The organism is Kocuria sp. GQ42 (assembly GCF_059758435.1).
In genome coordinates this window covers 1-56,273 of sequence record NZ_JCAXEN010000001.1, presented here as the reverse complement: position 1 = coordinate 56,273, position 56,273 = coordinate 1, and the positions used below count along the sequence as shown (strand labels likewise).

Here is a 56,273-nt window from a genome sequence, read left to right as displayed (position 1 = left end):
GCCTACGCCGGGGACCGCGGGATGCTGCACCCCGAGTTCACGGCCTCGGCCACCGCGGCCGAGGCCCGCGAGGTCACCGGCCGCCGCTTCGACGCCTACGCGTCCCTCAACCGCACGTGCGAGCAGGGCATGACGGAGGCCACCGGCCACCCGTACCGGCACGTGCTCGAGCACCTGGAGGAGGCGACCCGCTGATCCGCGCCCCACTTTTGGTTGTGCACAACTGAGTTGTGCTCAACTGACCCATGTGCCACCATGGGGTCATGGACGCAGATCTCCGGCTCGACGCGCAGCTGTGCTTCGCGCTCTACGCCGCCTCACGCGCCACGACCGCGGCCTACCGCGAGCCGCTGGCGGAGCTCGGCCTGACGTATCCGCAGTACCTCGCACTGCTCGCGCTGTGGGAGGAGGACGGCCAGACCGTCTCGGCGCTGGGCTCCCGCCTCCGCCTGGACAGCGGTACCCTCTCCCCGCTGCTCAAGCGGATGGAGACCGGCGGGCTCCTCGAGCGCCGCCGGGGGCACGACGACGAGCGGCGGGTCACCGTCCACCTCACGCCGTCCGGCCACCGGCTGCGCGAGCGCGCCCCGGCCGTGCAGCGGCGCGTCCTGGAGGCCTCGGGGCTGACCGCCGCCGAGATGGAGACGCTGCGGGCCCTGGCCCGGCGGATCGGCGCCCCCGCCGATCCGGACGCCACGGACCGCGCCGGCGCGAACAGCACCGGAACCCGAACCACCACCACCGACACCCAGGAGTGACCAGCATGGACACCGTCTACACCGCCGAGGCCCTCGCCACCGGCGCCGGCCGCGACGGCCGCACCCGCACCACCGACGGCCGGATCGACCTGGGCCTGGCCGTCCCGCAGGAGATGGGCGGCTCCGGCGACGGCGCCAACCCCGAGCAGCTCTTCGCCGCGGGCTACGCCGCGTGCTTCCACTCCGCGCTGCAGATGGTGGCCCGGCAGGAGAAGGTGAAGCTCGGCGACTCCAGCGTCGGGGCCCGCGTGGGCATCGGCGGCGACGGCCAGGGGGGCTTCGGCCTCGAGGTCGACCTCGAGGTCGTGCTCCCCGACCTCGACCCGGCCACCGCGCAGGCCCTGGCGGACAAGGCCCACCAGGTGTGCCCGTACTCGAACGCCACCCGCGGCAACGTCGACGTCCGCGTGACCGTCGCCGACGACTGACCCCCGCTCCCCCACCCCCTTTCCCTCGACCCCCAGGAGAACCGATGACTTCCCCCACCAGCACCCGCCAGGTCGTGCTCGCCTCCCGCCCCGACGGCACCCCCACGCCCGAGAACTTCCGGCTCGAGGAGGCCGCGCTGCCCGCGCCCGGCCCCGGCCAGGTCGTGGTCGCCAACCGCTGGATGTCCGTGGACCCGTACATGCGCGGCCGGATGAACGACGTGAAGTCCTACGTCCCGCCGTTCCAGGTGGACCGCCCGCTCGACGGCGGCGCCGTGGGCGAGGTCATCGCCTCCTCCGCGCCCGAGCTGCCCGTGGGCGCCACGGTGCTGCACGGGGCCGGCTGGCGGGAGCACGCGCTCGTCGAGGCCGCCTCCGCCACCGTGGTGGACCCCGCCCTCGCCCCGGAGTCGGCTTACCTGGGGGTGCTCGGCATGCCGGGGCTCACCGCGTACGCCGGCCTCATGGCGGCCGCACGGTTCCGGCCCGGGGACACGGTTTTCGTCTCCGGCGCCGCCGGGGCCGTGGGCTCGCTCGTCGGCCAGATCGCGAAGCTCAGCGGCGCCGCCCGCGTGATCGGCAGCGCCGGCTCCCCCGAGAAGGTCGCCCGCCTGCTGGAGCTCGGCTTCGACGCCGCCTTCGACTACCACGACGGCCCGGTGCTCCCCCAGCTGCGGCGCGCGGCGCCCGAGGGCATCGACGTCTACTTCGACAACGTGGGCGGCGAGCACCTCGAGGCCGCGATCTCCGCGCTGAACGTCCACGGCCGCGTGTGCCTGTGCGGGGCGATCTCGCAGTACAACGCGACCGAGCCCCCGGCGGCGCCGCGGAACCTGGCGCTGGCGATCGGCAAGCAGCTGAGCCTGCAGGGCTTCCTGGTGAGCGGTCACCAGGACCTGGGCCCGGAGTTCCGCGAGAAGATGGCCGGCTGGCTGGCGGCCGGCGAGATCCGGTGGGACGAGACCGTGCGCGAGGGGCTGGACGACGCCCCGCAGGCGTTCATCGACCTGCTCGCCGGGGCCAACACCGGCAAGATGGTCGTCAAGCTGTGAGCTGAGCCGTCAGGCCGTCAGCTCGCCGCCGCCGGCCACCAGCCGCGCGGCGAGCTCCCGCACCCCGGACACCCTGAGGTCCGGGGTGCGCGCGTACCCCGGCCAGGGCGAGCCGTGCCGGTCGATCCAGGCCGTGCGCAGCCCCGCCCGGGCGGCGCCGTGCAGGTCCCAGGGGTGCACCGCGACCATGAGCATCTGCTCCGGCGGCACCCCCCAGGCCCCGCTCGCCCAGGTGTAGGCCTCGGACGCCGGCTTCCAGCAGGGGGCCTCCTCGACGGAGCAGACGTGCTCGAAGTGCTGCCGCACGCCCCCGCGCTCGAGCAGGCCCTCGGCGGTGGTCGCGGAGCCGTTGGTGAGTGCCGTGAGCCGGAACCCGGCCTCGGCCAGGGAGCGCACCCCGTCCGGGACGTCCGCGTGCAGGGGCAGCCGCTGCACGGCGTCCAGGACCCGGGCCACGGCGTCCTCCACGTCCCCGGCCGGCGGATGCAGGGTGAAGAGCGTGCGCGCCGTCTCCTGCCCCAGCACGGCGAACGGCTGGGCCTCTCCGTGGACGGCCAGCGCGAAGCCCTCCCGCAGGACGGAGGCGAACCACGTGGCCGCCAGCTCCCCCGGCACCCCGACCTCCTCGAAGGCGTGGCGAAGGGGGCGCATGTCGGAGAGGGTCTCGTTCACGTCGAACACGAGGACGGGTCTGTCGTCGGTGGTCATTCCGGGGCCTTTCGTTCACGGTGGTGCGCGGCGCGGTCCGCGCGGGAGCCGGCGGGGGCGCTCAGCCCGCCGGGACGAGCCGACCCAGCGGGCTGTTCTCGAAGTCGTCCAGGAGGGCCTGCGGGTCCGCATAGACGGCCACGGCCCCGGCCTCGCGCAGCTCCGCCTCGCTGATCCCGCCGCTGGTCAGGCACACGGCGTCGAGACCGAGCTTCCACGCGGACTCGACGTCCCAGCGGGCGTCCCCCACCACGATCGCGTCCTCGGGGCGCAGGTTCCCGGCCTCCAGGGCCGCGGCGAAGATGTCCGGGGCGGGCTTGCTGTGCTCGGCGTCCGTGGCGGTCGTGACCGCCGTGAGCAGGTCGTCCGAGCCGAGGGTCTCCCGCATGGCGGCCACCTCGGTGACGTTCGACGACGACGCCAGCACCACCACGAGCCCCGCGTCGGTGCAGCGGCGCAGCAGCTCCGCGGCGCCGCGGGTGGGCTTGAGCCCCGGCCAGTGCACGGAGAACAGGGCCCCGTGGGCCGCGCCGATGGCGTCGTCCCCGTCCCGGTCCCGGTCCGCGGGCAGCAGCTCGTCGATCAGCTGCTCCGAGCCCATGCCGATGAGCCGGTGGATGCGGTGCATGGGGACGTCGTGACCGGCCTGGTTGAAGGCGTGCCACCAGGCGACGGTGTGCAGGTAGCTCGAGTCGATGAGGGTGCCGTCGACGTCGAACAGGACGCCGCGCCGGGTCGGCGCGGCGGGGTCGGGGGTCCGGGGAGGAGTCATGGCCTCACCCTCCCACCCGGTGGCCGGGGGATCAATGGGCGGCGTGGCGGCGGCGCACGAGGAGCACCGCGAGCGCGCCGAGCAGGCCGGCGCCGAGCAGACCGGTGAGCGCCGGGCCGAGCAGACCGCCGCCCGGCGCACCGGTGTCCGCCGCTGCGCCGGCGCCGGCCGCCTCGTCGCCGGCTTCGTCGGTGCCGTCGGTGCCGTCCGCGCCGGCGGCCGGCTCGTCGCCGGCGCTCCCGGTCAGCTCGGCGAGCGCCAGGGTGTGGACCATGCCGTCCTGGCCGGGCACCAGCAGCACGTCGTCGACGACGATCGGCCCGGCGGGGGCCAACGGCTCGTCGGAGAGCTGCTCGCTGCCCACGAGCGCCCCCGTGCCGGCGTCGAGCGCGCCGATCTCTCCCTGGGTGGTCGTGTACACCACGTGCCCGCCGACCACCACGGGGGCGGCCTTGACGGAGCCGGAGTCGTGGCTCCACAGCTCCTCGCCCGTCCGGAGGTCCAGGGCGTAGAGCGTCCCGGTGGTGGGGCTGCCCACGTAGACCACGCCGTCCGCGACGGTCGGGGCCCCGGACTTGTTGTTGGGCACGAACGGGCCGTCGCCGAGGCGGAGTTCCCAGAGCACCTCGCCGGTGTCGGCCGAGAGGGCGTGGGCCCAGTGCTCGAGCTGCTCGGCGGGCACGATGTCCCGGTGGGAGGTCGTGACCACGATGCCGTCGGAGACCGCGGGCGGGACGTCGTCGAGGCCCGACCCCGCCTCGGGGAGCTCGGTGGTCCAGGCGGTCTCGCGGGCGTCCATGTCGTAGCCGACCACCCGTGGGCCGCCGTCGAACGCCCCGGTGTAGAGCATGCCGTCGGCGGCGGCCGGGGCGGACATGCTCATGACGGCCCCGACGTCGACCCGCTCGAGGCCTTCCCCGGTCCCGGCGTCGATCACGTGCAGGTGCCGGTCGCCGGTCGCGGCGTGGAGGCGGCCGTCGTGCAGCACGGGGGTCGGCATGACGTGGGCGTCCACCGGGTACTCCCACTTCTGCTCACCGGTCTCGGCGTCCAGGGCCAGCACCCCGCCGGGGCCGTCGCCGCGCAGCCCGTCCCCGCGCTCCTGGCCGCGGTCCCCGTAGCCGACGTAGACGGTGCCCTCGGAGACGAGCATCTCCGAGTGGATCCAGTTCGGGGCCTGGGCCTGCCAGAGCTGCTCTCCGGTGGCGAGGTCGAAGGCGTGCAGGGTGCCGCTGCCGTGCGTGCCCACGTACAGCCGGTCCCCCACGACCACGGGCGTGGCGCGCACCTCGTCGGGCAGCTCGAAGCCGTCCTCGGCGGGGACGACCGAGCCGTCCGTCTCGATCACGGGGTTCTTCTCGGAGGTGAGCCGGTACTGCGTCCACTCCTGCGGGGAGTCCACGGGGGCCTCGGCCGCCGCGGGGCCGGCGCCCGCCAGGAGGACGACGGTCAGGGCGGCGCAGGTGGTCCGGAGGGAGGTCATCCCTCCAGTGTGGAACACCCACCGGCCCGGCCGACAGCGAAGTTGCGGAGGGAAATCCCTGGTCAGAGGGACATTGACTCCTTCCGCTCACCCCGCCGGTCGCACTCGGCCGGCCTCACTCCGGCTGCGCCTCACTCCGACTGCGCCTCCGCGGCGGCGCTGCGCGGGCCGCTCCCCTGGTCCACGGTGGCCGGACCGAGCGGGAGCCCGCGCCCGTCCTGCTGCACGCTCTCGTCCGCCCCCGCTCCGTCGACGTCCCGGGTGGAGGCCGCGAAGCGCTGGATCACGGCTGCCGCCGCGTCGGTCATCTCGCCCAGCCCCCGGGCGTCGACGTTGGCGAGGTCGTCGCACGCGCCGTGGTAGCAGAAGTCGTAGGCGACTCCGGCCCGGCCGCCGAACAGCGCGGCCTGCTCCGCGGTCTTGATCCCCTCGGCGCCGGTGAACAGACCGCCGGAGGGGACGCCCTCGGCGATGAACGGGCCGTAGTCGCTGCGGCCGTTGAACTCGGTCTCACCGGAGGCCAGGCCCACGGAGCCGAAGTGCTCGTGGAAGGCCGCCTCGATCGCGGCCGAGCCCGCCGGGGCGATCACGGGGCCTTCTGGGCCCTGCACGGGCGGGAACGCGGAGTGGTCGCCGTCGTAGACGAAGCGCCCGTGATTCGGGGAGCCGATCATGTCGAAGTTCAGGTACAGCGCGATGTCCTCCAGCGCGGCGGGGTCGTTGGCCTTCAGGTCCGCGACGTAGTGCTGGGAGCCGCGCAGGCCGAACTCCTCCGCGCCCCACCAGGCGAAGCGCACGGTGTTGGCGGTCTCCGTGCCCGCGAGCGCTTCTGCGATCGCCAGGCTCCCCGCGGAGCCCGAGCCGTTGTCGTTGATGCCCGCGCTCTCGGGGACGCTGTCCAGGTGGGCGCCGACCATCACCGTGCTCCCGGGATCGCCGGGGCCCGTCTCGGCGAGAACATTGACGGTCTCGCGGTTCTCGGAGACGGTCTGCGCCGTCACGGTCACCTCGCCCCCGCCGAGCAGGGCGGTCCCGGCCGCGTGGCTGAGCCCGACCACCGGGAGGGTCGTGGCGCCGGGCTCCCCGAGCGTTCCGGCGACCACGCCCTCCTCGCCGGGGAGACCGGTGTTGAAGATCAACACCGCGGACGCCCCGGCGGCCTGGGCGTTGGCGGCCTTCACCCCGAAGGTGCATGTGCCCCGCTGGAGCAGGGCGACGCTGCCCGCCGTGAAGCCGGCGAAGTCCTCGGCCTCGCAGCCGCTGGTGCTCGCCGCCGGGGCGCCGGTGGTGTCCACAGCCTGCACCGGGGCGGTCACCGTGCCGGACCCGGAGTAGACCATGACGGCCGCCTCCGCCGCGGTCAGGGTCCGCGGGACACCGTCCGGGCCGGGCACGGCCACGGTGGTCGGGACGACCTCCTGGAAGAACGGGAAGGAGAAGCTCTGGACCCGCGGGGCGTAGCCGGCGGCGCGCAGCCGGCCGACCACGTAGTCCGCGCTGCCCCGGTAGCCCGGGGTGCCCGAGGCCCGGTTGCCGCCGTTGGCGTGGGCGACGGCCTGGAACACCTCGAGGTGGTCCAGCACCTGCTGCACGGGCACGGCCGCGGCGGTCGGGGCGAGCGCTCCGGCGTCGCCGGCCTCCCGCGGCGCCGCCGCGACGGCGCTCGGCACGGTGAGCGCGAGGGTGCCGGCCAGGGCCGCGGCCACGGTCCATCGGCGGGGTGTGGGGTGCGGCATGGGTCCTCCCGGGGCCTGAGGCCGATCGGGGGCTCGACCGTGTCCGTCATGGGCCCCATCGGGCGGGTGGAGTCCTGCGCACAGGATCTCAGCTCCAGGTCAGAGGCACAATGACCGGACGGATTGTGGCGCCGGGAACCGCATCGGCCTCAGTGCGGCCGCCTCACTCGGCCTGCCTCTGCGCGGCGGCGTTGCTGGGGCCGCGGCCCTGGTCGACAGCGGCGGGGGGAACGGGCGCCACGATGCCGAGCAGCCGCCGGCCCTCCGTCTCGAGGTCCTCGGTGGAGTTCGCGAAGCGCAGGACGACGGCGGAGGCCGCACCGGTCATCTCCTCCAGCGTCCGGAGGTCGACGTTGCTGAGGTCGTCGCAGGACGCGTGGTAGCAGAAGTCGTAGCCGATGCCGGCCCGGCCGCCGAACAGGGCCGCCTGCTCCACGGTCTTGATCCCCTCGGCGCCGGTGAACAGACCGCCGGAGGCGATGCCCTCGGCGATGAACGGGCCGTAGTCGCTGCGGCCGCTGAACTCGGTCTCGCCGGAAGCCAGGCCCACGGAGCCGAAGTGCTCGTGGAAGGCCGCCTCGATCGCGGCCGAGCCGGCCGGGGCGGGCACCGAGCCGCCCTCCGGGCCGAACGCCGAGGCGTCGCCGTCGTAGACGAAGCGCCCGTGGTTCGGGGAGCCGATCATGTCGAAGTTCAGGTACAACGCGATGTTCCCGAGCGTCCCGGCGTCGTTGGTCTTGAGGTCCGTGACGTAGTGGCGGGACCCGAGCAGGCCGAACTCCTCCGCGCCCCACCAGGCGAAGCGCACCGGGTTGGCGGTCTCCGTGCCCGCGAGCGCCTCGGCGATGGCCAGGATGCCCGCGGATCCGGACGCGTTGTCGTTGATCCCGGGGCCCTCCGGGACGCTGTCCAGGTGGGCGCCGACCATGACCGTGCGCTGCCCGTCGCCGGAGCCCGTCTCGGCGAGGACGTTGAACGTCTCCCGGCTCTCGGAGACGGTCTGCGTGCTGACCGTCACCTCGCCCCCGCCCAGCAGGGCCACGCCGGCCGCGTAGCTCAGGCCGACCACGGGGACGGTCACCCCGCCGGGTTCGCCCAGGGTGCCGGCGACCGCGTCCTCGGCCCCGGCCAGTCCGGTGTTGAAGATCAGCACCGCGGAGGCCCCGGCGGCCTGAGCGTTGGCGGCCTTCACCCCGAAGGCGCACGTGCCCCGCTGGAGCAGCGCGATGTTCCCCGGCACGAAGTCGGCGAAGTCCCCGGCCTCGCACCCGCTGGTGCTCGCGGCCTTCTCGCCGGTCGTCCCCACGGCCTGCACCGGCGCCGTCACGGTCCCGGAGCCGGAGTAGGTCATGACCGCCACGTCGGTCGCGGGAAGCTGCCGTCCGCCCGCGCTGACCGTGGCCGGGGCGGTCTCCTGGAAGAAGGGGAAGGTGAACTTCTGGACCTGCGGGGCGTAGCCGGCCGCCCGCAACCGGCCGACCACGTAGTCCACGCTGCCCCGGTAGCCGGACGTGCCCGAGGCACGGTTGGCGTTGTTCGCGTTGGCGATGGCCTGGAACACCTCGAGGTGCTCCAGCACCTTCCCGACGGGCACGCCCGCCGCGGTCACCGGGACCACCCCGTGGCGGTCGGGGTGGCGGCGGCCACGGTCCGGTGGTGGTGGGTGCGGTGACGCATGAGATCTCCCGGGACAGGGGCCGATCGGGGGCTCGACCGTGGGGTCGGCTCCATCGTGCTGGTGGAGCCCTGTGCCCAGAATCTCAACTGCACGTCAGCGGCACAACGGTTGGACGGATTGTGGCGCAGCGAACGGCCCCGCCCCCGGCACGAACTGCCGGGGGCGGGGCCGTTCACTGGGCCTCGGGAACGTCAGGCGGCCGCCTTGTCGTGGCCGTGCCCGTGTCCGTGTCCGCGACCGTGCTCGGAGTGCGGGCCGTGGCCGCGGTCGTCGCCCTTCGGGTGGCCGACGGCGCCCTTGCCCTTCTGCTGGTAGGGCTTGCCCTCGCCGTTGACGTCGTGGGTGGACATCGCGTAGCGCAGGACGACGGCCGCGGCGGCGTCGGACATCTCCTCCATGCCCTGGAGGTTCACGTTCGAGATGTCGTCGCACGCGGAGTGGTAGCAGGAGTCGTAGGCGACACCGGCCTGGCCGCCGAACAGCTCGGCCTGCTCCTCGGTCTTCACGCCCTCGGCGCCCGTGAAGAGGCCGCCGGAGGGGATGTCGGCCTCGATGAACGGCCCGTAGTCGCTGCGGCCGCTGAACTCGGTGTCGCCGGAGGCCAGCCCCACCGAGGCGAAGTGCTCGTGGAACGCCGCCTCGATCGCCGCGGAGCCCTCGGGGACGTTCGTGTCGCCCGGGTCGAAGGTGGAGGCGTCGCCGTCGTAGACGAAGCGCCCGTAGTTCGGGGAGCCGATCATGTCGAAGTTCAGGTACATCGCGATGTCCTCGAACGCCTCGGGGTCGTTCTCCCGCAGATCGGTCACGTAGTGCTCGGCGCCCAGCAGGCCGAGCTCCTCCGCGCCCCACCAGGCGAAGCGCACGGTGTTCTCGGTCTTCGTCTTGGCCATCGCCTCCGCGATGGCCAAGATGCCGGCCGACCCGGTGCCGTTGTCGCTGATGCCCGCGCCCTCGAGCACGCCGTCCAGGTGCGCGCCGACCATCACCGTGTTCTCGGGGTCGCCCGAGCCGGTCTCGGCGAGGACGTTGTAGGTGGTCCGCGTCGCCGAGACGGTGTCCGTGGCGACCGTGACCTCGGCGGCGTCCAGCAGGTCCACGCCGGCCTGGTAGCTGAGCCCGACCACCGGCAGGGACGTGGCCTCCGGGGAGCCCAGGGTGCCGGCGACGGCGTCCTCCGCGTTCGGCAGGCCCGTGTTGAAGATCAGCACGGCGCTGGCGCCGGCGGCCTCCGCGTTGGCGGCCTTGATCGCGAAGGAGCAGGTGCCACGCTGCAGGAGAGCCACGCTGCCCGCCTCGAAGTCGGCGAAGTCGCTCGCCTCGCAGCCGCTGGTGCTGCCCACCCGGGCTCCGGTGGTGTCGACGGCCTGCACCGCGCCGGTGACGGTGCCCGCGCCGGAGTAGGTCATCACCGCGAAGTCCCCGGCGGCGAGCTGCGTGCCGTCCGCGGCGACCGTGGCGGGAGTGCGCTCCTGGAAGAACGGGAAGTCGAACGCCTGGACCTCCGGGGTGTAGCCGGCGGCGCGCAGCCTCTCGACCACGTAGTCGACGCTGGCCTGGTAGCCGGAGGTGCCGGAGGCGCGGTTGCCGTCGTTGGCCTCCGCGATCGACTGGAAGGCGTTCAGGTGCTCCGTGAGCTTCTGCTGGGAGACGGCCTGGGTGATCTTGTGGGTGGTGTTGTTGTTGCTGGTGTCGCGGGTGGGGGCCGCGACGGCACTGGTCGCCGTGAGGGTCAGGGCGCCGGCCAGGGCGGCCGCGGTGATCCAGTGGCTGGGCTTGCGGACGGGCATGGAACCTCCAGGTGAGCGGCGGCCGGGAGGTAGCCCGGCCGTGACGCGGTTCACAGTCATCGAGGGATGACTCGGATTTGCACATGCTCACAAATGGGTTACCGACCGGTCAATAACTTTTGTCCACTAGTTGGGGGGCACCACCCGGAGCCGACACGGTCACAGAACCCCGATTTCCCACGCGCCCGGCCAGATGGCTATGATGGAGCAGTTGTTTCCGGCCGAGACCGGATGCTTCACGGGATGTGGCGCAGCTTGGTAGCGCGCGTCGTTCGGGACGACGAGGTCGCAGGTTCAAATCCTGTCATCCCGACCACCAGCGGAAGGCCCCGGACCAGTCGGTCCGGGGCCTTCCGCATGTCGTGACGACGACGCACGAGTCGCGTCCATGTGCCGGTGCTAGAACTGCTCCATCGCGTTGAGCACCACCGGGCCCATGATCATAAGCAAAAGCACTGGCAGGATGAGCAGCATGAGGGGGACGGTGATCTTGACGGGGATTTTCATGGCCTGCTCCTCGGCCCGCTGCTTGCGCTTCATGCGCATCTCCGACGCCTGGGTCCGGAGCACCGAGCTGATGGAAATGCCGTAGACGTCAGCTTGAACCACAGCACGGGTGAAGTTCCGCAGATCTGGCACGTTGGTCCGCTCCTCGAGCGCGAGATAGGCGTCCTTGCGGGGCACGCCGACTCGCATGTCTCCTAGGGTGCGCTGGAGCTCCTCGGCCAGCGGGCCCTTGCCGTTCTCGCCCGCTCGTGACATCGCAGACTCGAAGCCGAGTCCGGCCTCCACCGCGATCAGCATCTGGTCCAGCGTGTCGGGCAGCTCCAGCCCGATCGCTCTTTGGCGTTCGATGCCGCGGCTGTAGAGGAGGAGATCAGGCACGAAGTAAGCCACCGCAGTGACCACGATGACGAGTGCGAGCATCCTGCCACTGGCGTTGCCGGCCAGGAGTAGCACACCGAGAACCAGTCCGACGCCCGCCAGGAGCGGCTTGGCTGCGAGCAACCGAGAGAGAGGCCAGGCCGCCGGGCGGCCGGCCAGCGCGTGCAGGCGGTCGAGCCGGGCCACACCCTTCGGCGTCGTCAAACGGTGCAGACTGCCCAAGGTGGGCCGAGCAGGTCCACCGACAGCGGCGATCTCGGCGCTGAAACCGCGGGACAGATTGGCCCGCACTTGGCGTGCGGACGCGCCGGTGGTGTTGAACACCGCCCACAGGGCCAGCGCCAGCGCGGCGCCGAAAACCACAGCGGCAAAGGTGAGGATCGGGGCCACGTGATTACTCCTGAAGCTGGGCGGCGAGGGAACGGTCTAGAATTTGAAGCTGACGATCTTGCGCATCCACAGCCCGCCGACGACGAGCATGATGACGGCGAGGGCCAGCAGACCCCATCCGATGGGATTCTGAAACATAGGTGTGATGAAGGCCGGATTCATCACGCTCATCGCCCCAGGGACCAATATCGGTAGCGCTATGAGGATGTAGGCGGACATCTTCCCCTCGGCGCTCAGTGCTTTGACCTGGCGGCGGATCTGATTGCGTTCTCTGATGGTGTGGCCGACCTGGTCGAGGACCTCAGCGAGGTCACCGCCCACCTCCCGGTGTATGCCGATGGCCTGCGAAACCCAGCTGAAGTCCTCGTTGCCCATCCGTTCAGCCGTCTCGTTTAGGGCGCTGTTGAGGTCGCGACCGAGACGAGTCTGGTTGACAACTCGGGCCAACTCCTCGCTGGCCGGGGCCTGTGCCTCACGAGAGACTGCGTCCACGGCGCGCAGGAGGCTGTGTCCGGCCCGCAGACTGCCGGCGAGAAGCTGCAGAGTGTCGTCGAGCTGGTCAGCGAAAGCCCGCCGGCGCTTGCCGACCGCCAATCCCAGGAACACCTTCCCGCCGAGTGGCGCCAGGATCAGCAGCAACAGGCCGAGCATCGGACCCCCCATGAGGAAGCCGAGAATGGCGGAGAACAGTCCGGAGGCTCCCACCAGCACGAGGAAGTCGGCCGGGGAGAGACGCAAGCCAGCACGGTCCAGGGCGTCAGTGATGGAGCGTGTCCAACCATGCCGGTTCAGTGTGTCCGCGATCGCGCTGGTAGTGATCCCGGTGACCCGGCTGAGCACGGACGGCGGAGCCTCGTCGACCCGCCATGGGCGTCGCCGGTCCACCGGGAGCCGAGGCGTGGAGGAGCTGAACGTGATGAACAGCAGCAACAAGAAGGCCATCAAGCACAGGAAGGCCCCGAGCACGACCGCCATCAGCGCACCCGCCCTGGTGCCGTCGCATCAGGCATTTCAAAGACCTTCGGTGAGACGTGGATGCCGAGGTCCTCGAACCGGTCCACGAAACGGGGGCGCACTCCGGTGGGGATGGCCTTGCCCAGAAACCGCCCGTTGGCGTCCACACCGGCGCTGTAGTCGAAGACGAAGGCGTCCTGGAGCGTGACGATCTCCCCTTCCATGCCCTGCACCTCGGTGATGTGGGTGACACGCCGGGTACCGTCACGCAGGCGCGTCAGCTGGACGACGACGTCGATGGCCGAGGAGATTTGTTCTCGGACGGCCCGCAGGGGAAGATCCATGCCCGCCATGAGCACGAGGGTTTCGAGGCGGGCGATGACGTCCCGCGGCGAGTTGGCGTGGATGGTGGACAGCGATCCGTCGTGACCGGTGTTCATGGCCTGGAGCATGTCGAGCGCCTCTCCACCGCGGCACTCACCGACGACGATGCGGTCGGGACGCATGCGGAGGGAGTTCTTGACGAGGTCGCGGATGGTGATCTCACCCTTGCCCTCGATGTTGGACGGGCGGCTCTCCAGACGCACCACGTGCTCCTGCTGCAACTGCAGCTCGACGGCATCCTCGATGGTGATGATCCGCTCGTCGTGGGGAATGAATGATGACATGACGTTGAGCAGGGTGGTCTTGCCCGTACCCGTGCCTCCCGAGATAAGAATGTTCAAGTGCGCCTTGACGCAGGCGTTGAGCAGCTCCGCCATCTCGGGCGACATCGACCCGAACCGGACTAGGTCGGCGACCTTGAGCGGGTCGGCAGCGAACTTGCGAATGGTGAGCGACGAGCCGTTGACCGCCAGGGGCGGAATGACGGCGTTGACACGGGAGCCGTCCTCGAGACGGGCGTCCACGAGCGGTGAAGACTCGTCAATGCGACGGCCCACCTTCGAGACGATCTTCTCGATGACCTGGCGCAGGTGCTCCTCGGACTTGAACTGCGCGTTGCTCAGGCCGACCCGGCCGCCCTGCTCAATGAAGATGTGGTCGGCTCCGTTGACCATGATCTCCGTGACGGACTCGTCGTCCAGGAACCGCTGCAGCGGGCCAAACCCCAGGACGTCGTCACTGATCTCGCGGACCAGGCGCTGCCGTTCCTCGACGGTGAGTGGTACCTGTTCGGCGTCGACGATCTGGGTAAGTTCCTCGCGGGCGTAGACCTGCAGGGAAGCCTCGGTCAATCCCGAGTCGTTGAGCCTGCTGCCGATGCGATCGAACAGTGCCTCGGCCACGCGGTCCTTGAGCGCGCCGAGTGCATCAGATGCCGGGGTCACCGAGACCGGGACAGAGGGGTTCTCCACGACGAACGTGGGCACGAACTCCTCGCTCCCGGTCTCATCGGTCGTGGAAGCGGGTTCGACGACCGGTGGAGCGGGCACTCCGCGGGCGGCGTCGAGCCGTTGGGAGAGCTTCACTGGAGCACCGCCCGTCGATGCAGGGCCTTGCGAGGTGTGGTGGAGCGGGCCGGATCGAAGCGGGCGACCAGCTGATTGAGGGCTTTCGCGGCCTTGTCCCGCGAGGCCTCCTGCAGGATGGGCTCGCCCTTGTTGGTGGAGTAGGTCACCGCCTTGGACCGGGGCACCACCACGTCCACCGGTGTCCGGACAGTCGCCTCGATGTCCTGCACGCTGAGACCGCTTGCGCGGTCCGCCATGTTGACCACGATGTGCCGGGAACCGGGCAGCATCTGCAGCTCGGTGAGGACGTCGATCTCCTTGCGCAGCCCGCGCACTCCGGGCACGTCCATGCCGGAGAGGAACACCACGTCGGTGGCCGCCTCCAGCGCCGCCAGAGTGTGCTCACCCAGACCCGGCGCCGTGTCGACGACGACGAACTGGAACTCGCTGGCCAGCTGGTCCAGCATGTGCCCGATCTGGTCGGCGTTGATGAGATCGGCCTCCGCCGGCGACTCCGGCGTGCACAGGGCGTAGATCGAGGTGGGATGCACGCTGAGGAAGGCCTTGAGCACCATCGTGTCCTGCGCGGCCGCACCCGTCACCGCGTCCGTGAGCGTGTGCTCCGGCCTGAGATTCAGCACCGCGGCGACGTCACCGAACTGGACGTCCAGGTCCACGAGGACCGTCGACATGGGCGCCAGCTTCCCGAGGCCGACGGCCAGGTTGGTGGCCACCGTGGTCTTGCCGACGCCGCCCTTCGGGGAGGTCACGGCGATCACCCGGCCGCCGAGGCTGGACGGGGCAGCGTCCAGGGATGAGTCCGGAATCAGGCCACGCCGCCGGCTATCGGCGGAGTGACAGGCCCGCTCGAGCAGCACGCGGATGACGTCGGCCTCCGCCTGGGGCTCGAGGATGTCCCGGACCCCCGCTCGCATCGCCGCCAGTGCGAGGGCAGGATCTGCCTCCGCGACGAGGACCAGGCTGATCTCGGGATGCTGGACGTCGAACACGGATGCCAGGCGAAGTGCGGCGCCCGGATCAACGCCGGGACCCAAGAGGAGGACCGCCGGCAGCTCGCCCACCACTTTGCGCAGAAGTTCATCGGGGGTCTCGGGCAACTGGGAGTTGTAGATAGTTTGCACCGAACCCGGAATCCGACCGGCGATGGCCGTCTGCACGCGCTGCTCGAACGTCACGTCCGAGGTGACGAGTAGGAATCTGCTCATTTGAAGAAGTCCTCCATGCTGGCTCCGTCGTCGTTCCACTTGGCGTCCACGGGCTGGTTCGACAGCCAGATCCTGCCAAACTCCGCCGCGAAGACGGTCTTCTCAGCGTCAGCCGCGTTCTGGGCGAGCGTGACGAGCATCGCCCCCTCAGGAACCGGGGGCGCACCGGGGGCGGCTTCCTCCTCGCCGCTCGCTTCAGTGGCAACCGGCGCGCCCTGGATGCTGGTGACGAGCACCCGGTGGAACACCAACTCCGTGGCGGGCTTGTCCCCGGGACCCTGGTCGAAGGAGGCGAACACCCCCACGAAGTCGCCGGCCTTGACCTGGCCACCGACCACACGATCGGCACTCACCTGGATGGTGACTTCCTGGAGCTCCTTGGGCACCGCCACACGACCGGGCTCCTGCAAGGAGTTAAGGGTGACGAGTCGGCTGCCCAGCAGCTGCTCGCCCGGTCGGAGCTCGACGGCAGTGACACGGCCCTTGAACTCGGCGAGGTCCGTCACAGCGTCCTCGGCCAAAGCGGAGACGGGCAGCGTCTGCTTGCGCAGGTGCTCGGTCAGTTCCTCCACGGGCATTTCGGCCCTTACTTCGTTCTCGACCACGAAGACCTCTTTGGTCTCCGTGCCCTCCAGGGCACGCGCGTCGGCGGTGCGGACGTAGCCGGAGACGAGAACCGCACCGACCACGGCAAGAATTGCGGCCATGACGGCGGCGATGACACGAACTTTCACGGTTTTCCGATCTCGCGATGCTGGTTCTGCTACTTGGTGAGGGTGGCGATAGAAGTGCCGAGGTCGGCATCCGGATCAGTGGTTCCGGTGAACCCGTCGCCGAGCGAACCGAACTCGACGAACTCGCCGATCAGCCCTTTGCAGCTACCCGGCCCCGGGCATTCTGTTCCAGGAATCGGCGTCGGAGGATAGTGAAAGCCGGGGAACCGCCAACCCCGCAAAATAAATCCCGCCCAGCCTTTGATGTCGTAGGTGGCTGCTTGGCCCGAGCCGGCGGTGTCCTCATATACAGGAAGCAGCACCTCCTTGCCGATCAGCGTGGGCAGGAGGTCCTTGCATGCCTGCGAGATGTCATTGCCGGGATCGCTGCTAGCCTGCGCTGGTTCAGCGTCGGCGATGGTAACGAATGCGCTGCAATTGCCGAGGGGATCATCCAGCCATTGGAAGGCTCCCGGAGGTGCGTCCTCACCGCACGGCTCGGGCATCCCGTTTCCGTGCGTTTGAAAAAGGCGTATCTCCCCAACGGGAGCGTCATTGAACACGCATGCCGAGAATGCCAGCGGTAGAACTGCGGTGCCACTTTCAGGGAACATGTTCCAACCAGCCGTGGCGGTCGCTCCGACCGTTGTCTCGTCCACTCCCAGGACAGGGGCGAAGAAGAGGGCGAGGGAACCCGCCCCGGTAGTCCCGTCCTGGCTCGTGACGTCGACTGTGACGGAAGACGAAGCGAGCTGGACGTCGGCGATGTTCGTCGCGTTGTCCTTAGCATTTGTATTCGCGTACAGCTGGGCCGTCGCGTCCGTGGTGAGGCACGATCCATCAGCACAATCTTGAGCAATGGCTAGAGCCGCGGCATCAGCACCATTCTGAAGTTCGGCCCTCTCCGCGTACATGGCACCGACGTCGACAGCTATGGCTGCGGCACCAAGCAGAACCACGAGTAGCAGAGCCACCATCACGGAAATACCGCCCTTGGCGTCGTGATACAACCGTTCGATCATCCGCCGCATTGCATGGCCGCCGTTCCTACAACATCGATTCCGCTCGGGAGCAAGCCCGTCAGGCCAGATAGGGGGTAGGTGAGCGTGACCTCAACAGGCAAACCGGCCGTGCAGGCCGGTTCCGCCGGGAACTGGAGGTCCGTCGGAACCAGGGAGGGCGAAGAAGCGAGAGCTGCATTTTGGGCTTCTGTCCAGTCCTGCGTGACAGCCATAGTTCGCGCTGCCTCACGGGCAGCGTGCGTGACGCTGATCTGCAGGTTGTAGGCATGGCCGAATTCGATGATTGCGAAAATGATCGTGAGCAATAGCGGAAGAACGAGTGCAAACTCGACTGCCACGGCCCCCCGCTCGGATCGATTACGGCTCATATATCCCCCTCCTCGGGGCCGAAGTGCACTCCGCCGCGGCAACCCGGACTTGGGTCACCGCGGCGGAGCGAGTACGGCGGACTTACGGGTTGATCGCGTCACCGATACGGGTGACCAGAGCGGTGAACTCGCCGCCCAGCAGGACGAGTGCACCAACCAAGAGCAGGGAAATCATGCCGATGAGCATCCCGTACTCGACGGCGGTGGCGCCCTTCTCGTTGCGCTCGATGCGCTCGAAGGTGTCGGTGAAGAAGGCCTGGAGGGTGATGAAAAGAGGCAGCATGAGAAAGCTCCTAAGCAAAGCGGAGAAAGGGTGGAGTGGGTCTTCAGCTGATTCCGACACTGCCTGCAAGAGGCTCCCCGTACCGGGCTACTGACCTGTAACGAGAATAGACTTTGCTCCAGCAAAGTCACAAGCATTCAAGCGCATGCACTTTGGGGGACGTCAAACAGCGACGCAATGCCTAGTGGGAGATGCATTCACGTGCATGGACGAAAGTTGGGGCGAGCTTGTCCCCCGAACGGCGTCAGTAGAGGCCCGGCAAGAGGTACTCCCGCGCCAGTAGCTCGCCCCAGACGACGGCCGCCAGGGCGCCAGCGAGCATCGACGGACCGAAAGGGACGTCGCTGCGCAGACCGCCTCGGCGAGACGCCAGGACGGCGAGCCCTACCACCATGCCGACCACCGACGCCAGCACCGCCCCGACGAAGAGGGCTCCCCATCCCTGGTAGCCGAGAAACAGGCCCAGCACGACGGCGAGCTTCACATCGCCCATGCCGAGCCCGGCCGGCGAGATGAGCGCGAGCGCGAGGTAGAGGACGAACAGCACGAGAGCGCCCAGCACGGCGCGCAGCAGCGCGCCCCAAGCGTTCTCGCCTGTGGCGGCGAGCGCGAGCAGCACGAAGCCGATGCCCAGTGCCGGCAGGACCACAGCGTTGGGCAGGAGGTGGTGGCGCAGGTCGATCACCGTGAGGACCACCGCGACCGCCGCGAAGAACGAGTACGCCGGAAGCTGCCAGCTCAGCCCGAAGAACGCGGCCACGAGAACGAAGAGCGCCGCCGTGGCGACCACCAGCAGTGAACGGGAGGGCGCAGAGGCGGGCTCGTCCGTGACAGGGCTGTAGCGGAGGACCACTCGCGGCAGGGACCAGCCCACAGCAGCGCCGACGAGACCGGCGGTGAGCACCAACCAGAGGGGTGCTGATCCGAGCATGGGCTCCACGAAGGCGCTCCTCCGGTCCGTGGGCGCTTCGGCTGACGCCCGGATGTGCAGTTGTCCCCCACTCAGGGGTCGTGTATGGGACCGAGACTAACCGAGCAATCGACTCCCCCGGTGTTGTGGCACGTCAATCGGTCATTGCGGAATTCACGGCTCTCAGCTCGAAAAGCCCCGACCGGAATTCTCGAGAAATACAGCGCATAGAAGCACCGGTTTAATTTCTCGTGCAGTGACAGGACAATCCTCGGTCGGAGGTGGCTGGGCCCTTCGGCCGCTGAGCTTTCGAGATCAGTTGACGACCCAGGACAGCACCGGCGGGACGAGGACGCACCCGAGCGCCATGAGAACGACGACCGCCCCCAGCACGGCCTGTTCCCGGCGTGCCGCCGCGGCACCTGCGAGCTCCAGCAGCGGGCGGGGGCCGAACTCCCAGTCGAGGGCCTCCTGCTCCCAATGGGTTCCGGCCAGCTCGTCGGCGCCGCTCAGCAGGCGCAGACGCTCGGAGGTGTCCGCGTTGTCACCATGATTGCGTGCGCCGAGCGGGGGCAGTGCCCAGGTGTGGCGCAAGCCCTGCAGGAGTGAGAGCACCGCCTCCAGCGGTTTGTTCTCGAGGTAGCTGTGCTGCGTCCAGGCCACCTTCGCCCGCTCGAGCGGAAGGCCGAGCGCCCCCTCGGTCCCGTCCCTGCGGATCTCGAAGGCCACTCGGTGCGCCCGCCAGCCGGGCGTCGCGGGCGGATCCACCGGCGCCGTGATCCGCGGGACGTGCAACCAGTGGAACGCCGCGACCACAGAAGGACGCGCGCCGCGACCCAGGAACAACACGCCGTTGCGCTCGACCACCACGGTGACGAGCCGGGGAAAACCAGCGTGGCGGGCACCGATGAAGAGGTCCGGGCGCAGCGACCGCAGGGCGCGCAGGAACTGCGCGTCGCGCCGACCCTGCAGCACCGTGTACATACTGAGCCCCTCGGCCGCCCGGAAGAAGGCCTGCGCCCGGGAACCGAGGAGAGCGGCCAGTGCGGCGCCGGCGATGGCGCCCATCAGGCCTGCGAGCACGATGAGCCTGCCCGAGAGCTCCAGTGCGGACGCCCGCGCCGACCACCAGAAGATCGCGATCGCGGCAATCGCCAGCACCGGCGCCAGCTGAGCCCGGTGCCCGCGCACCCACCAGGACCAGTCCTTGCGGGACAGGTGGTGCTGCTCGGCCTCGCCGGCAGTCCGGGGACGGCCCGGGCGCCGGGAGACGCTGAAGGACTGCCGCACGTCGTCCTCCCGTCCGGCGGTGGCAGGGGGCTGACGGCGGACGGCGTCCCCGGCGGGTCCCCACGAGGAGTACGGGGCGCTCAGCGCTGGAAGCCGGTCCCTCAGCTTCGAGAGTTCGGTGCGCAGCCGGTCGCCGTCGAGATCCGTGGGCGAGATGCCGTAGCCGTCCAGCCGCCCGCGCGCCGCCATGGTCACCAGCTTGTCGGGATCCGGTGGGGACCGCAGGAGGTGCTTGGCGAAGGCCGCGGTCATGAAGTGGCAGGCGTCGAGGGCGTCAGCGTAGGCGTCCATGCCGGAGTAGCCCATGGACGCGGTGATGTGGGCGGAGGTCTTGCTGAGCTGCACGGTCGCGAAGGACGCCGCGACGTCGAGCAGCAGGAACACGGCCGCCGCTCCGTACTCGTGGAAGCCCGTCTCCGCGAGACTGTCGCGCGGGGACAGCCCCAGAGCGCCCTGGACCCCTCGCACGGAACGGTCGAACATCGTGCTGCCGTGGGCTGTCCGGATCTCCCGGAACACCAGGGTGTCCAGCAGGCGGGCCCGGATCTGCGGGACCGGTGTGCTCGGGCGGTATCGGGACGCGGGGAACGCCGCGGCGTAGCGCGTGCCCAGGAATGCGGTGAGACCCCCGTGAGTTCCCACAGCCGGGCCGGCGATCATGCTGTCCGGACGGGCGAGCTCACGCTCGATCTCCCGCAGCGTCCGGAGGTCGAGCTCCCCGAGGAAGGCAAGGGCATGCTCCAGCTCCTGAGCCCCCTCTGCTCCGTCCCGCACCTGGGTGCGGGCCATGGCGCGCAACCGCTCCACTGCTGCGGCGCGTTCTGCCCGCTCGTTGCCGTCCATGCGTGTCCTTGCCCCTCGGTGCACCGGGCTCGGTACCGGGCAGTTGTGCATTCTCAAAAGCAAACTACACCGGGCGGGTGGCTTCCGAGGTTCAGCAGGAGGTGAGCACGGACAGTGCGGCCTCCAGTCCGCGCTCCTTCCGTACCTCGAGGCCCACCCGCTCGGCGGCGGGACGGCATCCGAGGGCGTCGCCGATCGCCGTGGTGAGCCGCTCGGCCGTCAGCTTCTTCTGCGGGATGGGCGCGGCGGCCAGGCCGATGCTGTGGAGCTGCCGGCCCCAGAACGGCTGGTCGGCCAGGAACGGGACCACCACGTGCGGGACGCCGGCGCGGGCCACGGTGTGGACGGTCCCGGCCCCGCCGTGGTGGATGGCCAGTGCGGCCCCCGGCAGCACCGCGTCGAGGGGCAGGGAGGGGACGGCGAGCACGTCGTCGCCCTGGAGGTCTCTCCGGAGGTCGTCCGGCAGCGCCAGGCCGCCCCACCCGGTGAGCAGCAGCGTCCGCAGACCGTGGACACGGGCGCTCTCCACCACCGCCCTCCCCCGAGCCAGCGGGTCCCCCGACGCCATGGAGCCGAAGGTCGCCACGAGGTAGGGCCCGCCCCGCAGGAACTCGCGCACGGCGGGATCGGGCTCCGGCACCGGGGCGTCGGCGTGCCAGGACCCGGTGAGGTGCACGGAAGCCGGCCAGTCGTCCGGGCGCGGCAGGAGCTGCGGGCTGATGGGCAGCAGGGTGGCCGCCGGGGCGGGAACGGCGGTCGGCCGGCCGCCGGGCAGCTGGGCGCAGGCCCGGTCGATGTCCCGCCGGAACATCCGCTCGGCGCCGCGGGCCACCGCGTAGGTCGCGCGGTTGAACCGGCCGAGGTCCCGGTTCACCACGCCGGGCGCCGGGAACCGCCGGGTGGGGGTGAGCACGGGAACGGCCTCCACCACCACGTGCGGGACGCCGAGGGCCTGCGCCACCGCGGGCGCCGTGAGCACCTTGGGGTGGTAAACCACCACGTCCGGCGCGAACGCGAGCGTCTCCCGCACGGCCGCGGCCAGCATCCGGCGCATGCCGGGGCCCACCTCGGTGCGGAAGTGCCGCACGGCCGTCCACGGCGAGATCCCGTGCTCCTGGACCAGCCGGTGGAAGTCCACCTCCAGACTGACGGTGTCCAGCCCGGACAGGTCCACGCCCGAGGAGTCGGGGAGGCCCAGGCGGACGTCGTGGCCGTGGCCGGCGGCGAAGCGGGCGAGGGCGGCGAACGGTTCCACGTCGCCGCGGGTGCCCGCGGTCAGCAGCATCATCCTCATGGACCCAGTGTGCTCCTGCCGCGCTCTGACCGCAGGGAGTCAGGAACCGGCCGGGGTGCAGCTCTCCACGGGGCCCCAGTGCAGCCACTCGGGCAGGTCCGCGGTGAAGGCGTCCCGGACGGCGGCAGTGTTGGTGGTCGTCCAGTCCACCGGCCCGTCGATCTCGACCTCGTGCTTGTCCCACTCGAACCAGCTGATCATCTTCAGCTGCGGGAAGTCCCGGGGAATCGACTCGTCGAAGACCTGGCCCCACCACGCCTGCTTGATCGCCAGCTCGTCCGCACCACCCTGCGCCGGGTTGTACAGGGCGGCGGTCTCCGGAATGGCCACGGGCTTGCCGCGCCGCTGCCCGTACTCGGCGTAGAAGTCGGGGACGGCGCGGTCGTCGCCGCCGGCGCCGGAGTAGGCGCCGGTGAGCTGGGCGGCGAACTTGCCGGGCTCGGGCAGCTCGTTCTCGCCCCAGGGGTGCTGGTCGCCCCAGTGGTACAGGGACATGCCCACCCAGTCCACGGCGTCGTCCCCCGGGTAGTAGGGGGCGTACGGGTCGTCGGCCATGGTCAGCGCGCCGTCCCCGTCGGTGTCGAGGCCCGCGAAGTCGGCGCTGCCGGGCTCGGCCTCGTGCTGCCCGCCGGCGAAGGGATAGCCGCCCCCGTAGTTCGGGGCCCACATCATCGCCGAGCCGGGGGCGTGCTCGTGCACCGCCTCCGCCACCCGCCGATAGGCCTCCACGTAGGCGGTCGGCTGGTGGCCCCAGGCGTACCAGGAGCCGTTCATCTCGTGGGCGAAGCGCACGACCACCGGCACCCCGGAGTCGTTGATCGCCGCGAGGTCGGTGGTCAGCTGCCGCACGGCGTCGACGGTGACCTCGGCGAGCCCGCCCTCGGGCTCGAGGGTCAGCAGCAGCATCCGGCCGTCGGCCCGGGCCTGGTCGGCCGCCATCCGCAGGTGGTCGTGCCCGCGCTCGTCGTAGGGGAATCCCGTGAAGGACACGGACACGGCGGGCCGGTGCCCCAGCCGGTCGGCGTAGTCGGCCAGCGGCTTGTCCTCCCAGTCGAGGTTCACGCCGTAGAGGGCGCCGGTCCCGGGAACCAGCTCGGACCGGTCGAGGACGGTGCACGAGGGAAGCGGCGCCGCCTGGACCTCCTCCTCGGGTTGGGAAGAGATCTGGGCGGCGAGGGTGCCGCCGCCCAGGGCGAGGGCGGCGACGAACACGACGGCGACGAGCGAGGATTCCTTCACCCCGTCAGCTTAGGAAGCACTCGATAGAAAATCATGGAGATAGGCGCCCGGCGGCCCGGTTCGTGACGAACGACGACGACGCTCCGCCCGCCGCACCGGCCGGTCAGACGGGCCGGCTCACGCCCCGGCGCCGGAGCCCAGGCGGTCGTCCGTGTCCGTGTCGGAGGCCTGGCGCCGGCGGTAGGCGGTCATGTTGGTGCGGTTGGCGCAGCGCTGGCTGCAGAAGCGCTTGGAGCGGTTGCGGGAGAGGTCCAGGAGCACCCCGTCGCAGTCCTCGGCCCCGCACTCGCGCAGCCGGTCCGTCTCGTCGGCACGGATCACATCCACGAGGGCGAACGCCGTCTCCAGGCGCAGGCGGGCGGCCAGGGGCGCGTCTGAGGGCGAGGCGTGCAGGTGCCAGTCCTTCCCGTCGTGCCGGGCCAGGTGCGGGGCGAGCTCGGTGGTGTCGAGCACGGCGTTGACCGCGTCCACCATGGCGTCCCGGTCCAGGGCCCAGACCCGCCGCAGCTCGCCGCGGACCTCGCGCACCTCGGCCAGCTCGTGCTCGTCGCGGTCGAAGCGCCCCGACCAGCCATGCTCCAGGAGGAGGGCCCGCAGCTGCGCGGTGGTCACCAGCTCGTCCTCCCCGGAGCGAGAGGCCCCCGGCGCGGTGTTCATCAGCGCCACGTCGGACTCGAGCACGTCTTCAGTGTCATAGGCAAAATGCACTTGACTACTTATCCCTTCCACGGCTAGCGTGAGTGTCATCAACAGTTTAGACCCTTACGCGACGATGGTCGCGAGAAGGAGCTCCTCATGGTCGGCGGACTCTACCTCCTGGCGCTGCTCTTCGTGTTCGCCACCGTGGGCCGGCAGTCCGTCCCGCGGCGCGAGCGCACGGCCCTGCGCAGCTGGACGCTGCGGGACGTGTACTACAACGTGCGGCGCGGCGTGACCGTGCTCGGCGAGCACGGCCCGTCCTACCCCGTCCTGGACGACGCGGAGCTCCCGGCGGCGCAGCGCTCGCGCTGAGCGGCACGCGGCCAGCAGGGACCACCGGTCCCGGTCGGGATGCACGACCTCGGTCAGGGCACGGAGTGTCCTCCGCGGCGCACCCGCTCCGGTCAGAGCGCGACCTTCTCGAACAGGGCCGCCGTGCCGATGCCGCCGGCCGAGCTGATCATCGCGACCAGCAGGCTCCCGGTGGGCAGGGCCCGTGACCGGGACAGCAGGCGCACCACGGACACCGCCCCGGAGGCGCCGTAGGCGTGGCCCAGGGCCAGGGCGCCGCCCTCGGCGTTGAGCACCTCCTCGTCGAGACCGAGGAGGTCCGTGCAGGCCAGCACCTGTCCGGCGAAGGCCTCGTTGAACTCGGCCGCCGCCAGCTCCTCCACCGCCACGCCCTGCTCCGCCAGCAGCTGCCGGGCGGCCACGGCGGCACCGATGCCCAGCCGCGCCGGGTCCACCCCGACCGTCACCGCACCGCGGAAGACGAGCCCGTCCCGCCGGCCCAGAGCTCGGGCCGTGGCCGGGTCGGTGACGAGCACGGCGGCCGCGCCGTCGGCGTCCCCGCAGGAGTTCCCGGCCGTGACCGTCCCGCCGGCCGCGAACACAGCCGGGAAGCGTGCCAGCAGCTTGGCGTTCAGCGCCCGGCGCGGGCCGTTGTCGGACCGCACCTCACCACGGGGTCCGTTGACCGGCACCAGCTCGTCCTCGAAGGCCCCCGCCTCCGCGGCGGCCAGCGCCCGCCGGTGGCTGCGCAGCGCGAAGGCGTCCTGGCGCTCGCGGTCGATACTGTGCTCGCGGGCGACCGTCTCGGCGGCCTCGCCCATGTCGGGATCGCCCAGGTGCTCCGGGGCGAACTGGGCGCGGCGGTAGAACTCGACTCCCCCGTCCTCGCGTCGTCGTCCGCGCAGCGGTGCGGTGCTGATGCTCTCCGCCCCGCCGGCGAGGAAGGCCCGGCCGGCCCCGGCCTGGGCGAAGCGGCAGGCCAGCACCACGGCGTCCAGGCCCGAGCCGCACTGCCGGTCGACCGTCAGGCCCGGCACGGACAGCGGCAGACCGGCCTCCAGGGCCGCGAGCCGGGCCAGGTTGCCGCCGGCGCCCACGGCGTTGCCCACGACCACGTCGGCGAGCCGGGCGGGATCCAGGCCCGAGTCCGCCAGCAGGGAGCGCAGCACCGGGGCCAGCAGCCGGTGGACGGGCACGCCCTCGAGCAGGGTCCCGGCGCGCGCCAGGGGCGTGCGCCGGCCCAGCACCAGCACGGGGGCATCAGCCGAGCGGTCGGACACGGGCGTCTCCTTCGAGGATCCAGTCGCGGAACACCGTGCGGCTGAGCTTGCCGTTCGCGGTCACCGGCAGCTCCCGGAGCTCCCAGTACTGCTGCGGGCGCTTGGCCGGGGCCAGCCGCCCGTCCAGTCCGGCCCGGATCCGACGCCGGTCCGGCCCGGCGTCGGCCGGGAGGATCCCGGCCACGATCCGCTGACCGCGGGCGTCATCGGGAAGGCCGGCAACGACGATGTCGCCCACTCCGGGCACCAGGGCCAGGGCTGCCTCGACCTCGTGCGGATAGACGTTGAGCCCGCCGGTGTTGATCATCTCCGCCGCCCGCCCCAGCACGTGCAGCTGCCCGTTGCGGAGGAAGCCCTGGTCCCGCACCGTGTGCAGGCCGCCGAGCCGGCCGAAGCCCTGGCCGTCGTCGCCCCAGAGGTAGCCGTCGCAGACCAGGTCCGAGCGCACACCGATCGCGCCCGTCACGCCCTCCGGCACGGGGTTCCCGGCGTCGTCCAGGACAGCCACGTCCACGCCGGGGAACGCCGTCCCCACCGCGGTGCCGGAGTCCTCGGCCGGCATCTCGGCGGGCTCGCCCGGGCGGTGGCAGCGCGCGGCGACGAAGCCGAGCTCGGCGGCACCGTAGTACTCCCAGATCGTGGCCTGCGGGGCCCAGCGCCGGGCCGCCGCGAACGTGGTGGGGTCCAGCTTCTGCCCGGCGCACACGATCGCCGTGACACCGCTCGCGTCGGCACCGGCGGCCAGGCCGCGCTCGGCGAGGACGCGCAGCACGGTGGGCACGAGCACGAGGCGGGTGACCCCGTGCCCGGTGATCGCGGCGTGGGCGGCGGCGACGTCGAAGCCCGGCAGGGTCACGAAGCCGGCCCCGGCGTACAGGCACTCGGTGAGGGCGTAGAGGTTCATGCTGGACGCCAGTGGGCCGGGGGCCAGCACGCGGTCCTCGGGTCCCAGACCGAAGTGCTCGACGGACGCCTCGAACGAGCGCCGCCAGGAGCCGCGGCTGCGCTGGAAACCCTTGGGCAGAGCCGTGGTGCCCGAGGTCAGGCCGATCAGGAAGGCCGAGGCGGGGTCGCCGTCGCGCAGTTCCGCCGGGGCCGGATCGGCGGGGAGGCGCGCCGCGCAGCGCTCCCGCACCTGCTCGGTCATGTCCTCCGGCCAGGACGGGTCCAGGACGGCGCACACGCGTTCCTCGGCCACCCCGGCGGCCCACCGGACGGCGAAGTCCGTGCCGTTGGTCTGCCGCAGGATCCCCGTGGGCTCGCCTGAGGCGGCCAGGGCCGCGGCCCCGGCGTGCAGATCACCCCAGGTCAGCTGGTCGTTCCCGCAGGCGACGGCGAGCTCCTGGGGGCGCTCCTCGGCCCAGCGGTTCAGGCGGTCCAGAAAGGGCATGTTCTCGTCCTCGGTGCTGGTCTCACGCTGCGGGTGCGGCAGTGAGTCGTGCATGACGGTTGCCGGCGAGTGGCGCTTCCCCGTGGTCAGCGGGCGGTGGGCGTCCCGCCCAGGAGCCGGCGGTAGCTGCGGTGGACGTTGAGCGCGGCCAGGGTCGCCACGACCGCCTTGAGCAGGTCCCCGGGAATGAACACGAGAGCGCCCAGCGCGGAGGTGGACAGCGGCAGCCCGGTGACCACGGCCGTCCACGGGATCCCGAAGGCGTAGATCACCGCGATGCCGCCCACGACCACGCTCAGCAGCACCGCGGCGAAGCGGGCGGCCCTGCCGGTGCGCCGGATCGCCCAGTACTGCACCAGCGCCCCGATGACCAGGGCCGCGGGGATCCACCCCACCAGGTAGCCGCCGGTCGGGCCGAGGAACACCCCGAGCCCGCCCCGGCCCCCGGCCAGCAGCGGCAGCCCGGCCAGCACCAGGGCGTGCAGGACGACGACGGAGAGCATGCCGCGCACCGGCCCGAGCAGGGCGCCGGCGAGCATCACCCCGAGGGTCTGCAGCGTGATGGGCACGGGGATGATGCCGACCGTGATCGGGGGCACGAGGCCCAGGGCGGCGATGAGGGCGGCGAACACTGCCACCAGGACGGTGTTCTGGGTGGTCTGGGAGCTGTCGGCGGTCCGGGAGGTCATGGTGGTCATGGGGTCCTTCGATCGGGGACGAGCGACTGGGCTCGAGCAGGCGGGGCGGAGACGTCTGGAACGGTCGGGTTGGGCCAGGGGTCAGTCGGTGGTGGTCCGGGGCGCGGCCCGTGGTGGGGGCGCGGAGTCGTAGCAGCGGGCGTCGAGGGCGGAGGCGATCTCCTGGGCCGACTCGAGGGTCCGCACCAGCAGGGGCACCAGCACGGCCACGGGGCTGTTGTGCAGCCCGCGGGCGAACTGGGCCTCGCGGACCTCGAGGTACTGGGTGCGGATCTGCGGGATGAACCGGATCGTCATCGACAGGGCCAGGCTCATCTGGGCCGGGTTCAGCCCCAGGTGCCGGGTCGGGGCCAGCAGCCGCTCGAACAGGGCCAGCATCTGGGCGAACGTGGTGGACAGGCTCACGGCCCAGGCGAACAGGCACAGGCTCAGCAGCCGCAGGGACGCCACCGCCGCCGCCTCCCAGGTCGTGGTGAACCCCAGCGTGAGGAAGACGATCCCCACGATGAGCAGCAGCCCGGCCAGCAGCCGCGCCAGGCGGGCGACCGGGGTGCGGGTCGCCCAAGCGGCGGCCACGGCCAGGCCGAAGACTGCGAGCTGGACGCCCAGGTGGGTCACGGCGTAGATGCCGAGGCTGGCGGCGAACAGGAACGCGAACTTGGGACCGGCCGGGATCCGTGCGAGCACACCAGTGGGCCCGGCATGGTGGAACCCACCGGCGCCGTGGGGCCGGGCGCCGTGGGGCCGGGCGCCGTGGGGCCGGGCGCCGTGGGGCCGGGCGCCGTGGGGCCGGTCGGCGCCGGTCGGGGCGTCCTGCTGCCGGGCCGCGCCCATCAGTCGCTGATCCCGCAGTAGAACGCGACGGCCGGTCCGGGGGCGCCGTCGAAGGCGATCCGGCCCTCGTGCACCACCAGCACCCGGTCGTAGCCGCCGATCAGCTCCAGGTCGTGGGTCACCACGACGGCCCGCTGGTCGAGCTCGTCGATGGTGGCCTGCAGCCGGCGCCGGTTGCGCCGGTCGAGCATGGTCGTCGGCTCGTCGAAGACGATCGTGGACGGCTCCATCACCAGCACCGAGGCCAGGGCCACCAGCTGCTTCTCGCCCCCGGACAGGGCGTAGGACTCCCGCTCGGCCAGGTGGGGAATGCCCAGCCGCTCCAGCACCCCGTCCACCCGGGCGGAGAGCTCGGCCCCGCGCAGGCCCAGGTTCTTCGCCCCGAAGGCGAGGTCCTCGGCCACCAGCGGCATCACGATCTGGTTCTCCGGGTTCTGGAACACGAAGCCCACCTGGCGCCGGATGCGCTTGGCGTCGGTCGCGGTGGACAGCCCGCCGATCTGCACGGTGCCCCGGGTGGGCAGCAGCAGCCCGTTGAGCAGGCGCACCAGGGTGGACTTGCCCGACCCGTTGAGCCCGATCACCGCGATGCGCTGTTCGTCCAGGCACAGGTCGACGTCGCGCAGGACGTCCTGGCCCTCCCGGGTGACCGTGACCCCGGTCAGCCGGATCTCCGAGGCCCGGGTCCCCGGCGGGGCGGAGGGCTCCGCCCGGCGGGACCGGTCCCGCAGCGGATGCTTGATCGACACCGTGGAAGCTGTCCTCTCCTCGTCCTGCTCAGCGGCGGGCGGCCGCTGCCGCGCCCCGGTGCGTCCCGGAGGCGCTGCCGCCACCCCCGGGACGCCTGGGTCCCGGGACGTCTCAGTCCCGGGGTGCCGGCTCGAAGTACAGATCGGCGTGCAGGGCGCAGCCCGGGTTGAACCGTGCCGCGCACCGCGGACAGCCGTCCACCGCCAGGTACTCCCGCACGGAGAGCTCGTGGCCGCAGACCCCGCAGAGCACGGCCTCGGCGTCCTGCTCCTCGACCGGCCACTGCGCCGCCGGGTGGCCGGCGGTCTCCTCGTGGCACAGATGACAAGGGTAGTACGCCCGGCAGCACCAGAACTTGATCGCGATCACGTCCAGCGGCGTGCGGTAGTGCACGCACCGCGTCTGCTCGTCGACAGGACGTCCCAGAACCCGTCTCACCGTTGCCCCTCCCGTGCCGCGGCCGGTCCGGCCCCTCCCTCGGGAGGTCCCGGACCGGCCGCTCGTGACTTCCGACGACGTCCACTGTACGGAGCCGCAGCTGCGCGGCGGAGGACCCTCGTGCGGTGCGGGCGGGAGCTCAGCCGAGCAGGATCACGTCCAGCCTCCGGGGCCCGTGCACGCCCTCCACCCGCTCGAGCTCGATGTCCGAGGTCGCGGACGGTCCGGAGATCATGGTGACCGGGGCCGTGGGCTCCACCAGGGCGAGGGCTTCGGGGATCAGCTCGACCACCGAGTCCAGCGGCACCACGCAGATGTGGTGGTCGGGGACCAGGCTGATCGCCCGGCGGCCCTCGTCCGGACGACCGGTGAGGAAGATGGTGCCGGTCTCGGCGCAGGAGACGGTCGAGGACGTCACCACGGCGTCCACGGCGTTGAGCTCCCGCACCCCGAGCGCGGAGGCCGCCCGGGCGTCGTTGGGGTCCACGATGACCCGCCGCATGCCGGACTCCTCGGGCAGCCAGGCACGGTCCAGGCCCTCGGGCACCACGTAGCGGGCGGAGGCGCCCAGCAGCTCGGCGATCCGTCCCGGCAGGGACGCGGGGGTCTCGTGGTGCACCGAGGCCTTGTAGTCGACCAGCCGGTCCTCGAGCATCTCGACGACCTCCTCGTGCGGCCGGTCCGAGGCGCGGCGGTAGCTGCGCTCCGCCGGTGCGGGCGCGGGCGTGTCGTGCAGCGCCCCGCGGATCCGGTTGAGGATCTCGGTCCTGGCGTCGGTCATCGCTCTCCCCCGTCGTGCTGAGTGTCGTCCGCGGGCCCGTCCTGCGGGCCGCCGGCGGCGCCCGCCGTGGCGGCGGCGCCGGCTGTGGCGTCCGCACCGTCGGTGACGGAGCCACCGTCGGCGGCCACCCGCTGCTGCGTCTCGTCGGCGTGCTTGGCCCACCAGTTGCGGAAGGACTCCTTCGGCGGGGCGGGGATGTCCCGCTCGTCGGTCCAGCCGCCGGCCGTGCCGGGCAGCCAGCTGATCGCCCGGTCCTTGCCCGCCACGGCCCGGCCCAGCGGGAGGGCCTTCTCGGCGAGCGCCATGCGCTTGCCGGAGGACATCACGAAGGACGCCCCCTTCATCATGAGGTCCATCTCGGACGGGGCCTGCGGCAGGCGCCGGGTCCGGGCCGGTGCCGCGGCGGCGCCGTCGTCGGAGCGTTCGCCGTGCTGGGTGCGCACGTCCTCGTCGCGCAGGTGCACGAGGATCTCGGGGATGTTGATCTTCACCGGGCACACGTCGTAGCAGGCCCCGCACAGCGAGGAGGCGTAGGGCAGGGAGGCGTTCTGCTCGGAGGTGATGCCGGTCAGCTGCGGGGAGAGGATCGCCCCGATGGGCCCCGGGTAGGTGGAGCCGTAGGCGTGACCGCCGGCCTGCTCGTAGACGGGGCAGACGTTCAGGCACGCCGAGCAGCGGATGCAGTGCAGCGCCGAGCGCCCGGCGGGGTCGTCGAGCACCGCGGTGCGGCCGTTGTCCAGGAGCACCACGTGCACGTTCTGGGGGCCGTCCCCCGGGGTCACGCCGGTCCACATCGAGGTGTAGGGGTTCATCCGCTCCCCGGTGGAGGAGCGCGGGAGCAGCTGCAGGAACACCTCGAGGTCCTGGAAGGTGGGCACGATCTTCTCGATGCCCATCACGGTGATCAGGGTCTCGGGCAGGGTCAGGCACATGCGGCCGTTGCCCTCGGACTCCACCACGGTCAGCGTCCCGGTTTCGGCCACGCCGAAGTTCGCCCCGGAGACCGCCACGGAGGTGGAGAGGAACTTCTCCCGCAGGTGGGTGCGGGCGGCCTCGGCGAGGTCCCGGGGCTCGGACGTGAGCGTCTCGTCGGTCTCGGCCATCTCGGCGAGGAAGATGTCGCGGATCTCGTGCCGGTTCTTGTGGATCGCCGGGACCAGGATGTGGGACGGCTTGTCGTGGCCCAGCTGGACGATCAGCTCGGCCAGGTCCGTCTCCGTGGCGGTGATCCCGTGGCCGGCCAGGTGCTCCTCGAGGCCGATCTCCTGGGTGGCCATGGACTTGATCTTGATGACGTCGGTGGACCCGGTGGCCTGCACGAGCTCGGTGACGATCCGGTTGGCCTCCTCGGCGTCGCGCGCCCAGTGCACGGTGCCGCCGCGGGCCGTGAGGTTGCGCTCGAACTCCTCGAGCAGGTGCGGCAGGTTCGCCATGACCTGCTCCTTGATCGCGGAGCCGGCGGAGCGCAGCTCCTCCCAGTCGGGCAGCTCCCCCGCCACCGCGGCGCGCTTGCCGCGGATCGTGTGGGTGGCGTGGCGGATGTTGGCGCGCATCTGCGTGTTGCCCATCTCGGCCTTCGCCGCGGCGGGGAACGCGGTCTGCGCGTGCAGGTTCCCCTGGCCGTGGACGGGGCGGACGGCGGGCATGCCCAGGGCCGTGCGGCTCATCGAGCACCTCCGGTCGTGCGGGGGGCCGAGGACTGCGCCGTGCGGCGCGCCCCCGGCCCCGGGATGGACAGCTCGACCGGCCCGGAGACCTCGAGCGGGTTCTCGCGGGTGGACGCGAGGATCTCGGCGAAGTGGACGGTGCCCGGCCCGGAGTCCCGGCGGGCCATGGCCCCGCCCAGGTGCATCAGGCAGGACGCGTCTCCCCCGGTGCACAGCTCGGCTCCGGTCGAGACGATGTTGTCGATCTTCTCCTCGGCCATCGCGGCGGAGACGTCCGGGTTCTTGAAGGAGAAGGTCCCGCCGAAGCCGCAGCACTCCTCGGCGTCGGGCAGCTCGACGAAGTCGATGTCCCCGACCGAGGCGACCAGGTCCTTCTGCCGGTCCCCCAGGCGCAGCAGCCGCATCCCGTGGCAGGACGGGTGGTAGGTCACCCGGTGGGGGAACCAGGAGCCGAGCTGCGCGGCCGCGTCGCGCACGCCGAGCACGTCGGTCAGCAGCTGCGAGAGCTCGTAGGTGGTGGCGGCGACGGCCGCGGCCTCCCGGGCGAGGTTCTCGTCGCCGCCGGCGCGGGCGATCATCGGCTGCTGGTGGCCCAGGGAGGCGACGCAGGAGCCCGACGGCGCCACGGCGACGTCGTAGTCCGCGGCGGAGAAGGCCGTCACGTGGTTGCGGACCACGGGCAGGGCGTCGTCGAAGTAGCCGCTGTTGACGTGCATCTGGGAGCAGCAGCCCTGGCCGGGCGGGAACACCACCTCGTGGCCGAGCCGCTCGAGCACCCGTACGGTGGCCAGCGCGACCCGCGGATACATCGCGTCCACGATGCACGTGGCGAACAGGGCGATTCTCATGGGACCTCCGGGGACGGGACAGGGTCGACGACGACGAGCTGCCGCATGTGGTCTGACCATAGTAGACGAGTGAGACGCGCGACACAACGAACGACGAGAACGCCGACTTCTCGCCGGTCAGGGGGTTGGGATTGTGATCTGCGTCATGTACTCTTTGTGGTCAGACCATTGTGGTCCGACCATAGCGTCGTGCCGATCTCCGAGCCGTCCCGCTCGCACCCGTCCTCTTCCGTCGCCCCGCCCCGCCCCGCCCCGTCGCGGCGGGTCCAGAAAGGATCTCTCCGTGGACAGTCTTGCTGTGCTGAGCCTCCTGGCTCTGCTGCCCCTCCTCCTGGTCGGCGTGCTCCTGGCCGGTTTCCGCTGGCCCGCGAAGTTCGCGATGCCGGTGGGCTACCTCGCGGCCGTCGTGGTGGCGCTGACCGTGTGGCAGATGAGCTTCACCGGAGTGCTGGCCGCCACCATCGAGGGCCTGATCGTGGCCATCACCATGCTCTACATCGTCTTCGGCGCCCTGCTGCTGCTCTCCACCCTCACCGTGGGCGGGGCCATGGCCACGATCCGGGCCGGATTCAACAACATCTCGGCCGACCGGCGGATCCAGGCCATCATCATCGGCTGGCTCTTCGGCTCCTTCATCGAGGGCGTCTCGGGCTTCGGCACCACGGCCGCGGTCGTGGCCCCGCTGCTGCTGGCCATGGGTTTCCCCGCGATGGCCGCCGTCATGGTGGGACTCATCGTCCAGTCCACCCCCGTGAGCTTCGGAGCGGTCGGCACCCCGATCCTCGTGGGTGTCGCCAACGGCCTGGGCGGTGATCCGGCGGTCGCCGAGCGCGTCGAGGTCCTGGGCGTGACCATGCCGGAGTTCGTCAACTCGATCGGCTTCTACACGGCGGCCATGCACGGCATCGTCGGCATCCTGATCCCGCTGATCCTGGTGACCCTGCTCACCGGCTTCTTCGGCCCCGACCGGCGCTTCCGCGACGGGCTGGCCGTCTGGCCCTTCGCCGTGTACGCCTCCCTGGCCATGACCGTCCCCTACGTGCTGGTGGCACGCTTCCTCGGCCCCGAGTTCCCCTCGATGTTCGGCGGGATCCTCGGCCTGGTGCTGGTGATGTTCACCTCCAGCAAGGGCTTCCTCATGCCGAAGGACACCTTCCAGTTCGGTCCCCGCGCGGACTGGCCCGCCCGGTGGATGGGCACCATCGAGCCGGCCGAGGCCACGGACGTGTCCACGCACATGAGCACGGTCCGCGCGTGGGCGCCCTACGCCCTGATGGCGGGCCTGCTGGTGGCCACCCGCGTCATCACCCCGCTGAAGGAGTGGCTGACCGGCCTGGCGATCCCCTTCGAGAACATCCTGGGCACCGAGATCAGCACCACGGTCCAGCCGTTCTACCTCCCCGGCTTCGTGCTGATCCTCGCCTCGGCCTTCGCCTACCTGCTGCACCGGATGAGCTCCCGGGAGATCAGCAGGACGCTCAAGGTCTCGGCCGGTCAGCTCGCGGGCACCGCCGCCGCACTGCTCTTCGCCGTTCCCCTGGTGCGCGTGCTCATCCAGTCCGGCCCGGCCCTCAACGACTCGGGGCTCTCCAGCATGCCGGTCACCCTCGCCGAGGGGGCCGCCGCGATCTCGGGCAGCTCCTGGCCCGTGATCGCGCCCTGGATCGGCGCGCTGGGCGCCTTCATCGCCGGGTCCAACACCGTGTCCAACCTGACGTTCTCCCAGTTCCAGTTCTCCACCGGCGTCGCGATCGGTCTCGACCGACCCGAGCTCGTGGTGGCCGCCCAGGCCATCGGCGGCGCCGGCGGCAACCCGATCGCCATCCACAACATCGTGGCGGCCTCCGCCACCGTGGGCCTGCTCGGGCGCGAGGGAGACCTGCTGCGCAAGACGATCATCGTGACCACCTACTACTGCCTCGCGGGCGGCGCGGTCGCGTACCTCTTCATCCACGGCGTGGGCCTCAACCTGGGCACCGCCATGCTGGTCCTGCTCGCCGCCGGGCTGGCCCTCATCGCCCGCCGGCTGATGCGCGTCGGCGCGCCCCTGGAGGAGCGGAGCCGCGTCTGATCCGGCACGCCGCGGCACCCCCGGGCACCACGCCCCCTGGCTCCGGCCGGCGGGCGTGGTGCCCGGGGCGTCCCCGCACCTCCCTAGACTGGTCCGCGTCCCGCCCATCCCCTGAGGAGCCCCCCGTGCCCGCAGCCGCACGCATGTACACCGTCGTCCTCGACTGGCTCGAGGAGCGCCTCCGCTCGGGCGAGATCTCGGTGGGCGACAAGCTGCCCGGGGAGCGCCACCTGGCCGAGGAGTTCGGCATCTCCCGCGCCTCGGTGCGGGAGGCGATCCGGATCCTCGACGCCATGGGACTGGTCCGCTCGTCGACCGGGTCCGGGCCGAACGCGGGGGCGATCGTCATCGCGGAGCCCTCGGCCGCGCTCGGGTGGGCGCTGCGGATGCACGTGGCCAACCGGTCGCTGCCGGTGCGGGACCTCGTGCAGACCCGGCTGCTGCTCGAGACCCAGTCCGCCCGCGAGGCGTCCGCCGCGGCGGAGACCCCGGGGCGGGCGGCGGCCCTCGGGCGCGCCGCGGAGCTCGTGGCCGCCATGGAGGACCCGGACCTGCCGGACGAGCACTTCCACGCCCACGACGCGCAGTTCCACATCCTGCTCGCCTCCCTGGCCGGCAACGTGGTGGTCGAGACGATCATGGCCTCGCTGCGCCAGGCCACCATCGGGTACGTGCAGGAGACCGTCGCCGGTCTGGACGACTGGCCGCAGGTGCGCCGCACCCTGCAGGAGCAGCACCGCGAGATCCTGCGCGCCTTCCAGGAGCGCCGGGGCGAGGACGCCGCCGCCGCGCTGCGGGAGCACATCACCTGGTTCTTCGGCCACAGCGCCGCCGCCCTGGAGGAGCAGGACCGGCGGGCGTGACCGGACGACCCTGAGGGCTCGGGCCCCCGGGCCCGGTGGATCGACCCGGCAGAGGCGCCGGACGCACGAGAACGGCCCCACCGGTTCCGGTGGGGCCGTTCTCGTTGGTGAGGTCCGCGGAGCAGATGTTGCACGGTAGGGGGCCATCGGCCGAGGGGGGGGGTGCAAGGTGATCCAGGCCTTGCGCGGCCACATCCCGGGTCCAGGGGGGACTGTCCCGGGGCGGCCCCCTACCGTGAGCAGGTCGGTGGACCATCCGGTCCGGAGCTCGGCCTCATGGGGGGGGTTGGGCCGTGCACCGTGGGGATGTCTCTCACTCATCCACCGACTTTTCTTCTCTGCTCGCACTGATCACTATGCCGGGTTTGCTAATGCAGATGAATGCACTTTCGTCTACAACTCTCCTGGACTTCCGTCCGGACCCGGGACCGTCGAGGGGGCCAGTGACTCAGAGATCGCGCAGCTGCGGATCCACGAGCCCGCTCTGGTACGCCTTGATCAGCGCCTGCACCCGGTCGCGGACGCCGAACTTCTCACAGACCCGCCCGAGGTAGGCCTTCACGCTGCCCTCGGAGACGTGCATCTGCTCGGCGATCTCCCGGTTGCTCAGACCCTGCGCCAGGAGCGTCACGGTCTCCATCTCCCGGTCGGTCAGCAGGGAGCGCAGCCCGCTGTCCGCCGAACGCGCCGGCTGCTGCTGATCCGGCACGGAGATGACGTTGTCGGCGAGCGCCCGGGCGATCGCCGGGGAGAGGGCGATCTCGTTGTTGAGCACCTGGTGCACCGCGTCGATGATCTCGTCGGGCCGGGCGTCCTTGACGAGGTAGCCGGCCGCACCGGCCCGGAGAGCCGGCACCACGAACTCCAGCGTGGAGAACGTGGTGAGGGCCAGCACCTTGGATCGGGGGCTCCGCGAGGTGATCTCCCGGGTGGCCTCGATCCCGTCCATCACGGGCATCTTCATGTCCATCAGCACCACGTCCGGGTCGATCGCCAGACATCGGTCGACGGCCTCCCGTCCGTTGGACGCCGTCCCGATCACCTCGAACCCGGGCTCAGCGGAGAAGAAGGACTTCAGGGCCTCCAGCATCAACGGCTGATCGTCCACGACGAGCACTCTGCATTCAGTCACTCGCACAGTCTATTTTTCGATGTCCCCCAAAGTGCAACACGTCATAATCGACAAAAGTCACAAATGGTCTGGACAAAGGTCGATAGGTTCGTTCGGTTAACGTTGGCAAAATGGAATGCACCAGGGCAGCACGCCCCCCTGGCAGCCGGGAGATCTCTCCCCCACCCCGGCCGCCACCCCCCGATCCGGTGCTGTCCTCGTGATCCAAGGAGCCCCCCATGAAGAAGAAGATCCACAGCGCCATCGCCGCCACGCTCGTTGCCGCCACCCTGGTGGCCGTCCCCATCGCCCCTGCGAACGCCGCACCGCGTTACGTGGTGTGTGGCTGGTGGCCCGCGATCTGCCGATGAGGTATCACTTCAGGTGTGGCTAATGTAACTGCATCGTTGGAACGCGCACCGCGCACAGCCGAGAAGACCTCGTTCTTCCACGCCGAGCCTCTTGCTTGGTGGCTGTCCGCGGTGCTCGTCCTTTTTGCCCTCGTGACCATGATGGACGATCTGCGGTATCTGCTCAGCAACTTCAATGGTTCTGCACCTCTGGAGATCATGTTCGCCGTGGACAGCGTCCTGTCATATGCCGTCATCGGTCTCGTTGCATGGCGGTCCACCTGGGCGTCCGTGGCGTCGATCTCCTGCTTGATCTCATCGCTGATCCTGCACGACAACGGGGCCGCGATCATCGCCGCCGCCGTGGTGACGGTGTCCGTCCTGGCTACTGCGACGGACCGGTTCATCAGGGTTCATCTCCTCGTCTACTTCGCCTGGATCGTTGCGGCCGCGTCGGTCCGCGAGGGAGGGTTCGACGGGACCGTCTTCTGGAATCTGCTCATCCCCCTGCTCGTGGTGACCCTCGTCGGAGGTGCCGTGCGCTACTTCGCGCAGCAGCGGCGACGCAGTGAGCAACGGGTCCGGGACCTCGAGATCCTCAATGTGCGGCTCCGGGAGGACGAGCGGCAGGCGTTGGCCCGCGACCTGCACGACGTCGTCGCCCACGAGCTCACCCTCATCACTATGCAGACCATGAGCCGGCGCCGCTCCGGCGACGTCGGCGAGCTGCATCAGGTCCTCGAAACCGTGGAGGGTGCCGCGCGCTCGGCCCTGCACGAGCTGCGGGTGCTGCTGCGTCTGCTGCGCAACGAGAACGACGAGGAGCATCCCCGCGACGTCACGGGGGCCGGCCTGGCCATCGGCAGTCTGGAGCACGTGGTCACGTCCCTCGCGGCGAGCCTGCGGGACCTGCGCTTCGAGCCTGAGGTGGTCATCACGGGCGACCTCGAGGCCATGCCCACCACGGTGCGCGGCACGGCCGCCCGCATCCTGCAGGAGGCGGTCACCAACATCATCAAGTACGCCCCGGCCGGCTCCCGCTGCCGGATCGAGGTGACGGCGGACGAGCACGAGCTGTGCCTGCGCGTGGCGAACCCCATGCCGCGCAGCACCCAGCGCACGGGCGACCACTCCTCGGAGATGTCCTCGGGGCTCGGCCTGCGGGGCATCACGGAACGTGTCTCCCTGCTGGGCGGTCACGCCGAGAGCGGTGCCGCGGACGGCCAGTGGGTCCTCGACGTGTGCCTGCCGGTGGACCGCAGGGAAGCCCTGTGACCGAGCGCGCCGAGCCGGACCCCGGTCTGGCACGGCGCGTGGCGGACGTCGTGGCCGCCATCCCGCCGGGCCGGGTGCTGTCCTACCGGGACGTCGCGGAGCTCGCGGAGTGCCGCTCCGCACGCCTCGTGGGCACGCTCATGGCGCGCAACCCCACCGGCGAGGACCTCCCGTGGTGGCGGGTGGTCACCGTGCAGGGCACCCTCGCCGACCACCTGCAGGCCGAGGCCCGGGACCGGTACCGCGAGGAGGGCACTCCCCTGCGGGAGGACGACCGGCACCTCGTGCGCGTGGACATGGGCCGCGCCCTGTGGACGCCCGACTCCCCCGGCGCCTGACGCCGCCCGGCGCCGGCGTCAGTACTCGAGCGGGCCGGCCACCTCGAAGAAGTTGCCGTCCGGGTCGAAGGTGCGGCCGGTGAGCCGCTCGAACGCCTCGACGTAGCGCGCGCGGGTCCGCTCCACCACCTGCTCCGGCAGCGGGGGCACGGGGCCGGTCCCGTTCCAGCCGGACTCGTCCGAGCGCAGCCAGTCCCGCACGTACTGCTTGTCGAACGAGGGCTGGGCCTTGCCGGGCTCGTAGGTCTCGGCGTCCCAGAAGCGGGAGGAGTCCGGGGTGAGGACCTCGTCCCCGAGGGTGATCGCACCGCGGTAGGAGTCCAGGCCGAACTCCACCTTGGTGTCCGCCACGATGATCCCCCGCTCGCGGGTGATCCGCTCGGCGGCGGTGTAGATCTCCAGGGTCAGCTCGCGCAGCCGGTCCGCCACCGCGTGGCCCACCCCGTCGGCCATCTCCTGGAAGGTGATGGGGAGGTCGTGCTCGCCCACCTCCGCCTTGCCGGTCGGGGTGAAGATCGGCTCGGCGAGCCGGGAGCCGTCCACGAGCCCCGGGGGCAGCTCGATCCCGCAGACCTCACCGGTCTCCCGGTAGTCCTTGAGGCCGGAACCGGTCAGGTAGCCGCGGGCGATGCACTCGACGGGGAACATCGACAGGTTCTTGCAGACGATGGCCCGCCCCCGGACGGACTCGTGCACGTCGGTCGACAGGACGTGGTTGGGCACGGCCGCGAGCTGCTCGAACCACCACAGGGACAGCTGCGTCAGGATCTTGCCCTTGTCCGGGATCTCCGTGGGGAGGATCTCGTCGAAGGCGCTGATCCGGTCGGTGGCCAGCACCAGGACCGAGCCGGCCCGGTATTCGGCGTCGTCGTAGATGGCCACGCCCGTGGCCCGCAGCCGCGACTCGTCGGGGACGTAGAGCTCCCGGACCTTGCCCGAGTAGATGTGCCTCCACCCGGGGATCTCGGGTGGGGTGGTGACGGTGCCCTGCTCGCTCATGCCTGCTCCTGACGGGGACGGGGGGCGGAGGCGCCGGGAACGGTGACCAGCCCCCGGGCGGCCTTCAGCGCGATGTCGGTGCGGTGCTGCGAGCCCTCGAGCGCCACGAGCCCCACGCCCCGGTAGGCGCGCTCGCGGGCGTCGTCGAGGTCCGCGCCGAGGGCCACGACGGCGAGCACCCGCCCGCCGGCGGAGACGATCCGCCCGGCGTGCTCGCCCTCCGGGGCCACCGCGGTGCCGGCGTGGACCACGTGCACGCCCTCGAGCGCCTCGGCGTCCTCCAGCCCGCCGATCGGGTCGCCCTTCCGGGGGCTGTCCGGGTAGTCCTGCGCGGCGACGACCACCGCGACGGCCGTCTCGGGCCGCCAGCGCAGCCGCTCGGCCTCGTCGAGCCGCCCGGCGGCGGCGTCGTGCAGCAGCCGCCCGAGCGGGGTGGTGAGCCGGGCCAGCACGGCCTGGGTCTCGGGGTCCCCGAACCGGGCGTTGAACTCGATGACCCGCAGACCGCGGGTCGTCACGGCCAGCCCGCAGTACAGCACGCCCACGAACGGGGTGCCGCGGCGGCGCATCTCGTCGACCGTGGGGCGGGCCACGCGCTCCACGACCTCCTCCACGAAGCCCTGCGGCAGCCACGGCAGCGGCGTGTAGGCGCCCATCCCGCCGGTGTTGGGGCCCTCGTCGTCGTCGTGGATCCGCTTGAAGTCCTGCGCGGGGCTCAGGGGGATCACGCGGGAGCCGTCGGTCAGCACGAACAGGGACACCTCGGGCCCGTCGAGGAACTCCTCGATCACCACGCTCCCGCCCGCGGCGAAGCAGGCGGCGGCGTGCTCGAGCGCCGCCGTGCGGTCGGCGGTGACGACCACGCCCTTGCCGGCGGCGAGCCCGTCGTCCTTGACCACGTATGGGGCGCCGAAGGTGTCGAGGGCGTCGGCGGCCTCCTCCTCCGTGGTCGCGACCCGCGCCATCGCGGTGGGCACCCCCGCGGAGGCCATGACCTCCTTGGCGAACGCCTTGGAGCCCTCGAGCCGCGCCGCGGCCCGCGAGGGACCGAAGACGAGGAAGCCGGCCTCGCGCAGGGCGTCGGCCACCCCGGCCACCAGCGGGGCCTCGGGGCCGACGACGACGAGGTCCACCGCGAGCTCGCGTGCCAGCGCGGTGGCCGCGGCGGGGTCGTCGGCGTCCACGGCGTGCACCGGGACGAGCTGCGCGATCCCGGCGTTGCCCGGCGCGCAGTGCACCTGCTCGACCTCGGGATCTGCCAGCAGTGCGCGGATGATTGCGTGTTCGCGGCCTCCGGGGCCCAGTACCAGAACCTTCACGCCCTCAGGCTAGTTGGCGGCACCGGGAAGTGGCACATCGTTCCCGGCATGCGGGCACGGCCCCGGCCCCGCCGGGAATTCCCGTCCCCGCTGACATACTGGGGCGATGCAGACCTTCACCTCGGACCGTGCCGTGGACCTCGCCGTGCTCGAGCGCAGCGGCTTCGTCGAGTCCCGCCACCGCGGCTCCGCCGTGGTCCTGGACCCGGACGGGGCCGTGGCCGTCGAACTGGGCGACATCGGCACCCCGATCTTCCCCCGCTCCACGCTCAAGCCGTTCCAGACCATCGCCGCCATGAAGGCCGGCGTCCCGCTGCGCGGGGCCCAGGTGGCCATCGCCTCCGCGTCCCACATCGGCTCCTTCGAGCAGCTCGACGCCGTGAGCTCGATCCTGACGGCCGCCGGCCTGACCGAGGACGCGCTCCAGTGCCCGCCGGACTGGCCCGAGGACGAGGAGGTCCGCACGGAGCTCGTGCGGGCCGGCCGCGGCAAGAACCGGATCTGCATGAACTGCTCCGGCAAGCACGCCGCGTTCCTGTGGGCCTGCACCGAGAACGACTGGCCCACGGACAGCTACCTGGACCCCGAGCACCCCCTGCAGCGGACCGTGCTGGAGACCGTCGAGGAGTTCTCCGGCGAGCGCGTGGCCCACGTGGGCGTGGACGGGTGCGGCGCCCCCCTCGCGGCGATCTCCCTGACCGGCCTCGCCCGGGCGTACTCGACGCTGGGCCGGGCCGCGGGCAACCTCGACGCCGACGCCCGCGCCGCCACGGTCTCCCAGTGCATGCTCGACTACCCGGAGCTCGTGCACGGGCGGGGCAGGTACAACACCGTGGTCATGGAGGAGCTGGACGTCGTGGCGAAGCTCGGCGCGGAGGGCGTGCTCGCGCTCGGCACCCGCACCGGGTGGTCCGTGGCGCTCAAGGTCCTCGACGGCGGGTCCCGCGCCAACGCGCTCATCGGCCTCGCCCTGCTCGCCCACGCCGGGGCCGTGCCCTCCGCGGCGGCCGCCGCGGTGATCGGGCAGGTGGTGCGCCCGGTCATGGGCGGGTCCCACCCCGTGGGCCGGCTCCGCCTGGCGGACCCCCTCCTGGAGCTGCTCGGCCCGGAGCTGGTCCGGGCGCTCGGGCAGGATTAGGCCGTGGCCCGCCGCCGCGTCGACCCCGCGGACGGGACCCTGGCCCTGAGCGCCTGGCGCGCGGACCCGGACGGCACCCCGCGCCGGACCGTGGCCACCGCCGTGCGCTACACCCTCGAGGAGCTCGCCGAGCGGGTGCCCGGCAACAGCGTGGAGGTGCGCGTCCCGCCCTTCGGCGTGACCCAGTGCGTGGCGGGGCCCCGGCACACCCGCGGGACCCCGCCCAACGTCGTCGAGACCGACGCCCGCACGTGGCTCGGCCTGGTGACGGGGGCCGTGACCTGGCCGGAGGCCGTCGCCTCGGGGGCCGCTGTGGCCTCGGGCACAAGGACCGATCTCGCGGACGCCCTCCCCCTGTTTCCCCGGTAGCCTTGAGGGCATGAGCTCCACTCCCTCCTCCCCCTCCGCGCGCCCGTCCTCGCGGAAGCTCCCGCGCCGGCGCCGCCGGGTGCGGGCGGCCGTGCCGCTGGCCGCCTCCGGCAGCCAGCAGATGACCCTGCGCCGCGCCCCGAACATCTGGGCGTTCGTCCTGCTCGGCGGCGTCCTCGGCGCCGTGGTGGGCGTGCTCGTGGGGCTGTCCGGCGGAGGAAGCGCGGAGTTCACCCAGGGGGCCGTGACCCTGTTCATGGTCTCCGTCTGCACGGTCCTGGGCCTGGCGGCCGGCGCCGTCCTGGCCCTCGTGCTGGACCGGGTCTCCGTGGCCCGGGCGCGGGCCGTCACCACCGAGGTCGTGGACGGGGACGACGACGCCCCGTCCGGGGCGACGGGCGACGCGCCCCGGCCCACCGACCCCCGAAGCTCGAGAGAAGGCTGATCGACGTGGTTCGCCCTGATGGACAACTCAGCCACGACCTGCTCCCCGGAGAGAAGGGCCCCCAGGACGCGTGCGGCGTGTTCGGCGTGTGGGCCCCCGGCGAGGAGGTCGCGAAACTGGCCTACTACGGCCTCTACGCCCTGCAGCACCGCGGCCAGGAGTCGGCCGGCATCGCCGCGAGCGACGGCAACCGCATCGCCGTGTACAAGGACATGGGCCTCGTCTCGCAGGTCTTCGACGAGGCGACCCTCACCACCCTGACCGGGCACCTGGCCGTGGGCCACTGCCGGTACTCGACCACGGGCGGGTCCCACTGGGCCAACGCCCAGCCCACGCTGGGCGCCACCCCGCACGGGACCGTGGCGCTCGCGCACAACGGCAACCTCACCAACTCGGCGGAGCTCTACGAGAAGCTGATCGACAAGTCCGGGTTCCCCTCCCAGGGGGAGATGGCGCAGGGCAACACCACGGACACCGCGCTGGTCACCGCGCTGCTGGCCGAGCACCCGCACGGCTCCCTCGAGGACGCGGCCATGCACCTGCTCCCCCAGCTCGTGGGCTCCTTCTGCCTGGCGTTCATGGACGAGAACGCCCTCTACGCCGCCCGCGACCCGCAGGGCATCCGGCCGCTGGTCCTCGGCCGGCTCGAGCGCGGCTGGGTGGTGGCCTCCGAGACCGCGGCGCTGGACATCGTGGGCGCGTCCCTGGTCCGGGAGATCGAGCCCGGCGAGTTCGTGGTGATCGACGAGCACGGCCTGCGCTCCCAGCGCTTCGCCGAGACCCGCCGCGCCGCGTGCGTGTTCGAGTACGTCTACCTGGCCCGCCCGGACACCACCATCAACGGCCGCTCCGTGTACGAGTCCCGCGTGGAGATGGGCCGCCGGCTCGCCCGGGAGCACGGCATCGACGCAGACCTCGTCATGCCCACCCCGGAGTCCGGGACCCCCGCCGCCATCGGCTACGCCGAGGAGTCCGGCATCCCGTTCGGCAACGGCCTGGTCAAGAACGCCTATGTAGGACGAACGTTCATCCAGCCCTCGGACACCATCCGCCAGCTGGGCATCCGGCTCAAGCTCAACCCCCTGAAGTCCGTGGTGGCGGGCAAGCGGCTCGTGGTCATCGACGACTCGATCGTGCGCGGGAACACCCAGCGGGCCCTCATCCGGATGCTGCGGGAGGCCGGGGCCGCCGAGATCCACGTGCGGATCTCCTCCCCGCCCATCAAGTGGCCGTGCTTCTACGGCATCGACTTCGCCTCCCGCGCGGAGCTGATCGCCAACGGGCTCGGGGTCGAGGAGATCAGGGCGTCCCTGGGCGCCGACTCCCTCGGCTACATCTCCGAGGACGGGATGATCGCGGCCACCCTGCAGGAGCGCGGCGAGCTGTGCACCGCGTGCTTCTCCGGGACGTACCCCACCCGGCTGCCGGACGCCGACAAGCTGGGCAAGAACGTCTTCGAGGCCCGCACGCCCGTGGACTCCTCCCCCCGCCGCGCCCCGGGCGGATCCGCCGTGGCGCAGCGGCCGGAGCACGCCTCCGCCGTGTCCATCGACACCCGCCCCTCGGCCACGGACGGACTCTCCCGCCGGCCCGCCGAGCGCACCAGCATCTCCGACGAGGACCCCGGCGTCCAGGAGACCTCCACCGGGTGCGACCCCGGGCCCGACGCCGACCTCGAGGACCTGATCCTGCCGGAGGACCGGGTCCCCGCCGCCCGCACGACCACGGGGCCCGCCAGGCCCGGATCCCAGCACGCCGCCCAGCCCGAGACCGCGAAGGACGCCTGACATGGCCCAGCCCCCCTCCTCCACGAACCGCACCGTCACCTACGCCAGCGCGGGCGTGGACGTCGAGGCGGGAGACCGCGCCGTCGAGCTCATGAAGAGCGCGGTCAAGGCCACGCACACCGCCAACGTGATCGGCGGGGTCGGCGGGTTCGCGGGACTCTTCGATGTCTCGGAGCTGCTCGCCTACCGCAAGCCCTACCTCGCCACCTCGACCGACGGGGTGGGCACCAAGGTGGCGATCGCCCAGACCCTCGACGTGCACGACACCATCGGCTTCGACCTCGTGGGCATGGTCGTGGACGACATCGTGGTGGTGGGCGCCAAGCCCCTGTTCATGACCGACTACATCGCCACGGGCCGCGTGGTGCCCGAGCGGATCGCGGACATCGTGCGCGGCATCGCCGCGGCCTGCGAGCAGGCCGGCACCGCCCTGGTCGGCGGCGAGACCGCCGAGCACCCGGGCCTGCTGGCCCCGGACGAGTACGACGTGGCGGGGGCCGCCACCGGCGTGGTCGAGGCCGACGAGCTGCTGGGCCCGGACCGCGTGCGCGCCGGCGACGTGGTCATCGGCATGGCCTCCTCCGGCCTGCACTCCAACGGGTACTCCCTGGTCCGCAAGGTCATCAACGTGGCCGGGTGGTCGCTGGACCGGCAGGTCTCAGAGCTCGGCCGCACCCTGGGCGAGGAGCTGCTGGAGCCCACCCGCGTCTACGCCGCCGACGTCCTCGACCTCGCCGCCGCCTTCCCCGTGAACGGCGCGGACCGGACCACCGGCCGCGGTGTCCGCGGCTTCAGCCACGTGACCGGCGGCGGCCTCGCCGCGAACCTCGCCCGGGTGCTCCCCGCCGGGCTCGAGGCCACGGTGGACCGCAGCACCTGGGAGCTGCCCGCGATCTTCCAGCTGATCAGCCAGCTCGGCAACGTCCCCCTGCCCGACCTCGAGCGGACCCTCAACCTCGGCGTGGGCATGGTCGCGATCGTCGACCCGTCGGTGGCCGACGCCGCCGTGGCCCACCTCACGGCCCGGGGCCTGCCCTCGTGGGTCATGGGCACCGTGGACGGGATCGACCCGGACGCCGACCACGGCGGGCCCGACTGGGTGCAGGGCGCCAAGGGCGTGGACGGCGGCGCGGTGCGCATGGTCAACGCCTACACGGGCTGATCCGGCCCGGAGAGCCCCGGAGGAACAGCGAACGCCCCGCCGGCCGGCGGGGCGTTCGCTGTTCGCGGGGACGCGAAGAAGGTGCTCGTCCTGGACGGGCACCCTGTTGCGTCGTGCGGTGGAGACGAGCGGAGTTCCCGGTGGTTACCGGCGGAAGTCCTCGTCGTAGTCGTCGGCGTACTTGTCGACGTAGGCCGAGTAGTCGTCCTCGTCCTCCTCGACGGTCTCCTGGACCGGCTCCCGCAGCGGGGGCATCTGCTCGCTGCCGCGCAGTTCCCGCTGGAGTGCCGTGAGGTCGGTCTGCGGGCTGAAGTACTTCATCTCCCGCGCCTGCCGTGTCGCCTTCGCCTTTTGACGGCCGCGCCCCATGGCGTGACCCCCTCTGTCTCTTGGTCCGGACGGCGGCACTCTGGCACAGAGTACGGCCCCGGAAATGTCGTATGAATGGTTCGTGAGACCAGGGTACATGGTTTGTCAGCCCGTTGCGCCCGGCCCGGGACCGGCGCGGTGGACTGTCGGCAACCTCACGGGAGGCGGGCGGAACGCGCTCCGGGAGCCCCGGCGGTGGGCCGTCGCCGGGTCTCCCCGACGGCGGCCCGCCGGCCGGCGGCGCGCCCCGCAGCTCAGTCCGCGGCGTGCGCCCGCTCGGACACGGCGGTGACGGTGAGCCCGTCCGCCACGACGTCGGCGTCGACGTCCACCCGGACCGCGTCCCCGTCCACGACCGCCCCGGAGAGGATCGCCCTGGCGAGCTTGTCCCCGATCTCCCGCTGCACCAGCCGGCGCAGCGGCCGGGCGCCGTAGGCCGGGTCGTAGCCGGTGAGACCGAGCCACTCGGTGGCCGCGGGCGTGACCTCCAGGCGCAGGCGGCGCTGGCCCAGGCGCTCGGCGAGCTGGGCGACCTGGATGTCCACGATCTTCGACAGGTCGGACGTGGACAGCGGGTCGAACAGGATCACGTCGTCGAGCCGGTTGAGGAACTCGGGCTTGAACGAGGCGTTGACCACGTTCATCACCGCCTGCTTCTTCGCCTCCGGCTCGATGGTCTGGTCCACCAGGAACTGGCTGCCCAGGTTGGAGGTGAGGATCAGGATCACGTTGCGGAAGTCCACCGTGCGTCCCTGCCCGTCGGTGAGCCGGCCGTCGTCGAGCACCTGCAGCAGGATGTCGAAGACGTCCGGGTGGGCCTTCTCGATCTCGTCCAGCAGGACCACCGAGTACGGGCGGCGCCGCACGGACTCGGTGAGCTGGCCGCCCTCCTCGTAGCCGACGTAGCCGGGAGGGGCGCCGACCAGCCGGGAGACCGTGTGCTTCTCCCCGTACTCGGACATGTCGATCCGCACCAGCGCGCGCTCGTCGTCGAACTGGAACTCCGCCAGGGACTTCGCGAGCTCGGTCTTGCCCACGCCGGTGGGACCCAGGAACAGGAAGGAGCCGATCGGCCGGTTCGGGTCGGAGATGCCGGCGCGCGAGCGGCGCACGGCGTCGGCGACGGCCTGCACGGCCCGGTGCTGGCCGATGAGTCGCTTCCCCAGCACCTCCTCCATGTGCAGCAGCTTCTCGGTCTCGCCCTGGAGCATGCGTCCGGCGGGGATGCCGGTCCAGGCCGAGATCACCTCGGCGACGTCGTCGGCCGTGACCTCCTCGGAGACCATGGTGTCGTGCGGGGCGGAGGTGTCCTCCTGCTCCTGGGCGGCGTCGAGCTCCTTCTGCAGCGCCGGGATCTCCCCGTAGAGCAGCCGGGAGGCCTCCGCGAGGTCGCCCTGGCGCTGGGCCATCTCCGCCTGCGAGCGCAGGTTGTCGATCCGCTCCTTGAGGTCGCCGACGCGGTTCAGGCCGGCCTTCTCGGCCTCCCACCGGGCGTTGAGGGCGTCCAGGTCCGCCTTCTTGTCGGCCAGCTCCTGGCGCAGCGCGGCGAGGCGCTCGACGGACGCGGGGTCGGTCTCGCGCTCCAGCGCGAGCTCCTCCATGGTCAGGCGGTCGACGGCGCGGCGCAGCTGGTCGATCTCCTCCGGCGCGGAGTCGATCTCCATGCGCAGCCGCGAGGCGGCCTCGTCGACCAGGTCGATGGCCTTGTCCGGCAGCTGCCGGCCCGGGATGTACCGGTTGGACAGCGTGGCCGCCGCGACGAGCGCGGCGTCCGCGATCTGCACCTTGTGGTGTGCCTCGTAGCGCTCCTTGAGCCCGCGCAGGATCGCCACGGTGTCCTCCACGGAGGGCTCGCCGACGTAGACCTGCTGGAAGCGGCGCTCCAGGGCGGCGTCCTTCTCGATGTTCTCGCGGTACTCGTCCAGGGTGGTCGCGCCGATCAGGCGCAGCTCGCCGCGGGCCAGCATGGGCTTGAGCATGTTCCCGGCGTCCATCGAGCCCTCGGCGGCGCCGGCGCCGACCACGGTGTGGATCTCGTCGATGAAGGTGACGATCTGCCCCTCCGAGTCCTTGATCTCCTCGAGCACGGCCTTGAGCCGCTCCTCGAACTCGCCGCGGTACTTGGCGCCGGCCACCATGGACCCGAGGTCCAGGGAGATCAGCGTCTTGCCGCGCAGCGACTCGGGGACGTCCCCGGCGACCATGCGCTGGGCGAGGCCCTCGACGACGGCGGTCTTGCCGACGCCGGGCTCACCGATCAGGACGGGGTTGTTCTTGGTGCGGCGGGACAGCACCTGCACCACGCGCCGGATCTCGGAGTCCCGCCCGATGACCGGGTCCAGCTTGCCCTCGCGGGCCATGGCGGTCAGGTCGGCGCCGAACTTCTCGAGCGCCTGGAAGGTGCCCTCGGGGTTGGCGGTGGTCACGCGACGGTCTCCTCTCACGGACGGGACGGCGGTCCTCAGCTGCTCGGGTCCGGCGCCTGCGCCCCGCAGGACGTCCCCGACCTTCCCCTCCTGCTGGGCGAGGCCGTACAGGAGGTGCTCGGTGGAGATGTACTCGTCGCCGAGGGACTGGGCGAACTGCTCCGCGGCCTGGATGACCTGCAGCGCGCCCCGGTTGAACTGGGCCTGGGCCGTGGAGGAGCCGGACGCGGAGGGCAGGGCCTTGATGGCGGCGCTGGCTTGCGCGGAGACGGCGTCGACGTCGGCCCCGGTGGCCTTCAGGACGGCGACGGCCACACCTTCCCGCTGGTCCATGAGGGCCTTGAGGAGGTGGGCGGGCTCGACCTGCGGATTGCCCGCGGTCGAGGCGTTGGTGGAGGCGGCGGAGAGCGCCTCCTGGGACTTGGTGGTGAACTTGGTCTCCACTGCGGCTCCTTGGCGAGGGACGTTCTGGAACGGATCGGGGACGAACCGGCCCGGCGCCGATCATCATTGGGTGCGGCCGGGCAGTTCAGCTAACCTGAGTCTAGCGCACTCAACTCCCGGACGACAGGGGCTGTGTCCGCTCGGTGCCGGCGACCCACCGTGGTCCCGTGGAACAGCACGGACCCCCGCCGGGCGAGCCTCGCGAGGCGCTCGTCCAGCAGGGGTCCGTGCCGTGCTGTCCGCGGGGGACCGTCGCCCGGCTAGCCGGTGCTCCGACCCGTCAGCCGGTCCCGGAGCCGGTCGACCATGCCGACGCCGGGCCCGACGGTCTTGTGGAACAGCTCCGAGTGCGGCGCGGAGGGGTGCGGCCGGGTCGGCGCCACCTTCTTGGCGTTCTGCACCTTCCGGCCCAGCTCCACGAGGTCCTCGGCCGGGATGTGCGCCCGCAGCTTCGGGAACTGGTCGGACTCCTCGTCGTCGATGTGGTGCCGCAGCTGCGACTGCATCTCGCGGATCAGCTCCATGAACGCCGGCTCGGAGGCGGCGACGCCCTCCACCTGCTTCATGACCCGGACGAGATCGTCGTGCTCCTTCTTGTCGTGCTCGACCTCCTCGGCGCCGCCGGGCAGGTGCTTCTCCATCACCGGGTAGACGTGCATCTCCTCCGCGACGGCGTGGCGCATGACCTCCGCGATCACGGTGTCGGCCAGGTCCCTGCGCCGGGCGGCGTCCGCGGCGCCCTCGATCTGGCCGAGCAGTTCGAGCATCTCCCGGTGGTCGGTGGTGAGGATGTCGATGACATCGGTGTCCGGACCCGCAGCGTGGGTGTCGGTCATGGGACGCGCCTCCTTGAAGTCGTGGTTCCCGGTTCCGTGGGCGGCATGACGAGGCCCTGGAACCCGAGCGCGACACGTATCACACGGATGCCCGATTTGTCCAAGATCACAGGCCCGAACCGTTGGATGCCCTCGACATCCTCCGTAGCATCGAGGTTTCCACCCGTTCGGCCCGACGACGCGCCTTCCACCCGCACCCCCTTGTTCCGCACGGAAGGATCCGCCATGTCCGCACCTCGCACTGCCGTGCTCCAGGTGATCAACGCCCCGGACCGCACCGGCACCCGCTTCGCCCTCTTCGCCCTCGCCCTCGGCGGCTTCGGCGTGGGCACCACCGAGTTCGCCTCGATGGGCCTGCTCCCCTTCATCGCCGAGGACCTCGACGCCTCGATCCCCTCCCTGGGGCACGCCATCTCCCTCTACGCCCTGGGCGTGGTCGTCGGCGCACCCCTCATCACGTCCCTGACCGCCCGGGTGGAGCGCAAGAGGCTCCTGCTCGGGCTCATGGCCGCCTTCACCGCCGGCAACGTCCTGTCCGCGGCCGCGCCGTCCCTCGAGTGGCTGTACGTGGCGCGCTTCCTCTCCGGTCTGCCCCACGGCGCCTACTTCGGGGTCGCCGCGGTGGTGGCCTCCTCCCTGGTGCCGCGCGAGCGGCGCGGCACCGCCGTGGCCCGCGTGGCGCTCGGCCTGACGGTCGCCAACATCGTGGGCGTCCCCCTGGCCGCCGTGCTCGGCGGGAGCCTGGGCTGGCGGGCCGGGTACGGGCTCGTGGTGGTCATCGGCCTGCTCACCGTCGCGGCCCTCGCCCTCTGGATCCCCCGCACCCGCAAGGGCGGCGGCGTCTCCGTGGCCCAGGAGGTCCGTGCCCTGGGCCGGCCCCAGGTGGCCCTGACCCTGCTGGCCGGGGCGGTCGGCTTCGGCGGCATGTTCGCGGTCTACACGTTCGTCTCCCCGATCCTGACCGAGCTCAGCGGCCTCGACATCTCGATGGTGCCGTGGGTGCTGGCCGTGTACGGCGTGGGCATGACCGCGGGCTCCCTGCTGGCGGGCCCGCTGCTGGACCGGTCCATCGAGAAGACCGCCCTGGGCGCGGGGGCGGTCTCCGGCGTGGCCCTGGCCTTCTTCGGCCTGTTCGCCCACTCCGCGGTCGCGGCCGTGCTCGGCGTGCTGTGGATCGGCGCCATGGGCGCCCTCTTCAGCACCGCGCTGCAGATGCGCCTGCTGCGCGAGGCCAAGGACGCCCCGTCCCTGACCGCCGCCATGAACCACGCGGCGTTCAACCTGGCCAACGCCATGGGCGCCTTCCTCGGCGGCGCCGTCATCACCGCCGGCTGGGGCTACCGCTCCCCCGCCTGGGTCGGCGTCGGCCTGGCCGTGGCCGGCCTGCTCATCCTGGGCTACGCGACCCGCCTGCACCGCACGGGGGGCGTCCCCGCCCCCTCGCCCGTGCGCACCGGGCCCTCCTGGGCCTATCAGGCCGTCTCCGACCTGTCCGTGCTCCTGCCGGAGCCGGCGCAGCTGCGCCCGGCCGTGGCGAACAGCGCCCGGATGACCGACTGGGCCGATCTGGGCCGGTGACCGGTGACCGCCGGCGTCTCCTGCCTCCCGGGCGGGCGGCGCCGGCGGAGCCGCGTGGTCCCCGTGACCGGGACGGCCACCACCGGCCGCTCTTGTCCGTCCACAGCCCAGGGGTCACGATGGGAGCGTCCGGACAGGAGGCGGCTCATGCGGATCGCACTGGTCGGCGATGTCATGCTCGGCCGGCTGGTCGACGAGCGGCTGCGCCACGAGGGCCCGGCCCATCCGTGGGGGGACGTCCTCCCCCTGCTCGCGCAGGCGGACCTGCGGTTCGCGAACCTCGAGTGCGTGCTCGCCGACGACGGCCCGCCCTGGCCCGGCAAGAGGTTCCACTTCCGCTCGGACCGCAAGAACGTCGCGAGCCTGGAGGCCGCCGGCGTCGACGTCGTCTCGCTGGCGAACAACCACGTGCTCGACCACGGCGTGGAGGCCATGCGGGAGATGCTCCCCCTGCTCGACGAGCACGGCATCCTGCACACCGGGGCGGGCCCGGACGCGGAGGCGGCACGACGCCCCGCGGTCTGCACCCGGGCCGGGACCGAGGTGGGCTTCCTCGCCTTCACGGACAACGAGCCGGGCTGGGCGGCGGGCCCCGCGTCCCCCGGCGTCCACCACGTGCCCGTCGACCTCGCCGACGACCGCGCGCGGGACCTCCTGCAGCTCGTCCGGCGGACCCGGGAGCGCACCGGCCTCCTCGTCGTCTCCGCCCACTGGGGGCCCAACTGGGGCGCGCAGGTGCCGCCGGAGCACCGCGCGTTCGCCCGCGCGCTGGTGGAGGCCGGGGCGGACGTGGTCTTCGGCCACTCCGCGCACATCTTCCGCGGCGTCGAGGTGCACCGCGGCCGGCCGGTGGTCTACGGCGCCGGGGACTTCGTCGACGACTACGCCGTCCGTCCGGACGAGCGCAACGACCAGTCCTTCGTCTTCCTGCTCGACGTCCGGGACGGCCTGCCCCGCCGCCTGCGCCTGCACCCCACGGTGATCGAGGACCTCCGGGCGAGGACGGCCACCGCCGAGGCCCGGGGCATCGCACGGCGGATGGAGCGGCTCAGCGCCGCGCTCGGCACGCGGTGCACGTGGCGCGACGACGAGCAGTGCCTCGACGTCCCGCTGGACTGACGCCCTCCCGCTGTCCCGCCGCGAGCGCGCGGAGGACCCGCGCCGAGCCCCTTCCCGCCTCGCCGATGACCGGTCACCGCCTCCCGCGGGCCCCCGCCGGGGCGGTCCGTTCCCCGTCCGCGCCGCCCGGCGGTCCGCCGCGACCCTGACCCGACGTTAGAGTTGTCCCAGACTTCTCGGGGCCGTCAGGTCCCGGACGCGGCCCCGGCTCGACGCGAGCCGCCCGCACGACCTTGCTCCACCCCACGTTGAACCCACGATGAAAGCGGAATCCTTTGACCATTTCCTCCCGCAAGCTCAAGTCCCCGCCCCCGCTGCCCTCCGGGGGCCTGCGGATCACCCCGCTGGGCGGTCTGGGCGAGATCGGACGCAACATGACCGTCTTCGAGCACGCCGGCAAGCTGCTCGTCGTCGACTGCGGGGTGCTGTTCCCCGAGGAGCACCAGCCCGGCATCGACGTGATCCTGCCCGACTTCACCTCCATCCGGCACCGGTTGGGCGACATCGTCGGCATCGTGCTCACCCACGGCCACGAGGACCACATCGGGGGCGTGCCGTACCTGCTCAAGGAGCGCCCGGACATCCCGGTCATCGGCTCCGAGCTGACCCTGGCGTTCATCACGTCCAAGCTCAAGGAGCACCGGATCACCCCGAAGGCGGTCCACGTCGAAGCCGGGGACACCCACAAGGCGGGCCCGTTCGAGTGCGAGTTCGTCGCGGTCAACCACTCGATCCCGGACAGCCTGGCCGTGGCGATCCGCACGGACGCCGGGCTGGTGCTGCACACCGGGGACTTCCGGATGGACCAGTTCCCGCTGGACGACCGGATCACCGACCTGCGCCACTTCGCGCGCCTGGGCGACGAGGGCGTGGACCTGTTCCTCACCGACTCCACCAACGCCGAGGTCCCCGGTTTCACCACCTCGGAGCAGGAGCTGACGCCGGCGATCAACCAGGTCTTCGCCACCGCCCCGAAGCGGATCATCGTCTCCAGCTTCGCCAGCCACGTCCACCGCATCCAGCAGGTCCTCGACGCCGCCCACGCCCACGGGCGCAAGGTGGCCTTCGTGGGCCGGTCCATGGTCAAGAACATGGGCATCGCCCGGGACCTGGGCTACCTGAAGATCCCGCGCGGGCTGGTGGTCGACTTCAAGAAGCTCCAGTCCATGCCCGACGCCAAGGTCACCCTGGTGTGCACCGGGTCCCAGGGCGAGCCCCTGGCCGCGCTCTCGCGCATGGCCAACGAGACGCACCAGATCCAGCTCAACGCCGGGGACACGGTGCTCATGGCGAGCTCGCTGATCCCGGGCAACGAGAACGCGATCTACGGCATCATCAACAAGCTCACCGACCTCGGCGTGAAGGTCGTGCACAAGGGCAACGCCAAGGTCCACGTCTCCGGCCACGCCTCGGCCGGGGAGCTGGTCTACTGCTACAACATCGTCAAGCCCACCCACGTGCTGCCCGTGCACGGGGAGTCCAAGCACCTGCACGCCAACGCCGAGCTGGCGGTCCGCACCGGTGTCGACCCGGAGAACGTGCTGATCGGCCGGGACGGCACCGTCATCGACCTCGTCGACGGCCGGGCGCGGATCTCCGGGCAGGTGGAGGCCGGTCTGGTCTACGTCGACGGCCACACCGTGGGCAAGGTCACCGAGGAGACCCTGGTGGAGCGCCGGCTGCTGCAGGAGGGCGGCGTGGTCACGGTCGTGGCCATCGTCGACGCCGATACCAACGCGCTCGCCGAGCCGCTGGAGTTCCTCGCGAAGGGCTTCGTCCACGACGAGCACGTCTTCGACGGGGCCGCCGACAAGGTGAAGAACGCCCTGGCGCGCCCGGCCACGTCCAAGGTCGCCGACCTGGAGAAGCTCGAGTCGATCATCGCCGAGACCGTCTCCCGCCACCTCGAGCGCGCCTACCGGCGGGCCCCGCTGGTGACGGTCGTCGTCGTCGACGCCTGAGCCCAACGACCGCCCGGTCCCGGCCCCGGGGGCGGGGCCGGGCGGTTGGTAGACTCGGGGTCCCCTGATTCCTGGAGGTCGTTCGATGCCGCAGCGCGTCCGCGGAGGCACCATGCAGATCGGCGAGCTCGCCGATCGGACCGAGCTGTCCCTGCGCACCATCCGCCACTACGACGAGGTGGGCCTGCTGCCGGCCTCGCGCACCGAGGGCGGGTTCCGCGTCTACACGGAGCGGGACGTGGAGCGGCTCACCCACATCAAGCGGATGAAGCCGCTCGGCTTCTCCCTGGAGGAGATGGCCGAGCTGCTCGAGCTGCTCGGCGCCGACGAGCCCGCAGAGGCCCGGCTCGCCGACTACCTCGAGCGGGCCCACCCCGAGCGGGACCGGCTGGCCAGGAAGCTGGCCCAGGCGGACGAGTTCATCGCGATGCTGGAGCAGCGGCTCCGGCGATGAGCGAGCGCTCGACGAGCTGCGCCGCCGCGCCCGTGGCGGTCCTCCGCAGCCCGTCCCCGCGGACCGCCCACCGCCCGGACCTGCAGGGTCTGCGCGGGGTGGCGGTGCTGCTGGTGGTGGTCTTCCACGTGTGGACCGAGAAGGTCTCCGGCGGGGTGGACGTGTTCTTCGTGCTCTCCGCGTTCCTGCTCACCGGCTCCTTCGCCCGCCGGATCGAGCACGGCCGCCCCCTGGAACTGCCGGCCTACTGGACCCGGACCTTCGCTCGGCTGCTGGGCCCGGTGGCGGTGCTGCTGCTGGCCGTGCTCGCCGCGGTGTTCCTCTGGTTCCCGCCCAGCCGGTGGGCCGACCTGTTGACCCAGGCCTGGGGGTCACTGTTCTACGTCGTGAACTGGGTCCTGGCCGATCAGGCCGTGGACTACTACGCCGGCAACTCCGCGGCCACGACCCCGCTGCAGCACATGTGGTCGCTGTCGGTGCAGGGCCAGGTGTTCCTGGTGTGGCCGCTGCTGCTGGCCGGGGCCGCCGTGACGGCCCGGCGGATGGGGATCGGGTTCCGGCCGGTCGCCTGGGCCGTGTTCGCCGCGGTGTTCGCCGGCTCCCTGGCCTGGTCGGTGGTGGCGACGGCGGCCGGGCCCGAGGCGGCCTACTTCAGCACCCTGACCCGGCTGTGGGAGTTCGCCTTGGGCTCCATGGCAGCCCTGATACTCACCACCGGCACCCCGGGCACGGCGTCCCGGCGCCGGACCGCCCCGGCCCGGGTGACCGGGGTGGTCCTGGGCTGGGCCGGACTGGCCGCGATCCTCGCCACCCCCTTCCTGATCGGGCCCGACACCCGGTTCCCCGGCACCGTGGCCCTGGCCCCCACCCTCGGCGCCGCCGCGATCCTGCTCGGCGGGGCCCTGGCCCCCGG

The 56,273-nt window shown here is 71.7% G+C and carries 54 protein-coding genes and 1 tRNA gene (1 of these 55 running past the window's edge); 21 read left to right on the top strand and 34 right to left on the bottom strand.

Annotated elements, in window-relative coordinates; genetic code table 11:
* From AC6CH6_RS00275 to AC6CH6_RS00260, 4 genes are all read left to right on the top strand, one after another.
* Positions 1–195: the end of an FAD-binding and (Fe-S)-binding domain-containing protein gene (locus AC6CH6_RS00275; RefSeq protein ID WP_498253658.1), read on the top strand. 2,655 nt of this gene lie to the left of the window's left edge; 195 of the gene's 2,850 nt are visible here — the last part of the coding sequence; the start codon falls outside the window, past its left edge; its stop codon occupies positions 193–195.
* 68 nt (positions 196–263) lie between these two features.
* Entirely contained in the window at positions 264–758 is a 495-nt protein-coding gene (locus AC6CH6_RS00270; protein ID WP_498253657.1) for a MarR family winged helix-turn-helix transcriptional regulator, read from the top strand.
* A 5-nt stretch (positions 759–763) separates the two neighbouring features.
* Positions 764–1,186: an organic hydroperoxide resistance protein gene (locus AC6CH6_RS00265; protein WP_133409220.1), complete on the top strand. Its 423-nt coding sequence runs from the start codon at positions 764–766 to the stop codon at positions 1,184–1,186.
* Between the two features lie 44 nt (positions 1,187–1,230).
* On the top strand, positions 1,231–2,238 hold the full coding sequence (locus AC6CH6_RS00260; protein ID WP_498253656.1) for an NADP-dependent oxidoreductase: 1,008 nt from the start codon (positions 1,231–1,233) through the stop codon (positions 2,236–2,238).
* A gap of 9 nt (positions 2,239–2,247) precedes the next feature.
* Here AC6CH6_RS00260 and AC6CH6_RS00255 read toward each other — a convergent pair whose 3' ends face one another.
* The 6 genes from AC6CH6_RS00255 to AC6CH6_RS00230 form a co-directional block, all read right to left on the bottom strand.
* Positions 2,248–2,946, bottom strand: coding sequence for a haloacid dehalogenase type II (locus AC6CH6_RS00255; RefSeq protein WP_498253655.1), 699 nt, complete (start codon positions 2,944–2,946; stop codon positions 2,248–2,250).
* Positions 2,947–3,007: 61 nt separating this feature from the next.
* A complete protein-coding gene (locus AC6CH6_RS00250) occupies positions 3,008–3,718 on the bottom strand; it encodes an HAD family hydrolase (RefSeq protein ID WP_498253654.1) in 711 nt (236 codons plus the stop codon).
* A gap of 31 nt (positions 3,719–3,749) precedes the next feature.
* The gene (locus tag AC6CH6_RS00245; protein ID WP_498253653.1) at positions 3,750–5,201 is read right to left on the bottom strand and encodes an outer membrane protein assembly factor BamB family protein; all 1,452 of its coding nucleotides are present in this window, start codon (positions 5,199–5,201) and stop codon (positions 3,750–3,752) included.
* Between the two features lie 131 nt (positions 5,202–5,332).
* The gene (locus AC6CH6_RS00240; protein WP_498253652.1) at positions 5,333–6,937 is read right to left on the bottom strand and encodes a M28 family peptidase; all 1,605 of its coding nucleotides are present in this window, start codon (positions 6,935–6,937) and stop codon (positions 5,333–5,335) included.
* 163 nt (positions 6,938–7,100) lie between these two features.
* Positions 7,101–8,546 carry a M28 family peptidase gene (locus AC6CH6_RS00235; protein ID WP_498253651.1) on the bottom strand — a complete coding sequence of 482 codons (1,446 nt, stop codon included), beginning with the start codon at positions 8,544–8,546 and terminating at the stop codon, positions 7,101–7,103.
* Positions 8,547–8,806: 260 nt separating this feature from the next.
* Complete coding sequence (locus tag AC6CH6_RS00230) at positions 8,807–10,402, bottom strand: M20/M25/M40 family metallo-hydrolase (RefSeq protein ID WP_498253650.1); 1,596 nt, start codon at positions 10,400–10,402, stop codon at positions 8,807–8,809.
* Positions 10,403–10,641: 239 nt separating this feature from the next.
* Between AC6CH6_RS00230 and AC6CH6_RS00225 the strand changes: the two genes are divergently transcribed.
* Positions 10,642–10,718: transfer RNA gene (locus AC6CH6_RS00225), tRNA-Pro, on the top strand.
* 83 nt (positions 10,719–10,801) lie between these two features.
* Here AC6CH6_RS00225 and AC6CH6_RS00220 read toward each other — a convergent pair.
* From AC6CH6_RS00220 to AC6CH6_RS00160, 13 genes are all read right to left on the bottom strand, one after another.
* Positions 10,802–11,677, bottom strand: a complete 876-nt coding sequence (locus AC6CH6_RS00220; RefSeq protein WP_498253649.1) for a type II secretion system F family protein — start codon at positions 11,675–11,677, stop codon at positions 10,802–10,804.
* Between the two features lie 36 nt (positions 11,678–11,713).
* Complete coding sequence (locus tag AC6CH6_RS00215; protein ID WP_498253648.1) at positions 11,714–12,652, bottom strand: type II secretion system F family protein; 939 nt, start codon at positions 12,650–12,652, stop codon at positions 11,714–11,716.
* Positions 12,652–14,100, bottom strand: coding sequence for a TadA family conjugal transfer-associated ATPase (locus AC6CH6_RS00210; RefSeq protein WP_498253647.1), 1,449 nt, complete (start codon positions 14,098–14,100; stop codon positions 12,652–12,654). The genes AC6CH6_RS00215 and AC6CH6_RS00210 overlap by 1 nt, the downstream gene beginning before the upstream one ends.
* Entirely contained in the window at positions 14,097–15,308 is a 1,212-nt protein-coding gene (locus AC6CH6_RS00205) for a CpaE/TadZ family protein (protein ID WP_498253646.1), read from the bottom strand. The genes AC6CH6_RS00210 and AC6CH6_RS00205 overlap by 4 nt, the downstream gene beginning before the upstream one ends.
* On the bottom strand, positions 15,305–16,042 hold the full coding sequence (gene cpaB, locus AC6CH6_RS00200; RefSeq protein ID WP_498253645.1) for a Flp pilus assembly protein CpaB: 738 nt from the start codon (positions 16,040–16,042) through the stop codon (positions 15,305–15,307). Before cpaB ends, AC6CH6_RS00205 begins: the two co-directional genes overlap by 4 nt.
* A 29-nt stretch (positions 16,043–16,071) precedes the next feature.
* Positions 16,072–17,043, bottom strand: coding sequence for a pilus assembly protein TadG-related protein (locus AC6CH6_RS00195; protein WP_498253644.1), 972 nt, complete (start codon positions 17,041–17,043; stop codon positions 16,072–16,074).
* Complete coding sequence (locus AC6CH6_RS00190) at positions 17,040–17,411, bottom strand: TadE/TadG family type IV pilus assembly protein (protein ID WP_498253643.1); 372 nt, start codon at positions 17,409–17,411, stop codon at positions 17,040–17,042. Before AC6CH6_RS00190 ends, AC6CH6_RS00195 begins: the two co-directional genes overlap by 4 nt.
* 82 nt (positions 17,412–17,493) lie before the next feature.
* Entirely contained in the window at positions 17,494–17,694 is a 201-nt protein-coding gene (locus AC6CH6_RS00185; protein WP_498253642.1) for a Flp family type IVb pilin, read from the bottom strand.
* A gap of 244 nt (positions 17,695–17,938) precedes the next feature.
* Positions 17,939–18,625 (bottom strand): prepilin peptidase, encoded by a 687-nt coding sequence (locus AC6CH6_RS00180; protein WP_498253641.1) that lies wholly within the window; start codon positions 18,623–18,625, stop codon positions 17,939–17,941.
* Positions 18,626–18,919: 294 nt separating this feature from the next.
* Positions 18,920–20,737, bottom strand: coding sequence for a hypothetical protein (locus tag AC6CH6_RS00175; protein ID WP_498253640.1), 1,818 nt, complete (start codon positions 20,735–20,737; stop codon positions 18,920–18,922).
* Positions 20,738–20,828: 91 nt separating this feature from the next.
* Positions 20,829–22,031: a glycosyltransferase gene (locus tag AC6CH6_RS00170; RefSeq protein ID WP_498253639.1), complete on the bottom strand. Its 1,203-nt coding sequence runs from the start codon at positions 22,029–22,031 to the stop codon at positions 20,829–20,831.
* Positions 22,032–22,070: 39 nt separating this feature from the next.
* Positions 22,071–23,270: a glycoside hydrolase family 26 protein gene (locus AC6CH6_RS00165; RefSeq protein ID WP_498253638.1), complete on the bottom strand. Its 1,200-nt coding sequence runs from the start codon at positions 23,268–23,270 to the stop codon at positions 22,071–22,073.
* A 117-nt stretch (positions 23,271–23,387) separates the two neighbouring features.
* Positions 23,388–23,951 carry a CGNR zinc finger domain-containing protein gene (locus tag AC6CH6_RS00160; protein ID WP_498253637.1) on the bottom strand — a complete coding sequence of 188 codons (564 nt, stop codon included), beginning with the start codon at positions 23,949–23,951 and terminating at the stop codon, positions 23,388–23,390.
* Positions 23,952–24,065: 114 nt separating this feature from the next.
* Between AC6CH6_RS00160 and AC6CH6_RS00155 the strand changes: the two genes are divergently transcribed.
* The gene (locus AC6CH6_RS00155) at positions 24,066–24,281 is read left to right on the top strand and encodes a hypothetical protein (RefSeq protein ID WP_498253636.1); all 216 of its coding nucleotides are present in this window, start codon (positions 24,066–24,068) and stop codon (positions 24,279–24,281) included.
* 92 nt (positions 24,282–24,373) lie between these two features.
* Here the strand turns inward: AC6CH6_RS00155 and AC6CH6_RS00150 are convergent, their stop codons facing one another.
* The 9 genes from AC6CH6_RS00150 to AC6CH6_RS00110 form a co-directional block, all read right to left on the bottom strand.
* Positions 24,374–25,540 (bottom strand): thiolase family protein, encoded by a 1,167-nt coding sequence (locus tag AC6CH6_RS00150; RefSeq protein WP_498253635.1) that lies wholly within the window; start codon positions 25,538–25,540, stop codon positions 24,374–24,376.
* A complete protein-coding gene (locus tag AC6CH6_RS00145; RefSeq protein WP_498253634.1) occupies positions 25,521–26,930 on the bottom strand; it encodes a class I adenylate-forming enzyme family protein in 1,410 nt (469 codons plus the stop codon). Before AC6CH6_RS00145 ends, AC6CH6_RS00150 begins: the two co-directional genes overlap by 20 nt.
* An 86-nt stretch (positions 26,931–27,016) precedes the next feature.
* On the bottom strand, positions 27,017–27,628 hold the full coding sequence (locus AC6CH6_RS00140) for a biotin transporter BioY (RefSeq protein WP_498253633.1): 612 nt from the start codon (positions 27,626–27,628) through the stop codon (positions 27,017–27,019).
* An 81-nt stretch (positions 27,629–27,709) separates the two neighbouring features.
* Entirely contained in the window at positions 27,710–28,462 is a 753-nt protein-coding gene (locus AC6CH6_RS00135) for an energy-coupling factor transporter transmembrane component T family protein (protein ID WP_498253632.1), read from the bottom strand.
* Positions 28,462–29,211: an energy-coupling factor ABC transporter ATP-binding protein gene (locus AC6CH6_RS00130; protein ID WP_498253631.1), complete on the bottom strand. Its 750-nt coding sequence runs from the start codon at positions 29,209–29,211 to the stop codon at positions 28,462–28,464. Before AC6CH6_RS00130 ends, AC6CH6_RS00135 begins: the two co-directional genes overlap by 1 nt.
* Positions 29,212–29,323: 112 nt before the next feature.
* Complete coding sequence (locus tag AC6CH6_RS00125; protein WP_095651180.1) at positions 29,324–29,605, bottom strand: CHY zinc finger protein; 282 nt, start codon at positions 29,603–29,605, stop codon at positions 29,324–29,326.
* A gap of 184 nt (positions 29,606–29,789) precedes the next feature.
* A complete protein-coding gene (locus AC6CH6_RS00120) occupies positions 29,790–30,431 on the bottom strand; it encodes a LutC/YkgG family protein (protein WP_498253630.1) in 642 nt (213 codons plus the stop codon).
* On the bottom strand, positions 30,428–32,098 hold the full coding sequence (locus tag AC6CH6_RS00115) for a lactate utilization protein B (protein WP_498253629.1): 1,671 nt from the start codon (positions 32,096–32,098) through the stop codon (positions 30,428–30,430). Before AC6CH6_RS00115 ends, AC6CH6_RS00120 begins: the two co-directional genes overlap by 4 nt.
* The gene (locus AC6CH6_RS00110) at positions 32,095–32,946 is read right to left on the bottom strand and encodes a (Fe-S)-binding protein (RefSeq protein ID WP_498253628.1); all 852 of its coding nucleotides are present in this window, start codon (positions 32,944–32,946) and stop codon (positions 32,095–32,097) included. The genes AC6CH6_RS00115 and AC6CH6_RS00110 overlap by 4 nt, the downstream gene beginning before the upstream one ends.
* Before the next feature lie 283 nt (positions 32,947–33,229).
* Between AC6CH6_RS00110 and AC6CH6_RS00105 the strand changes: the two genes are divergently transcribed.
* Positions 33,230–35,017, top strand: coding sequence for an L-lactate permease (locus tag AC6CH6_RS00105; RefSeq protein WP_498253627.1), 1,788 nt, complete (start codon positions 33,230–33,232; stop codon positions 35,015–35,017).
* 143 nt (positions 35,018–35,160) lie between these two features.
* Positions 35,161–35,880, top strand: coding sequence for a FadR/GntR family transcriptional regulator (locus tag AC6CH6_RS00100; RefSeq protein ID WP_498254345.1), 720 nt, complete (start codon positions 35,161–35,163; stop codon positions 35,878–35,880).
* Positions 35,881–36,328: 448 nt separating this feature from the next.
* Here AC6CH6_RS00100 and AC6CH6_RS00095 read toward each other — a convergent pair whose 3' ends face one another.
* Positions 36,329–37,012: a response regulator transcription factor gene (locus AC6CH6_RS00095; protein ID WP_368830584.1), complete on the bottom strand. Its 684-nt coding sequence runs from the start codon at positions 37,010–37,012 to the stop codon at positions 36,329–36,331.
* A gap of 218 nt (positions 37,013–37,230) precedes the next feature.
* On the opposite strand from AC6CH6_RS00095, the gene AC6CH6_RS00090 reads away from it, so the two are divergent.
* Genes AC6CH6_RS00090 through AC6CH6_RS00080 form a run of 3 tightly spaced genes read left to right on the top strand, consistent with a single transcriptional unit; the run spans position 37,231 to position 38,954 of the window.
* Entirely contained in the window at positions 37,231–37,362 is a 132-nt protein-coding gene (locus tag AC6CH6_RS00090; protein ID WP_017832565.1) for a hypothetical protein, read from the top strand.
* A 36-nt stretch (positions 37,363–37,398) separates the two neighbouring features.
* Positions 37,399–38,616: a sensor histidine kinase gene (locus tag AC6CH6_RS00085; protein ID WP_498253626.1), complete on the top strand. Its 1,218-nt coding sequence runs from the start codon at positions 37,399–37,401 to the stop codon at positions 38,614–38,616.
* The gene (locus AC6CH6_RS00080) at positions 38,613–38,954 is read left to right on the top strand and encodes an MGMT family protein (protein ID WP_109268199.1); all 342 of its coding nucleotides are present in this window, start codon (positions 38,613–38,615) and stop codon (positions 38,952–38,954) included. The genes AC6CH6_RS00085 and AC6CH6_RS00080 overlap by 4 nt, the downstream gene beginning before the upstream one ends.
* Before the next feature lie 18 nt (positions 38,955–38,972).
* On the opposite strand, the gene AC6CH6_RS00075 is transcribed toward AC6CH6_RS00080, so the two are convergent.
* Together AC6CH6_RS00075 and purD are read right to left on the bottom strand one after the other, a co-directional pair.
* Positions 38,973–39,953 (bottom strand): phosphoribosylaminoimidazolesuccinocarboxamide synthase, encoded by a 981-nt coding sequence (locus AC6CH6_RS00075; RefSeq protein ID WP_498253625.1) that lies wholly within the window; start codon positions 39,951–39,953, stop codon positions 38,973–38,975.
* A complete protein-coding gene (gene purD, locus AC6CH6_RS00070) occupies positions 39,950–41,272 on the bottom strand; it encodes a phosphoribosylamine--glycine ligase (RefSeq protein WP_498253624.1) in 1,323 nt (440 codons plus the stop codon). The genes AC6CH6_RS00075 and purD overlap by 4 nt, the downstream gene beginning before the upstream one ends.
* A 106-nt stretch (positions 41,273–41,378) precedes the next feature.
* Here purD and AC6CH6_RS00065 point away from each other — a divergent pair, with 106 nt between their 5' ends.
* Genes AC6CH6_RS00065 through purM form a run of 5 tightly spaced genes read left to right on the top strand, consistent with a single transcriptional unit; the run spans position 41,379 to position 46,173 of the window.
* Positions 41,379–42,410, top strand: coding sequence for an asparaginase (locus AC6CH6_RS00065; RefSeq protein ID WP_498253623.1), 1,032 nt, complete (start codon positions 41,379–41,381; stop codon positions 42,408–42,410).
* A gap of 3 nt (positions 42,411–42,413) precedes the next feature.
* Positions 42,414–42,779, top strand: a complete 366-nt coding sequence (locus AC6CH6_RS00060; protein WP_017832571.1) for a sterol carrier family protein — start codon at positions 42,414–42,416, stop codon at positions 42,777–42,779.
* Between the two features lie 10 nt (positions 42,780–42,789).
* Entirely contained in the window at positions 42,790–43,224 is a 435-nt protein-coding gene (locus AC6CH6_RS00055) for a hypothetical protein (protein WP_498253622.1), read from the top strand.
* A 5-nt stretch (positions 43,225–43,229) separates the two neighbouring features.
* Positions 43,230–45,011, top strand: coding sequence for an amidophosphoribosyltransferase (gene purF / locus AC6CH6_RS00050; protein ID WP_498253621.1), 1,782 nt, complete (start codon positions 43,230–43,232; stop codon positions 45,009–45,011).
* A gap of 1 nt (position 45,012) precedes the next feature.
* Positions 45,013–46,173, top strand: a complete 1,161-nt coding sequence (gene purM, locus AC6CH6_RS00045) for a phosphoribosylformylglycinamidine cyclo-ligase (protein ID WP_498253620.1) — start codon at positions 45,013–45,015, stop codon at positions 46,171–46,173.
* A gap of 144 nt (positions 46,174–46,317) precedes the next feature.
* Here purM and AC6CH6_RS00040 read toward each other — a convergent pair whose 3' ends face one another.
* The 3 genes from AC6CH6_RS00040 to AC6CH6_RS00030 all read right to left on the bottom strand — a co-directional run bounded on the left by AC6CH6_RS00040 (position 46,318) and on the right by AC6CH6_RS00030 (position 50,248).
* On the bottom strand, positions 46,318–46,542 hold the full coding sequence (locus AC6CH6_RS00040; RefSeq protein WP_031282554.1) for a DUF3073 domain-containing protein: 225 nt from the start codon (positions 46,540–46,542) through the stop codon (positions 46,318–46,320).
* Positions 46,543–46,796: 254 nt separating this feature from the next.
* The gene (clpB, locus tag AC6CH6_RS00035) at positions 46,797–49,412 is read right to left on the bottom strand and encodes an ATP-dependent chaperone ClpB (RefSeq protein WP_498253619.1); all 2,616 of its coding nucleotides are present in this window, start codon (positions 49,410–49,412) and stop codon (positions 46,797–46,799) included.
* Positions 49,413–49,672: 260 nt separating this feature from the next.
* Positions 49,673–50,248 carry a hemerythrin domain-containing protein gene (locus AC6CH6_RS00030; protein ID WP_498253618.1) on the bottom strand — a complete coding sequence of 192 codons (576 nt, stop codon included), beginning with the start codon at positions 50,246–50,248 and terminating at the stop codon, positions 49,673–49,675.
* 225 nt (positions 50,249–50,473) lie between these two features.
* Here AC6CH6_RS00030 and AC6CH6_RS00025 point away from each other — a divergent pair, with 225 nt between their 5' ends.
* From AC6CH6_RS00025 to AC6CH6_RS00005, 5 genes are all read left to right on the top strand, one after another.
* On the top strand, positions 50,474–51,826 hold the full coding sequence (locus AC6CH6_RS00025) for an MFS transporter (protein ID WP_480154651.1): 1,353 nt from the start codon (positions 50,474–50,476) through the stop codon (positions 51,824–51,826).
* 147 nt (positions 51,827–51,973) lie between these two features.
* Positions 51,974–52,945, top strand: coding sequence for a CapA family protein (locus AC6CH6_RS00020; protein ID WP_498253617.1), 972 nt, complete (start codon positions 51,974–51,976; stop codon positions 52,943–52,945).
* 275 nt (positions 52,946–53,220) lie between these two features.
* The gene (locus AC6CH6_RS00015; RefSeq protein WP_095650384.1) at positions 53,221–54,906 is read left to right on the top strand and encodes a ribonuclease J; all 1,686 of its coding nucleotides are present in this window, start codon (positions 53,221–53,223) and stop codon (positions 54,904–54,906) included.
* A gap of 85 nt (positions 54,907–54,991) precedes the next feature.
* The gene (locus AC6CH6_RS00010) at positions 54,992–55,360 is read left to right on the top strand and encodes a MerR family transcriptional regulator (RefSeq protein WP_017832581.1); all 369 of its coding nucleotides are present in this window, start codon (positions 54,992–54,994) and stop codon (positions 55,358–55,360) included.
* A partial coding sequence (locus tag AC6CH6_RS00005; protein WP_498253616.1) for an acyltransferase family protein occupies positions 55,357–56,273 on the top strand: 917 nt, incomplete at its 3' end. The genes AC6CH6_RS00010 and AC6CH6_RS00005, both read left to right, overlap by 4 nt.

Excerpts from the sequence above, each read along its gene's own strand:
- AC6CH6_RS00175 (WP_498253640.1), bottom strand. The coding sequence starts at position 20,737 with ATGGACGGCAACGAGCGGGCAGAACGCGCCGCAGCAGTGGAGCGGTTG.
- AC6CH6_RS00190 (WP_498253643.1), bottom strand. The coding sequence starts at position 17,411 with ATGAGCCGTAATCGATCCGAGCGGGGGGCCGTGGCAGTCGAGTTTGCA.
- AC6CH6_RS00115 (WP_498253629.1), bottom strand. The coding sequence starts at position 32,098 with ATGAGCCGCACGGCCCTGGGCATGCCCGCCGTCCGCCCCGTCCACGGC.
- AC6CH6_RS00265 (WP_133409220.1), top strand. The coding sequence starts at position 764 with ATGGACACCGTCTACACCGCCGAGGCCCTCGCCACCGGCGCCGGCCGC.
- AC6CH6_RS00065 (WP_498253623.1), top strand. The coding sequence starts at position 41,379 with ATGCAGACCTTCACCTCGGACCGTGCCGTGGACCTCGCCGTGCTCGAG.
- AC6CH6_RS00040 (WP_031282554.1), bottom strand. The coding sequence starts at position 46,542 with ATGGGGCGCGGCCGTCAAAAGGCGAAGGCGACACGGCAGGCGCGGGAG.
- AC6CH6_RS00135 (WP_498253632.1), bottom strand. The coding sequence starts at position 28,462 with ATGGGCGCGGCCCGGCAGCAGGACGCCCCGACCGGCGCCGACCGGCCC.
- AC6CH6_RS00140 (WP_498253633.1), bottom strand. The coding sequence starts at position 27,628 with ATGACCACCATGACCTCCCGGACCGCCGACAGCTCCCAGACCACCCAG.
- AC6CH6_RS00180 (WP_498253641.1), bottom strand. The coding sequence starts at position 18,625 with ATGCTCGGATCAGCACCCCTCTGGTTGGTGCTCACCGCCGGTCTCGTC.
- AC6CH6_RS00185 (WP_498253642.1), bottom strand. The coding sequence starts at position 17,694 with ATGCTGCCTCTTTTCATCACCCTCCAGGCCTTCTTCACCGACACCTTC.
- AC6CH6_RS00075 (WP_498253625.1), bottom strand. The coding sequence starts at position 39,953 with ATGAGCGAGCAGGGCACCGTCACCACCCCACCCGAGATCCCCGGGTGG.
- AC6CH6_RS00110 (WP_498253628.1), bottom strand. The coding sequence starts at position 32,946 with ATGAGAATCGCCCTGTTCGCCACGTGCATCGTGGACGCGATGTATCCG.
- AC6CH6_RS00120 (WP_498253630.1), bottom strand. The coding sequence starts at position 30,431 with ATGACCGACGCCAGGACCGAGATCCTCAACCGGATCCGCGGGGCGCTG.
- AC6CH6_RS00020 (WP_498253617.1), top strand. The coding sequence starts at position 51,974 with ATGCGGATCGCACTGGTCGGCGATGTCATGCTCGGCCGGCTGGTCGAC.
- AC6CH6_RS00240 (WP_498253652.1), bottom strand. The coding sequence starts at position 6,937 with ATGCCGCACCCCACACCCCGCCGATGGACCGTGGCCGCGGCCCTGGCC.
- AC6CH6_RS00055 (WP_498253622.1), top strand. The coding sequence starts at position 42,790 with ATGAGCTCCACTCCCTCCTCCCCCTCCGCGCGCCCGTCCTCGCGGAAG.
- AC6CH6_RS00250 (WP_498253654.1), bottom strand. The coding sequence starts at position 3,718 with ATGACTCCTCCCCGGACCCCCGACCCCGCCGCGCCGACCCGGCGCGGC.
- AC6CH6_RS00260 (WP_498253656.1), top strand. The coding sequence starts at position 1,231 with ATGACTTCCCCCACCAGCACCCGCCAGGTCGTGCTCGCCTCCCGCCCC.
- AC6CH6_RS00100 (WP_498254345.1), top strand. The coding sequence starts at position 35,161 with ATGTACACCGTCGTCCTCGACTGGCTCGAGGAGCGCCTCCGCTCGGGC.
- AC6CH6_RS00255 (WP_498253655.1), bottom strand. The coding sequence starts at position 2,946 with ATGACCACCGACGACAGACCCGTCCTCGTGTTCGACGTGAACGAGACC.
- AC6CH6_RS00145 (WP_498253634.1), bottom strand. The coding sequence starts at position 26,930 with ATGCCCTTTCTGGACCGCCTGAACCGCTGGGCCGAGGAGCGCCCCCAG.
- AC6CH6_RS00205 (WP_498253646.1), bottom strand. The coding sequence starts at position 15,308 with ATGAGCAGATTCCTACTCGTCACCTCGGACGTGACGTTCGAGCAGCGC.
- AC6CH6_RS00030 (WP_498253618.1), bottom strand. The coding sequence starts at position 50,248 with ATGACCGACACCCACGCTGCGGGTCCGGACACCGATGTCATCGACATC.
- AC6CH6_RS00010 (WP_017832581.1), top strand. The coding sequence starts at position 54,992 with ATGCCGCAGCGCGTCCGCGGAGGCACCATGCAGATCGGCGAGCTCGCC.
- AC6CH6_RS00155 (WP_498253636.1), top strand. The coding sequence starts at position 24,066 with ATGGTCGGCGGACTCTACCTCCTGGCGCTGCTCTTCGTGTTCGCCACC.
- AC6CH6_RS00270 (WP_498253657.1), top strand. The coding sequence starts at position 264 with ATGGACGCAGATCTCCGGCTCGACGCGCAGCTGTGCTTCGCGCTCTAC.
- AC6CH6_RS00170 (WP_498253639.1), bottom strand. The coding sequence starts at position 22,031 with ATGAGGATGATGCTGCTGACCGCGGGCACCCGCGGCGACGTGGAACCG.
- AC6CH6_RS00195 (WP_498253644.1), bottom strand. The coding sequence starts at position 17,043 with ATGATCGAACGGTTGTATCACGACGCCAAGGGCGGTATTTCCGTGATG.
- AC6CH6_RS00215 (WP_498253648.1), bottom strand. The coding sequence starts at position 12,652 with ATGGCGGTCGTGCTCGGGGCCTTCCTGTGCTTGATGGCCTTCTTGTTG.
- AC6CH6_RS00245 (WP_498253653.1), bottom strand. The coding sequence starts at position 5,201 with ATGACCTCCCTCCGGACCACCTGCGCCGCCCTGACCGTCGTCCTCCTG.
- purM (WP_498253620.1), top strand. The coding sequence starts at position 45,013 with ATGGCCCAGCCCCCCTCCTCCACGAACCGCACCGTCACCTACGCCAGC.
- AC6CH6_RS00090 (WP_017832565.1), top strand. The coding sequence starts at position 37,231 with ATGAAGAAGAAGATCCACAGCGCCATCGCCGCCACGCTCGTTGCCGCC.
- AC6CH6_RS00230 (WP_498253650.1), bottom strand. The coding sequence starts at position 10,402 with ATGCCCGTCCGCAAGCCCAGCCACTGGATCACCGCGGCCGCCCTGGCC.
- AC6CH6_RS00025 (WP_480154651.1), top strand. The coding sequence starts at position 50,474 with ATGTCCGCACCTCGCACTGCCGTGCTCCAGGTGATCAACGCCCCGGAC.